The organism is Algoriphagus confluentis (genome assembly GCF_036245625.1).
Lineage (GTDB): Bacteria > Bacteroidota > Bacteroidia > Cytophagales > Cyclobacteriaceae > Algoriphagus > Algoriphagus confluentis.
In genome coordinates this window covers 1-57671 of record NZ_BTPD01000001.1, presented here as the reverse complement: position 1 = coordinate 57671, position 57671 = coordinate 1, and the positions used below count along the sequence as shown (strand labels likewise).

The window sequence follows — 57671 nt, the reverse complement described above, 5'->3', positions numbered from 1 at the left end:
AGCTTTTCAATCTGTGGGGGCAAAAACTTTGGTGTTGGCCAAATCCTCTCTCGGGGATGCTGTGGCAGCCCGCTTGGCAGTCAAACTTGGTGCAGGATTGGTTTCCAACGTTGTGGAATTGCCTCAGACCTCTGGTGGATACACGGTAAAAAGAAGCATTTACACAGGAAAGGCTTTTGCACAGACTGAGGTGACAACTGAGAATAAAATCCTTGCTATCAAAAAGAATGCTATAGACCTCAAAACCGACGGGGCGGATGCAACTGTAGAAACTTTTGCAGTGGATATTCCCGAATCTGATTTTGCCTCTAAAATCACCTCTACAGATCGTGCTACCGGTGAAGTTCTTTTGCCGGAGGCGGATATTGTAGTATCCGGAGGTCGAGGGATGAAAGGACCTGAAAACTGGGGAATGATCGAAGATTTGGCCAAAACATTGGGTGCGGCCACAGGTTGTTCCAAGCCCGTTTCTGACATTGGATGGAGACCTCATCACGAGCACGTAGGGCAAACCGGTGTAAAAGTTGCCCCAAGTTTATATGTTGCTGTAGGAATTTCAGGAGCGATTCAACATCTTGCGGGGGTTAACTCTTCGAAGTGCATCGTGGTAATCAATAAAGATCCTGAAGCGCCATTTTTTAAAGCAGCCGATTATGGAATTGTGGGAGATGCTTTTGAAGTGGTACCAAAACTGACCGAAGCACTTAAAGCCGAACTTTAATTTTTGTGGAAAAACACATAGAACTGGAGATTCTCGGACTTTCGTCCAATCATTCCCAATCGGGGTCATTTACCTTGGTTATGGGGGAAGTCGATGGCAATAGAAGATTGCCTATCGTGATAGGAATGTTTGAAGCTCAGGCCATTGCCATTGAGATTGAAAAGATCATTCCCAATCGTCCCATGACCCATGACCTATTCAAATCCTTTGCAGAAAGCTTTCATTTTCACATCGATAGAATCTTGGTCTCAGATATGAAAGAAGGGGTTTTCTACGCTAAAATCATCTGCAAAAGTGAATTGACGGTGGTGGAGATTGACAGCCGTCCTTCAGATGCCATTGCGATTGCGGTTCGATTCAATGCTCCGATTTTCTGTGCTGAAAAAGTAATGGCTGAAGCTGCTATTGAATTTACTGAAGAAGATCGAAAGATTGCTGAAAAGGAAGAGGCTAAAGCTCCGGCCCAAAAAGTGACCACTCAAAAAGAAAGTTCCCTCAAAGATTTTAGCTTGGACAAGTTGAATCAGATGCTGGAAAAGGCAATCAACAATGAGGATTATGAAAAAGCAGCCCGAATAAGGGATGAAATCAACAAAAGAAACTAAAAACGGAAAGTCCTGAGAAATCAGGACTTTTTTTTGGTTTGGCTTTCGCCTATTTTTAGCCCTTCGATTCAAAAAATACCTGATGGATTATTTAAGAGGGGCCTTTGGCTTAGCTATAATTATTTTCCTTGCCTTTATTTTTTCAAACAATCGCAGAAAAATAGACTGGAGGCTAGTCATCATTGGAATTTCCCTTCAATTGGTTTTTGGTTTTTTGATCACCAAAGTGGAGTTTGTCAAGGACGGATTCCAACTGTTATCTGAGGGATTTGTTAAGTTTTTGAGCTTCAGTGAAGCAGGTGCAAGATTTATCTTCGGTGATCTGGCTGGTGATAGTTTTGGGTTCATTTTTGCCTTCAAAGTTCTCCCTACCATTATCTTCTTCTCTACCGTTTCTTCGGGGCTTTACTATTTGGGCATTTTGCAAAAAATCGTCTACGGCATCGCTTGGGTGATGGCAAGAACGATGCGGCTTTCTGGTCCTGAGTCACTTTCAGCAGCAGGAAATATCTTTCTTGGTCAGACAGAAGCCCCTCTTTTGGTGCGTCCCTTTATCCCTCAGATGAGTAAATCCGAGCTGATGTGTCTGATGACCGGGGGGATGGCTACCATTGCCGGGGGTGTTTTGGCAGGGTATGTTGCTTTTTTGGGAGGAGATAGCCTGGAAGAGCAAAGTAAGTTTGCCGCGTATCTGCTTGGAGCATCCATTATGAATGCGCCGGCAGCGATTGTTTTGTCCAAAATCTTCATTCCGGAGACAGAAAAGGAAATCAAGCAAGACAAACTGGAAGTCAATGCTGAAGCAATGGGAGTTAATCTGATCGACGCCATGTCGATCGGAGCAGCGGAAGGCTTGAAGTTGGCTTTGAATGTAGGGGGGATGCTTTTGGCCTTTATTGCGGTCATTGCCGCCATCAATTATGGTCTAAGCGGATTGATCGGTGAATATACCGGGCTGAATGCATGGGTAGCAAGCACTACCGGAGGTCAGTTTACGGGCTTTTCTCTGGAATATATCTTTGGTCAGATTTTCAGAGGATTCGCTTTTGCCATCGGGGTAGAATGGACAGATACCTTGCAAGTGGGCAGTTTGCTGGGACAAAAAACCGTGATTAATGAATTTGTAGCTTATCTGAGCCTTTCGGAAATGAAAGCTGCAGAAAGCCTCAGCCCAAAATCGATCGTAATTGCCACCTATGCCCTTTGCGGCTTTTCCAACTTCAGCTCCATTGCCATCCAATTGGGTGGGATTTCCATCATCGCACCCAATCAGCAGGGGAATCTGAGTCGCCTTGGCTTAAAATCACTGATGGCTGCTTCTTTGGCTTGTCTGATGACCGCTACGATAGCTGGGATGCTTTTTTAAAAGTATCAAGTATCAAGTATCAAGTACTTGAATTTTGGGAGAAAAATAATTGACTTAGCATAAAAAAGCTCGACTTTAAAATCGAGCTTTTATTATGAATAAGGAGAATTAGGTCTTGATACTTGATACAAAAATCTAGATACTAACCCTTAATTTCCATACAGCTTTTTACCAGCCTCTTCATACTTATCACCTTCTACCCATTGTGGCTGCTGATCCCAATTGGCGATTCTTTGAGCAGAGAGGATATAGGCTTTCCAGTAGATCTGCGCATAGTCCAAATCAAAACTAGCTACCTCATCTCCAGGCTTATGGTAATACTTGTTGATTTGATCATCGAAAGAGGTAAATCCCAAGGAAAAAGTAGGTGCTGGAATTCCCTTTCTGGCAAAGTTCACGTTGTCCGAACGGTCATATAATCCCTGCTCGGGAGCAGCATCGGCAATGGCTTTTACTCCAAACTCAGCCACAGCCTCTTCGATAAGAAAATCAGCCGTGGTTCTACCCAACCCGATTACGGTGATCACAGAGGTGTCGTTATATCCTCCATTGTCAATATTGAGGTTATACACGATTTGATTCAAAGGAATCAGGGGATTATTGGCAAAATAAGCACTTCCTAAAAGGCCTTTCTCCTCGGCAGTCCAAAGTGCGATAATAAGTGATCTTTTAGGTGGATTTTTTGCAAAATACTTGGCTGCATTCATTACCGCTACCGTTCCCACAGCATTGTCCCGAGCGCCGTTGTAGATCGAATCGCCTTCTGCATCCGGAGTACCTACGCCCACATGGTCATAATGAGCCGAAAGAAGTACGTATTCATTTTTCAAAACCGGGTCTGTTCCTTCGATCCAAGCCAATACATTTTTACCTTCCACAGACTTATTTACTTTCCCTTCTACTTGTGCAGTGGTGGTTTGAAGCGCATCACCGGTCAGCGTATTTTTGGCATCTTCCACCCAAATATAGGGCAGTTCACTTGCGGCACCCTGATCCAAAGTCATTTGGGGCCGGTTAAGAAAGTTGGAAAGCAGCTGCCAGGGTATAGAAGGAATATTAAATCGCTCGATCAGTGCTATCGCTCCAGCCTCTTGGGCTCTCTTGGTTTTTTCACTTCCTAAAGCGAATAAATCGGCTGGATTCATGCGGTTGGGAGCTCCTACATTGGCAATGGCAATTTTCCCAGTGAGATCTTTTCCCTCAAAATCCTCCTCAAGACCAAAACCAACCTCTACCAATTCATAAGATCCAGAGAATGATTTTCCATCCAATACCAGCATGTTTTGACCTTGGGTGAAGGTTTTGTCCCCAATCTGGATTGATCCGGACTGAGGAGGGGATGACATTCGGAAAGGGATATTCTGATAGAATCCTTCAGCTCCCGGCAAAGGCTTGACCTTGTAGCTTTCCAACTGATTGGCGATATAGGTGTAAGCCAAGGCCATTTCCGGTCTTGCGGGATCTCTGCCCATCAATTCATCCGAGGCGAGATAAGAAAAATCTTCGATTGCCTCTTTGGCCTTAAATTTTTTTTCAATGTCTGCCTTTTGGGCCAATGAAATGGTGCCCAAAGTGAAGACAAAACCTAGGGTAATTAAGGGTTTTAGCATATTCTGATAGTTAAACGTCGGACGAATCTAATTAAAATCCAGGCTTTATTTGGAGGCAAATAAAATTTCATTTGGATTCCAGTCCAAAATCTTCATGATTGTTCGGAAATGTACAGGAGGTGAGCAGGCTATATCGATTTTCCTTGCTGAAATCGGGTGGCTAAAGCTTAACTTTTCTGCATGAAGCAAGAGGTTTTGCAATCCAAATTGCCTTTCGAAAAAGATGTTTTGTTTATTGTCTCCGTGTTTTTTGTCTCCGATAATGTAATGGCGGATATGGGCCAAGTGTCGCCTGATTTGATGCGTTCGACCAGTCAACAATTCTACTTCCAAAAGGCTGTATCGGCTGGTAGGATATCGACCGGTGGAGTTGAATGGGATTTCAGCCTCCGCTATGATCTTGTATTTGGTTTGGGCCTCCTGAAGTTTTTTGGACCGTTCACTTTCCAATGGATGGTCGATCAATCCCTCGTTTTCTTTGGGAATTCCCCTGACAATAGTCAAATAGGTCTTCTGAACCTCTCTTTCCATGAATTTGGCTTTGAGCTGAGGTAGGATTTCTTCATTTTTTGCAAAAAGTAATACTCCACTTGTCGCTCGATCCAATCGATGGACCGGGGCAACCCAAGAACCGATCTGATCCCGAAGCTGAATCAATGCGTTCTCTTCCTCACCAAATGCCTGACGGGTGCGGTGAACCAGCAATCCTGCAGGTTTGTCAATGATTACCAGATTTTCGTCTTCAAAGAGAATATTAAGCATTAGGTTCTAGCCACGATGGTGCAAAGAGAGAAAAGAAGAAGCAAAAACTATTTCCCACAGATATTCGCAGATACAAAACACAGATCTTACAGATTTCAATATCCGTGAAAACCAGTGATTATTTCTGTGCGAACCTGTGGGAAAATATTCAAAAGATGGTCCCTGAACCGATACACTCTTCTCCCTGATACCAAGCCACAAATTGCCCGGAGGCAATTCCCTTTTGTGCGTTTTCAAAGATCACATACAATCCATTTTCCTTCCTCACCAAAGTCGCCTTGCTGAGGGCCTGACGGTAGCGGATTCGAGCTTCGTATCCTGCAGATTCACCCGGATTTAGGGCCAAATCTTCCCTGATCCAATGGATTTGGTCGGTTTGGACAAAAAGTCCAAAGCGATTCAGTCCGGGATGGTCTTCGCCCAATCCGGTATATATGACATTTTGTTGCGTATTGGTTTCGATGACGAATAAAGGCTTACCCGTTCCGCCCACTTGAAGTCCTTTTCGCTGACCCACTGTGAAATAATGTGCGCCATTGTGCTCTCCCAATACTTTTCCTTGCTCTGGCTGGTAGTGGATCGGCAGGCAAATTGAATCCAGTGTTTCCTGATCCCAATCGGGTGGTTCCATCCCTGCTGGAACTTTTGCCTGATCATATACCGGAAGATTTTCAGGGATTTGAATGATTTTGCCCTTTTTGGGCTTGAGTTGCTGCTGAAGAAATTCAGGAAGTCGTACTTTTCCTATAAAGCAAAGGCCTTGAGAATCCTTCTTTTCGGCAGTGATCAAATCAGCCTCCTTGGCGATTTCCCTTACTTGTGGCTTGTGCAAATGACCGATGGGAAATAGTGCTTTGGCCAATTGCTCCTGGGATAATTGGCAGAGAAAATAGCTTTGGTCTTTGTTGGGATCTGCTCCTGCTATTAATTGATAAACGGGTTTTCCATTGACTTCAATTTCCCGTTTTTGGCAATAATGGCCTGTAGCTACAAAGTCTGCTTTGAGCTTTTGGGCTGCTTTTAAGAAGATATCAAACTTGATTTCCCGGTTGCAGAGAATATCAGGATTGGGAGTACGCCCGGCCTCATATTCCGAAAACATGTAATCCACAATCCGCTCTCGATATTCTTCGCTGAGATCAATGGCTTGGAAAGGGATTCCGAGTTTCTCGGCTACCAACATGGCATCTGTGGAGTCCTCCATCCATGGGCATTCGTTGGAGATGGTGACGGATTCATCGTGCCAGTTTTTCATAAACATGCCGATGACCTCATAGCCTTGATCGATCAGGATTTTGGCAGCTACACTGCTGTCTACACCGCCGGAAAGTCCGACGACTACTCTAGGTTTTGTTTTCATAGGTAATAATTAATGGATTCAAGGTCCATTAGGTTACGGGAAAGAAACGATTCCCAAGGTGGGAAAAGTTCGTAAAGGTAGTTTAAAACAGTTGGAAGGTTGCAAAGTGGAATAGTTGTAAAGTTGTTGGTTAACTTTGCCACCTTTCTACCTTACAACTTTTGAACCTCATGAACTCCCTCGACCAACGAATCAAAAACGGCTCATTCTTACCAGAATTGCAGTTTCAGACTGCGAGAAGCAGTGGACCGGGTGGGCAAAATGTAAACAAGGTCGAAACGAAGGTTCAGCTCAAGTTTGATGTAAATAATTCCCTGGTTCTGAGTGAGGAAGAAAAATTGACTTTGTTTCAAAAAGCATCGACTAAGATTGATCAGGAAGGCTTTCTGAACCTTTCCTCCCAAGAAAAACGATCCCAGATCCAAAACAAGGAATTGGTAATCCGCAAGTTTTATGATTTGCTGAAGACTGCTTTTCACAAAAAGAAAATCAGAAAAGCCACCAAGCCCAGCAAAGGAGCAATTGAAGATCGGCTAAAAGCAAAAAAAGCCCAAGCGGATAAAAAGGCCAATCGAGGCTGGAAATGGTGATTAATTGCAGTTGGGTTTATTCTGGGAATCGTTGGTTCTGAAGTACCGATCTCCGTTAAGAAAGAGCTTTTCATCCTTGTATTCCAGCCGATAATCTCCGTAATCTCCATTGTAGTATGTGAGTCTGAGCAGGGGAGTCCCATCGTTTCCGATCAATATTTCCCAGGTTCCATCCCCCTTTTGACTGCTTCCCGAATGGCCTAGCCCATCCATCGAAAAGCTGCTTGAACCTGAGTAGTTGAAATATCCTTGAGGGCAAAGGTCGATTACCCTTCTGAGTGAATACCCGCCGGATATCCCTCCATCCGAATAACTCGGAGAATTGTAGGATTCCAGATAAGTCAATCTCATTCCTGACAGCCAGGTTTTCCATTCGGTCAATTCCTCCGAGTAATCTACTTGGGCAAATTGAAAAGAATCGGCTAATTCTTTCCCGGCATTTTTCAGGGATTCCGAGAACTGCTGAGGCTGTGCTGCAACCAAAATGGTTACTCCCAGGCCTCCGGTGGGGTTTTCCAGTGCGATAATGTAGGTTTTGGCGGGATTACCCTCAAGCGTCCCTTGATAATTGCCGGCGATGGTATGCTGTCCGATGTTTTCCAGATTTCCGACTAACTGTAAAGAAGTCCCCTGACCATCATTGATTCCCTGACTGCCCTGTGCCCTCAACTCGGCCATTTTTTGATTATGGGTGGAAATCAAAATAATCCCGGGGATACTTTGACTTTGGAGGAGTACTGCTTCTCCATATTCTTGTCCTTGCCAGGTATTGGGAATGGTAAAGGAAATCCCCAACCGGGAATAGTTGACTCGGTTGCTTTCTTGTGCCATGGCTAGTTGAAGGAGGAAAAAGAAAAGGAAAAATGAGAGTGTCTTTTCCATAGGATTTTGAAATACAGTAAGTTAAGTTAAAAAGATAAAATAAAAATGCAAATGCTATGATTTCCTTTTCATTTTGGTAGTCATGAAGAATAAAGTGAATCCAGACACAATGGTAAGCATTCCAAACAGGGAGAAAGATCTCAAGAGGAAATTATTGAAATTATCCCGGCCGGCATAGTCCATCGTATGAAACATCCAGAGGAAGTCAAAAACTCTCCAGCTGCTATGTCTTACCCGCTCAAAATTTCCGCTTTTGGCATCAATATAAGCAGTGAGATTTTCGGGATGGTCGTAATGTATAGCCCAAGCGGGCAGGGGACGACCCCGATATTCATGATGGGAACCGGTTTTGGTAAGGTATTCTGCCCTTTTGATTCCATAGTCCCCTTTGATGTATATCTGGGCGATTTCTTTGGCCTGCTCCTCGGTGATTTCTCCATGCAATTCTCCGGTTTGGGCATTGTAGAGCTTTTCTCCATTGACCCAATAGTAGGGCTGATGCCGGACAAAGCGAAGTTCCAAAGTAGAAATCTCCAAAGTTGAGTCCAATGCACTCGGTTCGACTAGATTAGACGCAGTCATGTGCATCATGTGTACATTGTGAAAATGATCCCCATGAATCTCATCTATATCCGTCCAGGAGAAGTAAAGTCCCGATAGGGTCCAAAAGAGGAATTGAATCCCGATGAAAACACCTAAGAAACGGTGAATCTTTCGGGTATAGTATTGATTGTTTTTTCTCATGAGGCTGGGTGATAGAAGAATAAATTATTGATTGATAGCCTCGAAACTTACTTTGGTTTTGTCCCAAGCTACACTGATTTTGGCCGTTCCGGGGCTTGTTTCTTCCACGGAATAGGTAAGGGATTCGACAGTTTCAGGCAAGGTTTCCGGATTGACCTGAATTCGGACCAAGTCTTTACTTGCATCGTAATCATCCGCCAAATGCATGTCCCAAACCTGATTGAGAATCAGAGTCCATTCTGTTTGTCCAGGAATGGTAAAAAATCCGTATTTCCCGGCAGGAATAGGAGTTCCATTGATGGTAACTGGTTTTTCATATTGGATAGAAGTCGCTTTATGTGCACCGGTAGACCATACTTCCCCAAAAGCAACCAAACCTCCAAAGATTTGTCTTCCTCTTACACTTGGAGAGGAATAGTCGATGTGAATATGATTTCCATCCACCATCGCCATAGCGGAAGTTATTGGGCTTTTTGGTTTTGCCTTTGTGGTATCAGCTAGTGCCTCATGTTGGCTATGATCCATCTCAGCCTCTGAGGTGGATTCTGTCTTGGGGCTACTACAAGCAAAAGCAAGGATGGTTCCCAAGAAAAGGAGAGAGATTCTTTTCATCGATAAGTTATAATTAAGAGGCAGAGGAGTTGAATTTCGGAATTTTAAATTGCCCACTACCTACTGCTTGGGCTCTGTTTCGAAATACAAATGGTAGTGCTTGCTGCATCCCGGGTTGAACTTGGACTGGCAATGCGGGCAGGTATTATTCGAGTTCATGTATTCTTGGATTCCCAATTCGTTTCCGCAAACCCCGCAAAGAATAGCCTTTTGATCAAATTCAGTCTTTGGCCAAACTTTATGCTCGTGATCTGCTTCTTCTTCATGACAGGAAAAGCAAGGATAGTACTTGTCACAGCATTTGAATTTGATCGCTATGATATCCAAATCCGAATGCCAATGCACACAGCGGGTTTGGTTGTCTACCGGCTTGCCAAAGACATTGATTCCGCGGATTTGGGAGACTTTGAGGGGTTCTAGCACTTTCTCCTGAGCTATTGCTACAAGGCCAAAAATCAAAAGAAAAGGTAGAATGAGAGTGATTTTGAGTTTCATTGGGTAAAATTAAAGGGCGAATCCAAATCTTGGATTCGCCTCATTTTTTATTTCATGGAAATTGTTTCTTCCACTCGACCACAGGTCAACATGGAACTTCCAAACAAAGGATTTTTGATGTCTTCATTGGCGCTCAGCCACATTCCGCCGGTATTGTTTTTATACATGGGGCAATACTGATGGTAGAGTGTCCGGTCGGTTCCGGCGATTTTCAGGAAATCCTTCAGCGTCACACTCAAAGCCTGAAAGCTTTCTCTTTGGGCCACAATATCCTCAGTACCCAGTTTTTCTGCAAAAGCGGTGGCTTCCACTTGCAGCCTTTCCAATTCTTCCAAATCCTCTGCATCAGTGCTGGAAATATCAAAAGATTTTAGGGCCGATACTAAGGCTTGGCTTTTGGAAGCGGCTTCTGAGGCATTATCACTTACCAATGCATCTTTCACAGCGAGGTAGGAATCAATGATTGGAGAAGAGGCAGCCGAACTAACCACAGCGCTAGTGGAAGCTGGAGAAGCATCTCCAGAGGCATGTTCCATGGTGTGTTCCTCGTGGTTTTCCTCTGTTTTTCCACCGCAGGAGAATAGAATAACTGAGAGGGCGAAAGCAAATAAAAGGGACTTTTTCATAGGTATTTATTGAATTGATTTGAATTAATGATTATGCGCTGATGCTGAGTTTGATGTGTTTTGAGATAGATTCATCACCGGCTGGCCTTTTACATACGTTTGTTTGACTTCTCCACAGGTAAGCATGGAAGCGCCGAAATAAGGGTTAGTAATGTCTTTTTTCTCCGAAAGCCAATACGCTCCCTGATCTCCAAAGGCCATCGGGCAGTAATCTTTGTACACTACCTCTTTATTGATTCCAAAGGATTCGGTCATTTCCAGAATATGGTAAGAAAGCATGGAAAAGTGTTTTCTGGCTTCATCAATATCTTTGGCTGTTCCCATTTTGGCTCTGGCATCTTTCATTCCTTGGAGGATTTCCATCCATCGGTCATGGGCTTGGTCTTTTACTAAAGTCATATTCACTCTTGAAAGACTTAGATCCAGATCAGATAAGGCTTTTTGGGCGTCATTTAATTGGTCTTCCACAAGCTTATTTTTCACTTGGAAGTAAGAATCAGCCACTGCAGTGATTTGATTTCTGAATTCTTCTGAAACTATCATAGATTTGATTTCCGGACGATTCATCATGCTAAACTGCCCCGAAAGCTGAGCTGCCGCATCTATGGCAAAAGCTCCGTTGGTTACTATTTCCTCGCCGGTTTGCAAGCCGGATTCGATCAGGTAGTTTTCCCCCATTCTCGCTCCCAAGCTTACCTCCCGCATTTCAAAAGAAGGCCGTTCGGCTGCAGGTACTTTTACATACACAACAGAACGTTTTCCTGACCAAAGTACAGCCGTGCGAGGAATACTGATTTCTGAGGCTGCTTTTCCGGCTTTGGTTTGGATTTTTGCGGTGACAAACATTTCCGGCTTGAGTTTTTGGCCTGTATTGCTGATTTCAGCACGAACGGAAGCTGCCCGGGTATCGGGATTGAGAAGTGGGTCAACAAATGAAACCCGAGCTTTGAAGGTTTCCCCCGGCAATCCTGCAACCGTAAAGTTGATCTCATTTCCCAGCTGAATGAAGTTCAAGTCCGATTCGTAGGCATCCAAAAGAACCCAAAGTGAATTGAGATTCACCACGTTGAAAAGTACCTGACCAGTGGAAACATAGTCTCCTACAGAGATATTTCGTTGCGTCACCACGCCACTTTGGTCCGCCAATATATCGATTTGGTCTTTGACTTGTCCACCTTGTTCGATCTCGTGGATTTGATTTTCAGTAAGTTTCCAAAGCCGGAGTTTTTCTCTGGCGGCTTGGTACAATTCTGGAAAACTACTCTTGCTCTTAGCGGCTTCCAGAAGTTCTCTCTGTGCGGTAAGGAGTTCCGGAGAATACAAAGTGGCCAATTTTTGTCCGGCTTTGACTTGTTCACCGGTAAAGGTGACAAAGAGTTTTTCTATTCTTCCCGGGAATTTGGCAGTCACAGAAGCATTTTCACGCTCATCCGCTTGGATTTTTCCAGTAAGGAAAAGCTCTCCGGAGGAATTGGCCCCACCGACTTTGGTCGTGTGGATCTGAGCCAAAGCTACAGCCTCAGGCGTCATTTCATAGACCAAGGGGTTTCCTGAACCTGAAGGCATTTGGGATGCAGGAATCAAATCCATTCCGCATATCGGGCAGTCTCCGGCTTCACCCAATTTGATCTGGGGATGCATGGAGCAGGTCCATAGGGTAGATGCACCGGATTCAGCATTATGATCGTGTGTTTCCTCTTGGCGAGATCCTGAGGGCTTCAGAATCCAGCCAATCAATCCTCCCAAAATCAGCATGGAAAGGATCAGCACCAGTTTATTTTCAAATAGATTTTTCATCGGATTTCTTAATTAAGCGGGATTGAACTGGCCGAAAGCATTTCCAGCATTGCCAAGCTTTGGTATTGAAGGTTAGCCGCGTTGAGTTGCTTCAATTGATAATCCAGCAGCTGCTGCTGGGTTCGCAGGACTTCTTCAAAGTCCTGACCGTTTGCGGTATAGTCGGTAATCAATAAGTTAAGGCTTTGTTGAGTTAAGTCTGTTTGTTCGGAATAAAGCTTGATTTTTCGCTCCGCATCTTCCCAATCCCGAAAAGCATTGGCCCATTCCATGGCAAGTAGGTTTTCGGTTTTCTGCTTTTCTAGCAAAGCTGCTTCCTGAAGCAGTTCTGCCTCTTTGATTCGGGAGTTGACCTTTTTTCTGTAAATCGGCAAGGTCATGGTCACCATCGGCATGACCATGTCATTTCCTCCCATACTCATTCCATTTTCTTGTCGAGCGGTAAATGGCATGTAGTTCACCCCTGCCCCCAACATGGGCCGCCCATCCAATCGGGCCATTTTGGCTTGCTGTTCGTAGGCAGAAAGTTCTGCATCGTACATCGCCAGCATGGGGTTGTTGCTGCGAATGCTATCCAATACCTCCAATTTTCCCTTTTCCAATTGGATTGGGGAAAAGCTACTTGGGATATTGATTTCTGCTCGGATTTCCCGGTTTAGCAATTGATTGAACTTGATTTGCAGAGGCTCCAGATTGGCCTCCAATTGTGAAATGGAATTTTCAAGTTCCCGCATGGATATCCGGATTTGCAATACATCCCGCATCGAAGAACCTGAAGAATTCATAGAATTTCCTCCCATGGAACTGGCAGAGGATGAAGGAGAACTCATGGTTGAATTTCCGGATCCGCCCATATTCCCCATGCCTGTAGCTCCTGAGGAGGTAGAGGTGGGCGATGGTGTGGAATTCATGGAAGAACTACCGGAAATGCTGCTGGGATTCCCTCCTGCAGCCTGAAATTTGATCAAAGCTAATCGCTCGTATTTCTCCAGAAAGACAAGGTTCTCTTTGGCAATTTGGATTTCATTGTTCAGGCGGATCAACTCATACCATGTGGATTTTACCTGGAAAAGCAATTGATTCCTTTCTTCCAAAAAGAGCTGATATTGGGCTTGCGCCATATAATTAGCCTCTTCTCTTTGGGTTCCGATCATGCCAAACCAAGGAAACATCTGCATCAGCTGCAGGTCAGCCTGCTGATTACCCATAAATCGCTCCATGGGGCGAAAGAAGAATCCGGCGCGCAGTTCAGGATCAGGTAGTCCAGGTTGGTTGATTCGCTCCATAGCAGCTTCGTATCGAGCATAGGATGCTTTTAGGCCGGGATTGTTTTCCGCGGCAAGGATCAGGTATTCATCCAGGGTTTGGGCTTTTGCTTTTTCTGAAAATGAGTTTAGGGAAAGGAGGAAAGCCAAAGCCAGAAATCGGAAGTCAGCAATCTGAAATCTGAAATCCGAAATCCGAAATCCCAAATGGTATAGGGTTCTACTTGTCATGACTTTATGCGTTTGAATCCTCGGTGAATACCTCGGAATTGTTTTTCAATTTTCTTTCTGCCCACCAGCAATACAAGGTAGGCACCAAGAATACGGTGGTAATCTCCAGGACCATTCCTCCCACAGAGGGAATGGCCATCGGGATCATGATATCGGATCCCCTACCTGTAGAAGTCAGTACAGGGACCAAAGCCAAAAGAGTAGTGGCCGTGGTCATCATACAAGGAAGCACACGTCTTTTCCCGGCTTCTAAAACTGCCTCTCTAACCTGTTTCACTGTTGTAGGTTGGTTTTCCTTGAAGCTTTGATCTAAGTAGGAAGCGACTACAACCCCATCGTCAGTTGCAATTCCGAAAAGGGCGATAAATCCCACCCATACTGCCACACTGAGGTTGTACACTTTCATTTGGAACAAATCACGAAGGTTGGTCCCGAATAAATTCCAATCCATAAACCAATCTTGTCCAATCAGCCAAATCATGATAAATCCTCCGGAAAAGGCCATGCCAATGCCCATGAATACAAACAATGAGGTGGATACCGCGCGAAATTGGAAATAGAGAATCAGGAAGATCAGGATCAAGCAGAGGGGGACTACGATACCGAGACGCTTTTCTGCCCGAACCTGATTTTCATAAGAACCGGAAAAAGCAAAGCGAACTCCATTTGGAACCTTTAGTTCTCCCGAGTCAATCTTTTCCTTGAGGTAGTTTTGAGCATCCTCCACCACCGTCACTTCTGAGAATCCGGGCATTTTGTCCAAAAGGACATATCCCACCAAGAAGCTGTTTTCCCCGCGAATCATATCCGGTCCCTGGCGATAGGTGACCTTAGCCACTTGACCCAAGGGAATATAATTGCCCAATGGGGTAGGAATCTGCAGGTTTTCTATGGCATAAGGGTCGTCCCGGAATTCCCGGGCATAGCGAACTCGAATCGGAAAACGCTCTCTGCCTTCAACCGTCGTGCTGAGCTTCATTCCCCCTATAGCTGTCTCGATAAACTCCTGCACATCGACCACATTCATCCCATATCTGGAGATTTGATCCCGATCGATGTCCAATTCCAAGTAGGGTTTGCCTACAATGCGATCTGCAAAAACGGCTTCCTTTTTGACGGAAGGAACCTCTTTTAGATATTTTTCCAGCTCTAAGCCAAAGCTTTCAATAGTTTGAAGATCAGGGCCATATACCTTGATTCCCATTGGGGCTCGCATCCCGGTTTGCAGCATGACGAGACGGGTTTCAATTGGCTGTAGCTTGGGGGAAGAAGTTACTCCGGGGATTTGAATCACAGATACGATCTCCTCCCAGATATCGTCGGGGGATTGAATTTGATTTCTCCACTGTCGGAAATACTCCCCATCCTCATCCTCGATCAAGTCCTGAACTCGGATTTGATTGGGGGTCATGGTTTCGGGGTCAAAAAGGGAACCGTCTTTCAGTTCATATTTTCCATCTACCACTTTAAAGCGAAGGCGATTTCCATTGATGTCTGTGGCATATTCGCTTTTGTAATTGATGGTATTCTCAAACATGTTGATCGGAGCGGGATCGATGGCCGTTTCTGCCCGTCCCGCCTTTCCTACGACGATTTCCACCTCTGGAATGGCTGTCACCAACATGTCCAGTTGTTTCAATACTTCTTGATTCTCCTGAACTCCCGCATGGGGCATGGTGGTAGGCATTAGGAGAAAAGAGCCCTCGTTCAGGGACGGCATAAATTCTTTTCCCAATCCGGGGAAAGAATGGCTAAAACCCGACCAAAGCTCTGTGTTTCGGATGTTGATGCCTATGAGATCAAAAGTTTTCGGGACGATTCCAAAGACCCGATTGAAACCCAACCAAACGCTGGCACCTGTCAGCAGTACCACGATGGGAAAGAGTATAAACTTGCCTTTGTTGTTTAGACACCAAGTAAGGATACGGGGGTAAATCCGGATAAATCCAGCAAATCCTCCTAAAACCAAGGCCAATAGTAAGGCGATAAATCCAAAATTGACCACTTTGCTGACAGCAACCCCCAAAGGCATCCAGAGTCCCGTCAGCAGCCAGGTAATGAAAAGGAGGGTAATTCCGATAACAGCTACATTCTTTCGGGGTGCGATTTTTTCCGGAAACTGGTCAGCCAAAACTTGAATGAGGGCAAAAGCAAAAAGAAACCAACCTGCCCAAGACCATACTGTAAAGGCGATGACCGGTCCCAGGATTAAAAGTCCCACAGGGACTAATCTGCCCATTTTTCCTTTGATTTTATTGAATGAAAAAATCCAATGAGAAAAGGCAGGCATGATCAGTAGGGTAAATATCACCGCAGAAACCAGTGCGAAAGTCTTGGTATAGGCTAAAGGGCCAAAGAGCTTTCCTTCCGCTGCTTGAAGCGTGAATACCGGCAAAAAACTGATGATGGTCGTACTGACTGCAGTCAGGATTGCCCCTGAGACTTCTGTTGAGGCAAGATATACGGTTTTGAGTTTGGATTGGCCCTTGGGAGCCATTTCCAAATGTCTAAGGATGTTTTCATTTAAAATGATCCCCAAATCCACCATGGTCCCAATGGCAATTGCGATTCCCGAAAGGGCAACGATATTGGCATCGACTCCGAAGTATTTCATGAAAATGAAACACATCAGCACAGCTAAGGGAAGCAAAGCAGAGATCAGGATGGAGGCCCGAAGGTTGTACACCATTACGATAATCACCAAGATGGTCACTAGGATCTGAAGATTGATGGCTTCGTACAGGGTTCCCAATGTTTCGTAAATCAAGCCCGTGCGGTCGTAAAAAGGCACCAAAGTGACTTTGGAAACGGTACCATCTGCAAGAGTTTTGGTTGGAAGTCCTTGGGAAAGCTTTTCGATTTCAGCTTTTACGCCTTCAATTACAGCCAAAGGATTTTCCCCATATCTTGCGATGACAACACCGCCCACGGCTTCTGCTCCGGCTTTATCCAATATTCCTCCCATATTTCTTGGCTGAGGGCCGATATTGACACGGGCTACGTCCTGGATTCGGATGGGAACATTGTTGGTGACTTTGACTACAGCTTTGTCCAGATCCGCAAGCTCTTCCACATATCCTAAGCCGCGGATAAAGTAGTCCACCCGGTTGACTTCGATGGTGTTGGCTGAGACATCCAAATTGGATTTGCGGACCGCCTCCATCACATCCATCAGGCTTACTCCATTAGCTTTCAGAGCCGCAGGGTCCACATCTACTTGGTATTCCTTCACATATCCCCCCACCGAAGCTACTTCCGCCACGCCTTCTACTGCCGTCAAGGCATAGCGAACATAGTAGTCTTGGATGGTCCTGAGCTCGTGTATATCCCAGCCTCCGGCTGGATTGCCATTTTCGTCCCGACCTTCCAGCGTGTACCAAAAGACTTGTCCGAGGGCAGTGGCATCCGGTCCCAGTTTGGGTTGTACACCTTCAGGCAAAAGTCCTGCAGGAAGTGAGTTGAGTTTTTCCAAGACCCGGGATCGGCTCCAATAAAACTCGGTGCTTTCGTCGAAGATGATATAGATGCTGGAAAAGCCGAAAGCGGAGCTGGATCGGACACTTTTTACCCCGGGAAGACCCAACAGGGAAGTGGTGAGCGGATAGGTGATCTGGTCTTCGACATCCTGAGGCGAGCGCCCCATCCATTCGGTGAAGACGATTTGCTGGTTTTCTCCGATATCGGGAATAGCATCTACAGGGACGGGATCTCTTGGTAGGAATTTTACATTCCAATTGAAAGGAGCAGTAACGATCCCCCAGCCGATAATCAGAAGGAGAAACAGGACTGTGACCAGCTTATTTTCTAAGAAATATTTGATAATTCTATTGAGCATAAATCAAGGGGATTAAATACAAATCACTGAGCCAAAACGAATTAGCTCAAATGGATTCATGCAGGGAAAACCTGCAACCCTGGATTTAGATCAAGAAGGATTGATACAGCACTTGAAGGTCCTGCTCAATCGGGGGAGGTAAATAATCGGGTAGAGGGGTGTTTTCGGCAGTAGTCAGATCCAAGCTAAAAACAAAGACTTGGATAAGTGCCACGGCGAAAGTCAAATTGAATTGGATTTCTGCCTTTTTCAGAGAGACTTCATCATCTACCTGAAGTTGGGTGGTGACATTTTCACAGCAGGAATTAGGATCGTGCTGATTGTCAGTATCATTTTCACTGTGATCCATGGGCATGTTCATCCCACAGTCTACATGTTTTTCCCCAAAACCCAGCTCAGATTTCATCTCCATGCCCATGCAAAAATGGGTCGTCTTTGCCATCCCTACGGAAGCAAAGAAAACCAGAAGGGCCATTAATATGGAAACGGATGCTTTCATCGATTCAAAAGTACGGAATTTAATTGGGTTAGTTCAAATATAGACGCATGACAAGAGATACAAGAATAAAGACATGGAAACTGTAGGTCTTGTGTCTAAAGTCTTGCTTCTGAAGTCTTTATTTCAAATTGGCGATAAATCCCGCTTTCAACACCGCCTTTTTGATGTCTTCCGGCTCGAGGTTTTCTGTTTTTACTGTTAGTGTTCTTTCAGGATCCATTAAATCCACCTCCCAAGATTGGATGTCAGATTGCTCGTTGAGTTTGGGAGTGACTTTTGCCAAGCAGTTACTGCATTGAATGTTGGTTTTGAATTTAAGGACTTTCATCGTTTAAAGATAGTTTTTAAAGTTTATGATAAAGAGAAAGGGGATAAGGAGATAAAGGGGTATTTGGTTTTGAATGGAGGTTTGGAGTCCTTTTGAGCGTCGTAAATCGTAATGCTGAAATCGTAAATTCAAATCAAATTTTCGAGTTTTTCAATCTTAAACTGTTCAGTACGACCGAAACTGAGGAAAATGCCATTGCCCCACCGGCGATCATAGGATCCAAAAGAAATCCGTTAATTGGATACAAGACTCCGGCAGCAATCGGAATTCCTATCAGGTTGTAAATGAAGGCCCAAAACAGGTTTTGCTTGATGCCATTCACAGTCAGATGTGAAAGGTGAAATGCTTGGGGAATCTTCTCCAAATCGGAAGTAATCAGCGTAATCTTGGCCACATCCATGGCGATGTCCGATCCATGTCCCATAGCAATGCTGACATCTGCTTGTGCCAAAGCTTCTGAATCGTTAATTCCATCACCGACCATTGCGACTACTTTTCCTTGCTCCTGAAGTCGCTTGACAAATTCTGATTTATCAGAAGGCATCACTTCGGCCCGAAAATCGGAGATTCCTACTTCCTTGGCTACGGCCGCTGCTGTTTGCTGATTGTCACCAGTAAGCATGTATACTTCCACTCCTGACTTTTGGAGCTTGGAAATGGCTGACTTTGAACTTGGTTTAAGCTGATCCTGAATACCTAAAATGGCCAAAGCATTTTCCTGATCTGCAAACCAAATTACCGTTTGGGCCTGTGAACTCCAGTTATTGGAAGTTTCTTCCAGATTTACAGGTATAGAAATTCCATTTTCCTGAAGGAGTTTGAGATTTCCTGCGAAAAAGGATTTTCCGTCTTTGCATCCTTTGACACCTCGTGCCGTGATGCTTTCGAAATGGTCCAAACTGGTGGCTTCCACATTTTCTTCTTTCAGATGCCTGACCACTGCCTCGGCCAAGGGATGCTCAGATTTGGATTCCAAGGTGTATAAAATCTGTAAATAGTGAGTGGTAAGTGGTAAATGATTTGCCGATCCACTACTTACTATTGACTGCTTACTACTTACTTCGTAATGACTGCCTACTGCCAACTGTCCACTGCCATCTGCCCACTTTAAACTGCCCACTGTGGGCTTACCTTCTGTAATAGTCCCTGTCTTATCCAGAATAATCGCATTGACTTTGTGGCCTAATTCCAGGCTTTCCGCATCGCGAATCAGGATATTATTCTCTGCTCCTTTGCCAACGCCAACCATAATTGCTGTCGGTGTAGCCAAACCCAAGGCACAAGGACAGGCGATGACCAAAACGGAAACAGCTGCCAATAACGCATGTGAAACGGCATTTTCATCTCCCCAAATCATCCAAATCCCAAAAGTCAGCATAGCGATTCCGATCACTACAGGGACAAAGATTCCGGCGATTTTATCCACCAGTTTCTGGACGGGAGCCTTGCTGCCTTGCGCTTCTTGCACCCGTTGGACAATTTGGGAAAGCAGGGTAGAAGCACCCACTTTTTCCGCTTCGATCTCCAAACTTCCTTTTTGATTGATGGTACCGGCGAAGACCGAGTCTCCGGTTTTCTTTTCAACCGGAACGGGCTCTCCGCTGATCATGCTTTCGTCCAGATAGGAACTTCCTTCCAAGACTTTTCCATCCACAGGAATCTTTTCTCCCGGCTTGATCAGAATTCGGTCTCCAACCTTTACTTCCTCGATTTTGATCTCCTGAGTTTTACCATTTTGGATTCGGGTCAAGGTCTTGGGTTGGAGGCCAATCAGCTTCTTTAAGGCTGTTCCGGTTTGGGATATGGCTTTTTCCTCGAGCATTTTTCCGAAGGAAATAAAGACAATAATCACCGTAGCCGCCTCGAAATACACATGGGGATGGATGCCCCGCTGATACCAAAACTCAGGAAAGAGCGTATTGAAAACTGAGAAAATAAAAGCGATCCCGGTACTCAGCGCGACAAGTGTGTCCATATTGGCTTTGCCGTGTCGGGCTTGCTTCCAGGCGTTGAGATAGAAGTTTTTGCCAAAAAAGAACAATACAGGAATCGATAGAATCATGCTGATCCATCGACCGGGGACCCAATCCATGAAGAACATCCCCAAAACAAAGACTGGCAAGGTCAGCAAAGCTGCTCCCATAGTTTGCTTTTTGACGGATTGGTATTTCTTTTCCTGCTCTTCTTGAACGGTTTCTTGTATGTCTTTGGAACCGATAACCAATCCGTATCCGATATCGGTCAGGGCTTCATTTAGCTTTTCTGGTGAGGTCGATTCGTCGTACTCGACCTGAACTGTATTGGTAGCAAAGTTGACTGCGGCGGATTTTACCCCATCGGTGTACTGCAGGATGGTCTCCACGCTGGAAGCACAGGCCGCACAGGTCATGCCTGTTACAGGAAAGGTTTTCTTGTGGAGTTTTCCGTTCGCTTGTGTCGTATTTGGGCTTGTAGTTTCCACGCCAAAGGATTGATGATACAAATTTGCCAAAGTTGGTGCAGAAAGGACTTACAGGATTTTGGGAGAGATTTATAAGATTTTGGGGTGAGAAAACTTAAATCCCATCCAAACTTTTCCTTTTCACTTGCCCATTCTTCTTGAATTCGCTCGGTGTCATGCCGGTTTCTTTTTTGAACTGAGCACTGAGATAAGCAACGGAGCTATAGCCCATCTGGAAGGCGATTTCGGAGAGGCTGAGTTCGTCGTAGAAGAGGTATTCCTTCACTTTCTCGATCTTTTGCAGGGTGAAAAAGCGCTCAATAGTGATTCCTTCCACGGAAGAAAACAACTTGCTCAGTCCGGTGTATTCGTGATTTAGCTTTTCAGACAAGTAGGAGGAAAGGTTTTCATGAATCCCTTCGCCCCTGTGATGTACCAAGTCCACAATTAGGGTTTTGATCTGAGAGATCAGGGCTGACTTTCCAGGTTCCAAAAGCTCAAAACCTCGATTCTGAAGGAGTTGCGCCAGTTTTTCCTTTTCGTAGTCAGAGATACCTTGAGGAAGTGTCACTTTTCCCAATTCCACTTTGGCCACCAATTTTTCTCCAGTAAAAATATCTTCCACTGCCTCGATGCAGCGGGGACAGACCATGTTTTTGATCAGGATTTCCATGGAGAGGGTTGAGTTTTCATAAGGGTAAAACAGCAATTTGCAGACTCCCGGTTCAATTGGTTGACAAAGAAAAAAGTCATGAATCCAATTTTTCAAGCTTTTTCGCTCCATAATACCCCATCAATGGCATTAAAATCGGGTAGAGCATATACATAAACCCAGAAATCATAAAAGTATACCCGCCTCCCAACTCCAGAAAAGCAAAAAGGGCTGAAAGCAAAGGGATAACTCCAGCGACCAAGTTGAGACGGATGCTGTTTTGGGTGAGGATTACTTCATTGGGACTTAAATCCAATACTTCGCGCTTTCCCAAGGCTCGAAAATTGAGCCAGACAAAAATTAAAAAGATCGCAGAGGCTCCCATGCCATAGATTACCATCAGCTCTGGAGCATCATTCAGAGGCAACTTTTCTGTAAAAATTTCATTCATTTCAGCTTGATTCCCTGTTAATAAAGCTCGATAGATCTGAATCAATACCTGGAACAAAAATTTCAAGGGATAGGTGTAAAAAAGAACCAGGAAAAGCAGAGTGGTATTGATGGCGGTCGTACCTGCATCCCTGAGCCCAAAGCGGATGAAAAACAAATAATGCTGATACCAGATAGCCATCAAAATAGAAATAGTACCTGCGAAAGGGATAAAATCCCGGATAAAAACTCTCAACTCGGCATAGGTTTCCGGAGGACTGCTGGAAAGCAAAAGTAAGCCAATGGCAATGGCAAATACGCCGTCACTTAGGGATTCAATGCGGGTATTTTCGAGTCCTCGGAGGGTAAATCCCTTGTTTGTTTGTTTTGATTGGATATTTTTTTTCATCGAATTTTCATATGAAGAAAAGGAGTAGATCGCCTTTATTCTGGGACTCGAATCTTACAAAATTTCGCGATTTGACTGGAGATTTCCCAATTAAAACCAAATAGGATAGGAATTCTCGCTTCTTATTATTGAGATGCTAGAATAAAGTCTTTTTATTCAAAAAGGATTCGAAGGACCAAATAGAACAAGGAGGGACAAACCAGACATCCCAAACCTGTGTAAAAGGTGGCAATCACTGCTCCATAAGGCACCAATTTTGGGTCTGTGGCCGCCAATCCTGCAGCTACCCCGCTGGAGGTACCCATGATGCCTCCAAAAGCCATGGCTGAACCCGGGCTTCCCAATCCGATTTTTTTTGCGAAAACCGGAGTGAAAATGGTCACAGCAATGGTTTTGACCACGCCTGTACCGATGCTGAGTGCAATTACCTCAGAACTTGCTCCCAAAGCCCCGCCGGTAACGGGGCCTACAATGTACGTACATGCTCCTGCCCCAATGGTGCAAAGGCTTACCGCATCTCGATAGCCCATCACCCATGCTAAAGCAACTCCAGAAATGAAAAACACAGCTATTCCTAAAATCAAGGAAATTAGTCCGAGGAGTCCACTTTTTCGGATTAGAAGAAAACTGGCTCCAATCGCTGTAGCCACAATGGCAAAGTCCCTAAACATCGATCCACCCAAAACAGAAAGCCCTTTGAATAAAGCGATATCAGCCAGTCCTTTTTCTCCATCAGCAAAAACACCTCCTAAATAGCCGAAAAACAGGGCTAAAAAAATGGCGAGGGCGGATCCAGGAATTCGGGATTTCAGTACTTTTTTGGAGAAAATGTCGGTTATCCAAGTCAGCAGCCCTACCAACAGAAAGGCGACAATCAATCCGTTTTTGTCTAAAACCTGCGTCAGCTCATTCATGGGAGGACGGAAGGTTCTTGATCAGGATTTTGAATACCCAAAAGGCAATGAAAACAGGGATAATTCCGGCAAGAATTGCAAGGGTTCCTGAGGAAAGTGCGGATTTAACATTCAAACTTGCCGCCATGGCGATGACTACAGGGATGTATAATTTGTTCCAAAATTCAATCCCAAATTCCAAATCGGCTTTCCAACAGCCTTTTTTGTTGAAATATTCCTTGATCAAAAGAAGGAAAATCATGGCAAATCCCACCCCGCCCACATTGGCATTGATTCCCAACCAAGAGCCAAGTAATTCTCCTGACCACATACCCAGAAGGAAGGAAAAGGAAAGAATAGCAAGTCCTTTGATCATTTTGACTCCGGGTTAAAAAGTTTCTTCAATTCGTTTTTGACCACTTTTCCCATGGCATTTCTGGGCAAATCGTCCATTTGGATGTAGTTCCTTGGAGTTTTGTAGGCGGGCATTTTTTCCCTCATCCATTGGTTGAGTGCTTTAAAATCAATGGGTTCTAGAGCTACCAAAGCCGCATACACCAATTCCCCCCATTCCTCGTCAGGAATACCTACTACTCCACAGTCTTTTATAGCAGGGTGTTTTCTAAGAACTTCTTCAATTTCTAAAGCTGAAATCTTGTATCCTCCGGATTTGATAATATCCACGGAATCCCTTCCCAAAATGCGATAATAACCCTCTTCTACCACTGCGATATCTCCGGTTTTAAACCAGCCATCTTGGGTGAAAGCTTTGGCAGTGGCTTCAGGTTTTCCCCAGTATTCTTTGAAAACAGAGGGGCCTTTGATCTGAATTTCTCCGGGTTGACCAATTTCCACCGGTTTATTTTCCTCATCGACCAACCTAGTCTCTACTCGGGGAAGTGGTTTGCCAATGTAGCCGGCTTTTCTTGGGCCTTCGTAGGGATTGCTGATGGCCATGCCGATTTCGGTCATTCCATAGCGTTCTAAAAGGTAGTGTCCGGAGATTTCTTTCCATTTTTCCATGACAGAGACCGGTAAGGCTGCCGAACCAGACACCATCAATCGGAATTGCTTCATGCAATCAAATAACGCTTCTTTTTCCTTTTCTGAACTTGATTCAAATTCAGAGACGAGCTTGAAATAGATCGTCGGAACAGCCATGAAGACATTGATCTTTCCTTCCCGAAATTTTCCAAAAACCTGCTTGGCATCAAATGGATGAAGGAATTCCACCGTAGCCCCAGCCCAAAGGGCGCAGGAAACCACATTGATAATCCCGTGCACGTGGTGCAATGGGAGAAGGCAAATTGTGTGGTCCTTTTCTGTCCATTGCCAAGCTTCAATAAGTGTAGAAATCTGAGATTCGATATTAGCGTGAGTGGTCAAAACCCCTTTGGGAAGGCTAGTAGTCCCTGATGTGTAAAGAATCATGGCTCCACGGCTACTTTCTATTTTCGGAAGAGAAAGGCTGGAAACCGAGGACCCCAAATCAGAAAGTGTCAAAAAACGAATTCCCTTTTCCTCTGCGTAATCCTGAAGAACTTCGATATATTCTGGTCCAGAGATAATTAGTTCAGCTTGGGTATCTTCGATTACATAGCTCAAAGAGGGGAGTGGGTAGGTGATACAAAGGGGAACGGCGATTCCTCCGGCTTTCCAGACCGCCCATTGAATTTTCACGTAATCAAAGCCCGGATTGACCATAAATGCCACTCGCTTCTCATTCAAATCCGGATTTCCCTGAAGTAGGAAAGAGGCAATTTGATCAGAATCAGTATTGAGTTTTTGGTAGGAATGGCTCCCTTCTGAGTCGATAATGGCGATTTTTTGAGGAAGAGAATGTGCTTTGTGGAAGAGGTAGAGCATTTTGGGCAATTTTTTGAAAGATAGCCAAAGATGCTTTTCAAAAAAAAGCCTTCCAGTCAAAGGGAAGGCTGATCAAGTTTTAAAGCAAATCAGTCATCAGAACTGCATGATCTTGACTGATTTTGCCAGCTGGAATTTCGAGGTCTTTATCCAGCATCCTTACCAGCATTTCCTTTTTTTCATCACCAGTGATCAGCCAAAGGATGTTTTCTGCCTGATTGATCAGGGGGAAGGTCATGGTCATTCTTTGTCTTCCTTGATAAGGCTGGTCAGTAAGTGCTATCATTTGATTTTCCACTTTGCAGACTTTGTCTCCCGGAATTAATGAAGCGGTATGTCCATCTGCGCCCATTCCCAGGTGAATAAGGTCGAGCTTGCCTGTTCCGGTGTTTTTTTCGATATGCCCCGAATATTCTTCACAGGCATTTTCGAGGTTTTCGGAGATGACGTGCATGGGAAAAATATTCAATCGGGTCATCAGGCGGGTACCTTGTAGTACCTGAAAAAGTTGGGTAAGATTCCGGTCGGAATGACCTTCCGGAGCGATCCGCTCATCCACTTGGAAGAGGAAGATTTTCTCCCATGGCAAATTTTCTTTGGCCAGCTTGGCTAGCATCTCCCAAGGAGTTCTTCCTCCGCTGATTGCAAAGGTGAAAGAACCCTTACTTTCAATTTTACTTTTTGCCAATGAAGAGATCCATTGAGCGGCTTTTTGCGCGACTTCTTCAGCTGAAGAATAAACGTTGATTTGCATAAGTTACTTTTTTGAAACGACTGGATTTTTCCAGCCTCCGGGAGGAAGGATGTGCTCATCAGTGATATCGGGTCCCCAGGATTTTGGGGCGTAGGCATATACAGGATGATCTTCTGCCAGGTAATCATCCACTATTTTCCAAGCTTCTTCCACATAATCCTGTCGGGCAAAATGCGTAGGATCACCCGCCATGGCATCGGTCAGGACCCTTTCATATGCTTCTTTTTCGTAGGGAAATGGAGTGGGATTACCCTGAACCTCGCTTAACACCGAAGCCATATCTTCTTCTGGAGCCATAATCAGCATGCCAAATCCCACGGAGACATCCGGACTTATTCTAAACCGAATATGATTGGGTTGGGTGGCAATTGATGAATAGGCTGAAGGCAAATGCTTGAATCTTACTAGGATTTCGGTGCAGGTTACCGGCAGATTTTTCCCGGCACGGATAAAGAAAGGAACGCCTTTCCACCGAGGAGAATCAATATGAAGCCGAATAGCGGCAAAGGTCTCTGTTTTGGAATTGGGGTCGACTTTATTTTCCTGCAAGTAGCCTTCATATTGTCCTTTGACCACATCTTCCGCTCTGAAAGGCGCTATAGCTTTGAGCACATTGACTTTTTCATCCCGAATTGACTCGCTGTCTAGTGCCTTTGGTGGCTCCATGGTCAAATTGCAAAGAATCTGAAATAGGTGATTTTGTACCACATCTCGGATGGCCCCTGTATTGTCATAAAAGGCTCCCCGGCTTTGGATTCCAAAATCCTCCGCCATGGTAATCTGCATGGATTCGATGTGGTCTCGATTCCAAACAGGTTCCAAAAGGGAATTCACAAATCGGAAAAATACGATGTTGTTGACCGGACGTTTGCCTAAATAATGGTCAATTCTATAAATTGACTTTTCTTCAAATTTAGATAAGAGGATAGAATTCAGCTCTTTGGCAGATTTGAGGTCTGTTCCAAATGGTTTTTCCACGATCACCCGGGCACCTTTGGCGCAGCCGGTGACAGAAAGCTGTTCGATAATCTTGGGAAAAAGAACCGGAGGAATAGCCAGGTAGTGTGTGGGGTTTTTTGCATCTCCCAAGGCAGACCGAATTCTCCGAAAAGTTTCTGTATCCGTGTAATCGCCTCCCACAAACTGCAGCTTTTCACAAAACTTGCGGAAAGTCTCCTCTGAGAACTTCCCGTGTTTCTGAATGCTTTCCTTGGCCCGTTCTCTGAGTTTTTCCAAATCATAATCACCTCTTGCCACTCCGATGATGGGGACGTTCAGATTGCCCCGAATCACCATTTGATTCAAGGCGGGAAAAATCTTTTTGAAGGCCAGGTCTCCCGTAGCTCCGTAAAATACTAATGCGTCAGATTTGACTTGTGTCATGATGGAAATGGTATTGGAGTAAGGGGAAAATCAAATTTTAAATTCTTTTTCCCAAAGGCGGAAACCACCCGTAAAGGCATTTTTGTTCGATCCTAATCGGCATTTCTCCGGAATTTCTTCCAGGTATTTGGAATTGCCTCCTCCTAGGACAATCTCATCGGGCTGAAAGCAGTGTCTGAAATGCTCAATGGTCTGATAGACAAACTCTTTCCATTTCTTCTTTCCTACCTTTTTCATTGCAGCATTACCGACATGGGTTTCAAAAGTTCCCAGCTTGAAGGGAAGGTGTCCACCTTCTAGCGGGAGGATGAGATCTTCGAATACCATAGCCGTACCCAAGCCTGTTCCAAAACCCATGAAGAGAAGCTTTCCACCCTCGTAACTTCCCAAAGCCTGCATTGCCGCATCGTTGATGATCCGAACTGGCATTCCAAAAGCTTTCTCAAAATCATAGCCCATCCAGCCTTTCCCCATGTTGACAGGGTCTGCGGCAATCGTACCACGTTTGACGACTCCCGGAAAACCAATGGAAATCACTTCATAGGACCATTCTTTGGTGGCATCCTTTACCAATGGAATTAGATCATTCGGTGTAAAATCACTCCCAGAAGGGATTTTTATTCTTTCGGGCTGACCCGTGGCCAAAAGCTTGATGTTTGAGCCTCCTATGTCGATTACCAGTACGTTCATTTAATCAGGTGAGTCGCTTCTTTATAAGTCAAATATGGTTTTGAAAATTAGAAGGAGGAAATATTTTTCCAGATAGTTTTCAAATTTTTATTCCGATGGTGAACACAGTTTTTGAGATAAAATTTATTTAATTCTGAATTCCATGGTTCTGTAAAATAAAAGTTGGAATTACTCCCAAAATCAAAATCATTCTTCTTTACTAGAGAGGGTAATGGTGGCCTAAAACAATCTCGGTGCTTTCTTTAGCCTACCTATGCTAGTCTTTAACTCCTCGAACGAGGATTTTGTACTCTATATTTACTTTGAATGTCAAATGACCTAGTCAGGATTGAACATTTAGATCCCGAATGAATCTTCCCTTTTTAGTCAAAAAAAATGGTGGAACCGATGTTCCACCATTCGGGTGATTGGAAAAATAAAGATCAGATGGAAACCAGCTTGAAATGAAGATTGGCTTGGTCTTTTTTGTTCCATGAAATTTCCTTGTTTAGGTGATAAAAAGCCTCCAAAAGGGGAGCATTATCAATTTGACCCGCATCTATGGCCTTAAAACCTATAAGTTCAATAAGTCTTTTTATTCGGATTTTATCGGGAATATTTTCTCCACAATAGTAGGTTTCCTTGATAATTCCCAAGTGGTCCGATTTGGGATAATCTATCCCCAGATTATTAAATGCTTTGAATAAGAAAGCCTTTGGTGCTGCTTTTTTGAGATGCTTGGTGGTGGAAACGGCCAATTTCTTGTCGTAATGGGCATTGGTGCAGTCTACGATCAGTTTTTCGGAAGTATCCACACTTCTGATAGCTTTGAATATTTCCGGGAGAAACTCATTTTCCGCACAGATCAAAACGATTTCCGATTGGATGATCGCTGACTCATAAGGACAAATTCTGTTGTAAAGCCGATTGAGGACTTTCCAATCGGGGGCATTTACATCAAAATCTGATCGTACTCCGAAGACAGGATTCAGCCCAGCTTCAATGCATTTTTTTCCAAGGGTTTGTGCGAGAGAAGTCCCGCCAAGAAATCCGATTTTCATAAAGTCAGCAATTCGTTAGGTGAATGTTTTCTGTTACGAATTAGAATATAAACAGCTGAATATTAGGATGAATTACCAATTTATCCAAATTTAATTTTGAAAAAGATAAAAAAACAATATATTATTCAATAAAGATGTTTCGAAATGCAAAAAATAGATTTCCAAATAATTATCTCCCTTAGTGTTTACCACGGGTTTGCTGCCGGAATTTGGAATGTCTGTTTGATGAGAAAGCTTCTTAAGAAAATATCAGATGGACTTGATCTAGTGTGAGTTTGTATTTCAATTTTGAAAAACAGGTTAGAAAAATATCCAATACCTAGAAAAATTTTAATAATAACTCAAATAATGGTTTCAATAATAATCATAAATATTGCATATTGTGTAAAATTTGAATTTTCAGGTTAAAAACTGAGCTAACCCAAAATAATCTGGCCGAAATTTTCTCCACATATCATTGGTGGTCTGATTTCGATCTTTTTCCAGTAGCAACCAAACCTATCAACAATCATGAATAAATCTTTCTCCAGAAGAGATTGGCTTAAATCCAGTCTTCTCGCTACCTCAGGTTTTTTGGCAGCGCCAGCTTTTTCTTCAATTCCTGAAAGAAACCTGGTTCAATACAATGCAAAAAGCACATTAAGGGAGTTTTTGCCGGATGTTCATCTAGCCGAAACCCGTCTGATTGCCCGACTTAATGCCAATGAAAACCCCTATGGTCCTTCACCAAAGGTGATTCAGGCGATTGCCAATTCAGTAAGTGAAGGAAATCGCTACGGTCATGGCGATGCCCACACGCTCATTCAAATGATTGCAGAAAAAGAAGGGGTGAAGCCCTCCAATATCATGCTGGGACCGGGTTCAACAGATCTTTTAGAGAAACTGGCAATCACACGATTTCAAAATGGGGGAAATATTGTCTCTGCAGATCCTTCCTACATGTCGGTCATGAATACGGCCCAGGCCATGGGAGGCACCTGGAAGCCGGTGACGTTGGCGAAGGATTATTCCCATGATTTGAATGGAATGAAGGCAGCCATTGACTCAGAAACCAAGCTTGTGTATATCTGCAATCCCAATAATCCTACCGGTTCTATTTCCGATGCTGCCGCTTTGAAAGAATTCTGTAAAACAGTTTCAACTCAAGTTCCAGTGTTTGTGGATGAAGCCTATTTGGAATTCTTACCTAATCCTGAAGATCAAACCATGGTGGGTCTGATAGCTGAAGGCAAGGATGTTATTGTTGCAAGGACGTTCAGCAAAATCCATGGAATGGCTGGCTTGAGGATAGGATATATCGTGGCTACAGAGGAACGGATAGAGAGCATCACTTCCAAAGTGCGAAGTACCATGGGACTCTGTCTGACGTCTTTGAAAGGAGCTATTGCCAGTATGCAAGAGAAGGAGTTTTTGGCAAGCTGCAAGGCACAAAATACAGACTGCCGTGAGTTTATCACCGCTGAAATAGTCAAATTGGGCTATTCCCCGATTCCTTCCCATACCAGTTTTTTGATTTTTCCCATCCAAATGGAAGGCAAGCAATTTATGAATGCCATGGTTCAGGAAGGAGTAGGGATCCGTACTTATGAAATGTATGAAAAGCCTTGGTGTAGGGTGAGTATGGGGACTCATGAGGAGTTGGAGATTTTCCTGGAGACGTTTAAAAAAGTAACCCAAGCCTAAGTTGAATTCATGTTTTTGGGATTAGAAAAAACGCTCTCCATTCTTCTTTTGATCCTTTTGGGTTACTTCCTGAGGGGGAAACTAATCCAAGAGGATCACAAAAAGGGGCTTAAAGTAGTCATTCTTGATTTGGCTTTGCCTGCAATGATTTTTGTGGCATTGCTGGGAATCCGAATGGATTCTGAGCTTCTTCTGCTTCCTGTGGCAGTATTGGCTTGGAATGGAGTGATGTTGGGAGTGAGTTACTGGATTCTTCCTTTGCTTGGAATTGATTCAAATTCTTCCCAGCATCGAACTTGGATGCTACTGTTTCCTTCTCTTGCTCCCGGATTGTCTTGTTTTCCATTTATTATTGAGTTTTTGGGAGAAGAAGCTTTGGCTTGGGCTGCTATTGGAGATGTGGGCAATAAGCTATTCGTATTGGTGATTTCCTATTTGTTAGCCATGTCGTGGTATTATCGGGTACAGCATTTGGGTGCTCAGTCCAATAAGCAAAAGGTGAAATCCCTTCTCTTGGCAATGCTGAAAGAGCCCATCAATTTGGTGATGATTTCCTCCATTGTGCTTTTGTCATTTGGATTTAACCTGAGCTCACTTCCTGAATTTCTGAAAAGTCCGGTCGTGATGCTAAAGGATATGATGACTCCTTTGATTCTTCTGTTCATTGGTGTATCGGTCGTTTTGAAATGGAAATCCATTCAAAAAATCTTTTCCATTCTCCTGTTTCGTGCGGGTATTTCCTTGTTGATCAGCGGGATGATCTTGACTTTTTTCCCGATTTCAAATTCGACCATAATTCTGTTTTTGCTGGTTTTTCCCTTATCCAGTGCGTCATTTTGGCCCTTTGCCCATATGGCAGGGATAGCTAAACTGGAAAATCAGACCCAATCTGCCAGAAAAACCTTCGATTTGGAATTGGCTATCAATATTTTGGCGGTATCCCTTCCTTTTAGCACGATTTTGATTCTATCTATTCTGACAGGTGGAGAGTATTTTCTTTCGCCAGTGCCGGTTTTGACTTTCGGTGGAATTCTCAGTGTTTTACCTTTTCTTCCCCGGCTTTGGGCTCAGTTGAGGAGTTTAAGCATTGACTTTGAGACAGAAAAAAGGCCAAGTTTAAAGGATAGTCCGAAGTAGTAGGGAAGGGGTATTTCTTGGGTTTACTTTCCGATACAAAACTTCGAAAAAATATTCGCCAGCAGATCGTCCGTAGTCACTTGCCCGGTAATTTCACCCAAATAATGCAGAGATCTTCGGATATCCATCGCCAGAAAATCATTGGTCACTTCTTGGTCTAAACCTGAAAGAACATCAAGTAAGGACTCACGGGTTTTGGTTAGGCTATCGTAGTGGCGCACGTTGGTCACAATGGTGTTTCCTGTTCGGAATTTATCCAAATTGACCAGTTCGAGGATGCGTGATTTTAGTCCTTCCAGGTTTTCTTTTTTGCCTGCTGAGATAAAAATAGTATCCGGATGTTTTTCTTTTAACTCACTGATAATATTTTCTTTAGCCTTATCCGTTTTGTTGGCTACTTTAAGAAAAGGTACCCCAAGGTTTTCCAGTTTATTGATATCCCGATTGATTTCAACCAAGTCTGTATCACTCAAATCAAACAGGTAAAGGATCAGCGAGGCGGTCTTCATTTTCTCCTGTGTCCGGCTTACACCGATAGCTTCAATGGTATCCGTTGTCTCCCGTAGACCTGCAGTGTCGATAAATCGGAAGATGACACCTCCTATACTGATTTCATCTTCGATAAAGTCCCGGGTGGTTCCAGCGATATCCGAAACGATGGCTTTTTCCTCGTTGAGCAGTGCATTGAGGAGGGTGGATTTTCCGGCGTTTGGCTTGCCGGCGATGACCGTGGGAACTCCGTTTTTGATCACATTGCCTAAGTCAAAGCTCAGGATCAATTCCTCGACGATTCTTAGAATCCGCTCAACTAAGGCTCTCAGATCATCCCGACTGGCGAATTCTACATCTTCTTCGACAAAATCCAACTCTAACTCAATCATGGAAGCAAAGTGAATCAGTTGATTTCGCAGTTCTTGAATTTCAGAGGAAAAGCCGCCCCGCATCTGATTCAAAGCGGCTTGGTGGCTGGTTTCTGAGTCGGCATGGATCAAGTCTGCCACAGCTTCTGCTTGGGCCAAGTCAAACTGCCCATTGAGAAAGGCCCGTTGGGTAAATTCTCCGGGTTTGGCCAGTCGCACTCCTTTCCGGACAAAGAGTTTTAAAACCTGATTGATGATGTAGGAGGAGCCATGCGTGGAGATTTCCACTACATTCTCTTTGGTAAAGGACTTGGGAGCGATGAATACAGAAACCAGAACTTCATCGATTATCTTTTCCCCATCTCGAATTGTTCCAAAATGAATGGTGTGAGAGGGGGCATTTTCCAGGTTTTTTCCAAAAAAAACGGAATTGGTGATTTTGATGGCATCTTTTCCGGAAAGTCGGATCACCGCAATAGCTCCCACACCTTGAGGTGTGGCAAGGGCGATGATGGTGTCATCCCGCTCGGCAAGTGAAAAACTCATGGCTTGGGCTTGAAAGCTTTTTCGATCAACTCGTCCAAACTGGTCAAAAATTCTGGGGCAGGACGATAGCCCGGCATTTGGGCAATATTTTGAAGTTTGGGCTCGATAATCACAAAATTGGGGTAGGATCTCACCCGCATGGCAGCGGCCATTTGAGCTTCATTGTAGGTTTTGCCCATAAATTCAAAAGTTCTTTTGGTATCTTCCGCGTTCAGCTTGACTGCATAAAAGTTGGAGTTGATGTATTCGACTACCTTGGAATCGGTAAAGGTTTCCTTATCCATCTTTTTGCACCAGCCGCACCAATCGGTGTATACATCCACAAGGATCATTTTTGGGTTTTGAGCATTGGCTGCAATGGCTTCTTCAAACTTCAACCATTCGATTTGACCTTGGGCCAAAGCGGAGGTATTGAGAAGTAACCCGAAAAGAAAAAGGTTTAAATATTTCATAGGTAATCAATTCAAATTCCAAACGACTGAGGCAGAGGAGAAGTTCCGCTTTTGCTGCTGTTCCTTTTTCTATTTAGCAAAACGCTTGCCCCAAAAAACAAGCCGGCTACGGTGACCATCATTCCAGCAATTGAGCTGTCTAACCAGTAAGCAAGATAATAGCCGAAGAAGGAAATCAAAATACCCAAAATAACGGTGCCTTTGAGCAGCGGAATCAGACTTTTGGTCCAAAGAAAAGCTGTGGCAGGGGGGACAACCAGCAGGGCCACGACCAAAATGGCTCCCACTGATTCAAAGCTGCTGACCGTGGTGTAGGAGACCATACTCATCAGTGCGAGGTTAATTCCTTTGGATGGAATTCCAATGACAGAGCCGAAGCTTTCGTCGAAGCTGGTAAGGGTTAACTCCTTAAATAATAGATAGATAAATCCTGAGACAAAGAAGAAATTCAGCCCGGCAAGCCAGGTAATTCTGGGTCCTAAATTCAAACCGCTTTTGGTAATCCAAAGATCAATCGGCAGATAGGCAATCTCTCCATACAGGACACATTCCTGATCCAGATCTACTTTGTAGGCAAAAAGATTGATTAAAATAATACCAATGGCAAAGAGTAGGGTGAAGGTAATCCCGATAGAGGCATCCAATTGAACCCGGGCTTTTTTGCGGAGCCAGTCAATCATCAGAGTAGCTAATATCCCCAGCAGTCCGGCCCCAAGGATGACCTCTAGGCTTCTCTGACTTCCTGAAACGAAAAATCCAATGACTATTCCCGGTAAGACAGCATGGGAAATGGCATCCCCTGTCATGGACATTTTGCGAAGCATCAGAAAAACCCCCAGCATCCCGCAGGAGATGGCGATCAGGGATCCGGTGAAAATGATCAGAAAGGCGTTGGAGTCGAAGGTCATGGTCGGTCTCTGGGAATGGTTTCTTGGTGGGGATCCAAAGCAGGGTAGTTGAGCCGTTTTTCCAGCAGAGCCTCCAGCTCCGGAGTGAGCAAATGCTCCAGTTGTTCGGCAGAATCGTGGACGTGATCGGGTGCGATATTCATGGACTCATTGAGGTAGAGCTCCCAAAGGCGATGGAGTCTTACGATTCTCATGGCCTCTGAAATTCCTGATTCTGTAAGCTCTATAAACTCTTGATTATGATTGATGTAACTATACTGTTGTAAATCTTTGATCCCGGTTAGTGTTTGGGGCCTGTGGTAGGGGTAGAGCTCATAGATTTCTTCTATGGGGAGAGATTTTCTCCCTTCTTCCAAGGCTTTGTAAAGTGCTTTAAGCAAGTGTTCCCGATGGGATTTTCGGAGGTATTTTTTTCTGGCAAAAAATCGAAAAAGCATCCCGCTTTTTGGAGAAAAAAGAAATGAAATCAAGGCAATCAAAGAAAGAAACACCACCACCCATGGGCCGGTGGGCATCTGAGGAAGAATAAAGGACACATAGGTGCCCATCACCCCGGAAAGGATAGAAAATAAAGCCGCCAAAATCAACAAAGTGCTTAATCGGTCAGTCCAAAACCTCGCTGCGGAAGCAGGGGTGATCAGTAAGGCTGCCATTAGAACTACCCCAATCGCCTGTATCCCGATCACAACTGCAAGAATCATCAGGACATTGAAGGAAAAGGAAATGAATTTCATAGGAAAACCGATTGAATCCCCAAATTCCCGGTCAAAAACCATCAGGCGGAATTCTTTCATAAAGAAGGTCAGGACCAATAGGATAAACAGGGCCAATCCTCCGTAAAGCATCAGGTCCTTTTCTGAAATGCCGATCGCATTGCCAAAGATAAAGGTGTTCAACCCGGCTATTTCGGGATTCCCGGACTTTTGAAGGGCGGTCAACATGACGATCCCTATTCCAAAAAAAACTGAAAGAATGGTTGCGATGATCGCATCTTCGCTGAGCTTAGTGTTTCTTTTAAGCCAAGTGCTCAAAAAAGTGGCTATACCTCCCGAGACAAATGCTCCGGAGACGATGTAAACCGGGTTTTTTTCTCCTGCCAGAATAAAACCCAGACAAATTCCCGGAAGTACAGCATGGGAAATGGCATCTCCCAAAAGGGCCTTTTTATCCAAAAAGGAAAAAGTCCCCACATAAGCTGAGCCGATTCCCAATAAAGTAATGCCGAGCACAACCCATAGTATACTGGGATCTTGGAAGGTGAAGAAATAGACAAAATCCTCCATATCAGCTTTTCAAAGGGTTAAATTCTTTTCGCTTGATCAGGTCGGTTACTTTGGTCAGCAAGTTAAGCTTACCTCCGTAGGTTTTGCGCAGCAGCTCTTCGGTCATCACCAGGTCTTTGGGACCGGAAGCCACCAGATGGAGATTGAGCATGATGGCCCAGTCAAAGAAATTCATAGCGGAGTGGATGTCATGATGCACCACAATGACCGTCTTGCCGGTGTCGGCCATCTCTTTCAACAACTGGAAAATGGCCGTCTCTGTGGCCATATCCACCCCGGCAAAGGGCTCGTCCATCAGGTACAGGTCTGCCTGCTGCGCCAAGGCTCTCGCAATAAATACCCGTTGCTGTTGACCTCCGGACAATTCGGCAATCTGTCTTTTGACAAATCCGGACATCCCTACCTGTTCCAGGCAATGAAGGGCCAATTCTTTTTCTTTTTTTCCTGGCCTGCGGAAAAGTCCCAGCTTTCCGTAAGTGCCCATCAAGACCACATCCAATACGGAAGCTGGAAAATTCCAGTCTACGGATTCCCTTTGGGGAACGTAGCTGATGCGGGTTCTAACCTCATTCAGAGGTTTGTCAAAAATTCTTACATAGCCTGAAGTAGGAGGAATCAGGCCCATAATGGCTTTAATTAGGGTACTTTTACCCGCTCCATTAGGTCCCAAGATCCCCACCAGTTTTCCTTTGGGCAGGCTGAGGTCTACATTCCAAAGCACGGGATTCTGATCGTAGCTGACTGTTAGGTCATGAATTTCCAATATGGGCTCTTCGACTTGTGTGATCATGGGATAAGGTTTTCGTAAATGGTGTTCAGATTGGTTTCAAACATGCCTAAATAGGTTCCTGCAGGAGTGCCAGGTGCATCCAAGCTATCAGTGAAAAGAGGGCCAGCCAGCTTTACGGTTCGGTTTTTATTTCTGACTCCATTGGCTACCGCCTGAATAGCTTTTGGGGAGATGGTTTGCTCAGCAAAGATGGCTTTGACTTGATAAATTTCGATCAGCTGGATCAGTTGGGTGAGGTCTCTCAACCCGGGTTCACTCAGGGTGGAGAGTCCCTGTAGGGCATGAACTTCCAATCCGTAAGATTTGCCGAAGTAGGCAAAAGCATCATGTGCAGTGACCAGTACCTGATTTTTTGACTTTAATTCAGCAACTTTGGCAGCAGCTTCCCGATCCAGAATAGCTAGTTTTTGGAGATAGGAGTCGGTGTTTTTCTCTATTTCATCTTTCCAATCAGGCTTCCATTCGAGGAGCTTTTCGGAGGCATAATCAAGGGCTTGAGCCCATAACTTGGCGTCAAACCAAATATGAGGGTCCACGCTGTGGGCTTCTGGTCCAGAGCGGATCAATTGATTTTTGTCCACTCCTTCGGAAACATTGATGAGGGTTTTGGTCAGGGAAAGTTTTTCGAAAATCTCCGTCATTTTTCCTTCCAAATAGAGTCCGTGATAGACGATTAAGTCAGCTGTGGTCAATAGATCCAAATCCCTTACAGAAGCTTTGTACAAGTGAGGATCCACTCCGGCGGGCATCAGCGCTACTACTTCGGCATTTTCTCCAACCAGATTTTGGATTCCGTCAGCCAAAATACTTGTGGTGGCCACGATTCTTGGTTTTATCCTTTTGGTCTCGGATTCGGACTTGCAGGAGGCCAAAGCCAAAATGGAAAAGAAAATAAGACCTCTCAGGTAGCTCATGACTGAAGAACCAGAATGTTGCCTGCCACTTCTTTAGACATAAACAGATTCTTTTTCTGATCTACCAGGATTTCCAAAGAACCGTCAAACTCCACCTTGTCCAAAATCTTTATTCTGGCACCGATGTAGGCACCGACTTTATCCAGATAGCGGAGAAACGCCGCCGAGGAATCTTTGACTGCTACAATTTGACCGGTTTGATTGATTTCCATTTCGGCCAGCTCTACTCTTGGGCGTGAGCGCACATCACCAAACTCATCCGGAATCGGATCTCCATGGGGATCAAACTTGGGGAAATTGAGGTAGGCGTCCAGTCTCTGAATCAAAAGAGGAGAGTGGATATGTTCGAGTTGTTCGGCGACCTCATGTACTTCATCCCAGGCAAAATTCAATTTCTCTACCAGAAATACTTCCCATAGGCGGTGCTTTCGAATGGTCTGCAAGGCCAGTCTTTTACCTGCTTCTGTTATCTGTAGTCCATAATATTTGCGGTATTCGATGACTTCTTTTTCGCCCAGCCTTCGAAGCATATCGCTGACGGAGGCTGGTTTATTTTTCATCTCTGCTGCCAAGTCATTGGTGGATACACTTTTTTTCCCTGCATCTGAGAGGTGATAGATCGCTTTGAGATAATTCTCTTCCGCTACAGTCAATTCCATGGTTTGTGATTTTATAAGCCAAAGGTAAAAATTAATTTAGATAAAGCTAAATAAAAATTTGATAGATCCTAAATCGACTGTGGAAAACCTCAAAATAGCTGTGATCTATGATTTAGATAAGGCTTAAAATAATTTTAGATTAGATAAAAAAATATAATAAATAATTGATAACCAAATATTAATGATTTTGATATGCTCTGAAATTGGGTAGAAAAGAGAAGCAAAGCTCAGTTTCCGTTTGAATGAAATGAGTGTAAATTTTGGGGTAGAGGTGGATAAGTTTTCCGGGTTTTGGTGGAAAACTGATTTTGAAAAGGGGGCCTAGGAAAGAAGCTGATCGATAGCTTGTTGGAAGTCAGATTTTTGAGAGTCCCAAAGCACTTCTCCAGGAGCAGGTGTGGAAAAGTAAGTTTGGCGAATCGCCTGTTGAAACATGGGGACGGCTTGCATCAAATCAGAAAAATCAATTCCAAATCCTCCTTTGAAAGGCGCTAGAAAATTTTCCCATTTGGGATTGGGGGTAATCAATACCGGAGTACCAAGAGCCGCACATTCAAATAGCTTGCTGGGCATCTTTTCCGAAATAGCAGGATGCAGGGTATAGGGAAGTAAGGAGAAGTCAGCCTCTGAAATGGCCTCTAGGAGCTGTTCGTAAGGAATAGGGATCTCGGAAATCCTCCAAATTATTCCATGAGATGTTTTTTCCAGCTCTTTGAGCCTTTGGAAAAAGTTGGAAATTGGAACATGACCGATCACAAAAAGTCTGGATTTTGGGTAGACTTTTTGGATTTCCTGAAACCAGCGGATTGCCTGTATCGTCCCAAAAGCCGGACTGAGTGTTCCGGTAAGACAAAAGCCGAATTCGGTTTGGGCCTGGAAATCCTTAGATGTGGTTTTTTGGATTTCCCCATGAAATTTGTTTTCCAAAATCAGAAATGGGTTTTTCTGTGGCATTTCTTTTCGGTAGCATTTTTCAGCCAGAAGAAACAAATCCACTTTGGCACTTTTTTCTGCCATTTTGATCCAAAAAGTCCATTTTCTTTTTTTATCGTTGTTCAGAATGGGATTCAGGTCCAGGTTGAAGGCGTAGTTTTCCTGCACATCATAGACCACTTTGAATCCAAAAAAGGGTTTTAATAGACTAAGTAAAGGCAGATATTCCCAAGTACAGGCTATGATGACTCGGGGCCTGATTTTGAATATTGTTTGGAAAAGACGGTATTGAGCGCAGATTCTGGACCAAGTTGAGAAATCGCCCATAGAAGAAAAATATCGGAAATCCGGGGAGTTATTCAGCTTTTTGGAAGAAAAGCCTATGATGTTTATTTGGTATTTATTTGTTTCGCCAAGCGAAAGCGCCAGCTTGCCAAAAGCTCTTGGGTCCTGAATGGGCTTTAGGGTAGAAGCAATCAGGACAGGTATTCGTGGAGCTGGATTATCACTCATAGAACTAAATAAAGTAAAAAAATGGAACTTCGAACTATTGTAGAAAATGCCTGGGAAAACCGGGAATTGCTGAATGAGAAAAACACAGAAATTGCCATAAAAACAATTATTTCTGATTTGGATGCCGGGAAAATCCGGGTAGCCGAACCTTTTGAAGATGGCAGTTGGCAAGTAAATGATTGGGTAAAAAAGGCCGTCATCCTTTATTTTCCGATTCAAAAAATGCAGACCATTGAAGTAGGTCCCTTTGAGTTTCATGATAAAATGGCCCTCAAATCCAACTATGCCAAGCAAGGAGTGAGGGTGGTACCTCATGCAGTGGCCCGGTATGGAGCCTACCTCGCTTCAGGGGTGATCATGATGCCAAGTTATGTTAATATCGGCGCTTTTGTGGACAGTGGCACGATGGTTGATACTTGGGCTACCGTCGGTTCATGTGCACAAATCGGCAAAAACGTTCATTTGAGTGGTGGAGTTGGGATTGGAGGTGTTTTGGAGCCGGTGCAGGCAGCACCTGTCATAGTTGAAGACGGAGCTTTTATCGGTTCCAGAGCCATTATAGTAGAAGGGGTGAGAATCGGAAAAGAAGCAGTAATCGGGGCAGGGGTGACCTTGACCGCAAGCTCAAAGATCATTGATGTGACCGGTTCTGAGCCAGTAGAATACAAAGGTTTTGTGCCGCCTCGTTCGGTAGTCATTCCAGGATCTATCTCCAAAAATTTCCCTTCAGGTACCTATCAAGTGCCTTGTGCTTTGATCATTGGTCAAAGAAAAGCCTCAACAGATTTAAAGACTTCACTCAATGATGCGTTGCGAGAGAATAATGTAGCAGTCTAAACCAACGATTATGAGATTACGAGTAAAAATGATTTTGGTCCCGGTGCTCGCCGGGACTTTGTTTTCCTGCTCCGAGCAGAAGGCTAACCCTGCTGATCGGTATTTTGAAAAAGGGCAATACGAATTGGCCGCTCAAACCTACACCGAAAACCTGAAAAACAAGCCTTCCGATGTAAAAATCCTGTACAACAGAGGACGTGCCTATCAGGAAATGGGTGATTTCGAAAAGGCCCAAAAGGATTTTGAAACGGCACTGAATATAGAGCCCAGCAATTTTCAGGTATTATTGAGTTTGTCCACAGTACAGCTACAGCAGAACAATTATGCCTCAGCACTCTTATACGCAACCAAGGCCGAAGAAATTCCCGGAGCTCCGGCTATGGCTTCTTTTTTGAAAGGCAGAGCTTTGCACCAATTGGGTATGCCTGAAGATGCACTTAAAGCCTATGGTAATGCGATCCAATTGGACAAGGATTTTGGACAGGCTTATTTCAACAGAGGATTGCTGAAAATAGCTCTGAACAGAAATAAACAAGGCTGTGAGGATCTAAAGCTTGCTTCAGTCTTGGACTATCCCGGTGCCAAAGAGTCCCTGACCAAATACTGCAAATAATCCCCAAAAATCTGACTGGAATTCAAAAAAGGATAGGCTTCTCTCCATCAAAGAAGATTATTTGCCTGGTTTGGCATCGTGAGTGTGCTCCTGATGATCACAGAGATGGTCAGAGGTGAGTTTCCCGCTTCCTTGACAAGTTTTACAATCGCTTACTTCCTTGCCTGAACCCTGACAGGTAGGGCAAGTCAGCCGGCCCTTTCCGGAGCATCGCTCACATTCATAAAACTCGGTAATATTAAAGACATTTGTCTTTTTGATCATCCCTGTGGCTGCACATCTGCTACAGCCGACTACTCCCTTTGATTTGCAATAGGAGCAATTTTGCTCTATTTGCTTTTTCCCCTCGCAGGTAAAACAAGTGCCAAATCGATAGCCCTTGGAATCGCAAAATGAGCAAGCCCGGATTTCAGCAATGGGACCCGCCAATTTTTCCTTAAGCTCCACTGCACCTTTGTAATTTTGCCCGTTGAATCCGGTAATTTCTAGGTATTTATTCAAAAAATTCTGGCTGTTGTCGTATTGTCCCAAGTGGTACAGCGTTTCCGAAAAGTAATAGGGCATCTCTTCGGGAAGCGGAAGTCCAGAATCAATCAAATTTCGAAAAATGGAATTGGCTGTTTGGTAGTCCTTTCTTTCCAAAGCAGCCAATGCCCCTTTCATCCATCGGTCTGTCTGACCCAAATTGGGTACGCCTTGGGCTAACGAAAGGCTTTGAACGGCTACAATAAAAATCAGAGATAGTACTAGTTTATGCAAGGGAAAGAGATTTATATTCTTCGCAAATACGTAACAAGAAATCAGATGCCCAAGTTAAAATTTTTCAATTCTCTCAGGATTTTTTTCATTCTATTTTGAAAAACCGGATAACTGGATAATTTTATCCAACTCAATCTAATCAAAGAATGAGGATTGCTTTGGATTTAGAACAAAACTCAAAAAAAATGGCAAATACAATTACAACTATTCAGGGTATTGGGGAAGTGTTTCAGGGAAAACTTGCCAATGCCGGAGTGAAAACCGTGGAGGGACTTTTGGAAAAGGGTGCCACAAAATCCGGCCGAAAAGCCCTTGCTGAGGCCTCTGGAATCGATGAAGGCAAAATTTTGGATTGGGTCAATATGGCTGATCTTTTTCGAATTAAAGGTGTGGCAGGCCAGTTTGCTGAATTGCTCAAGGCTACTGGAGTAGACACTGTAAAGGAACTTAGAAACCGAAATGCTGAAAATCTTCATGCAGCATTGACTAAAACCCAGGAAGAAAAAGGGCTGACCAAAGTAGTGCCTTCTCTCGATAAAGTATCGGATTTCATTCAGCAGGCGAAAGATCTCCCTCCTGTGGTGACCTACTGATCGAAAATGCTCATGATCACAGAAGAAAAACCTTGAGGAGACTCAGGGTTTTTTTGTAGTTTGAAATTCCAAAGAGATAAAAAATATGGCAAGCAAAGAACAGTTTATTCAGCATTTGGCTGAGGGTCAGATTTATAAAAATGATTTTATCGTTTTAGGCACAGGGATTTTGGATGGTAGTCCGATATCCGGAGCTCAAATAAAAGTGCCGCTCAAAACCCTGAACCGGCACGGTTTGATTGCCGGTGCTACCGGGACTGGGAAGACCAAAACGCTGCAGGTCATTGCAGAACAGCTTTCTCTTAAAGGTGTTCCCTCGGTTTTGATGGACTTGAAGGGAGACCTTTCCGGATTGGCCAGGTCAGGGGAGGTTTCGGATTTTATCAGGAAAAGATCAGAAATCATCGGTGTGGATTATGAACCCCAAGGCTTGCCGGTCGAATTGATGACCCTATCCGATGAAAAAGGGGTGAGACTACGTGCTACAGTATCCGAGTTTGGTCCGGTATTGATTTCTCAGATATTGGAGCTAAATGATACTCAAAGAGGGGTGGTAGCCTTGATTTTCAGATATTGCGATCTGCACCACCTCCCGTTGTTGGATTTAAAGGATTTCAAGCGGGTTCTTCAATACGTCATCAAGGAAGGGAAAGTCGAAATAGAAAAAGAATTTGGTGCCGTGTCCTCAGCTTCGGTAAATACTATTATGAGAAAAATCATCGAGCTTGAGCAGCAAGGTGCTGATCGGTTCTTTGGGGAACTTTCATTTGATGTGGATGATTTCGTACGGACCCAAGATGGCAAAGGAGTCATTTCCATTATTCGCTTAACTGACATTCAAAACAAACCCAAGCTGTTTTCAACCTTTATGCTCAGCTTGTTATCTGAAATTTATGAGACTTTTCCTGAGCAGGGAGACGCCAATCAGCCCAAACTTTGTCTTTTTATCGATGAGGCTCATTTGGTCTTCTCCAATGCGTCCAAGGATCTTTTGGAAAAGATTGAAGCCATAGTCAAGCTGATCCGGTCAAAAGGTGTCGGCGTATATTTCTGCACCCAAACTCCAACGGATGTTCCAGACTCTGTCTTAGGCCAATTGGGTCTCAAGGTACAGCATGCCCTCAGAGCATTTACTGCCAAAGACCGAAAGGCCATCACCAAAACCGCTGAAAACTATCCTGATTCTCCATTCTATACCACTTCTGAAGTTTTGACTTCCATGGGAATCGGAGAGGCTTTGGTCACAGCTCTTAATGAAAAAGGGATTCCTACCCCTTTGGCCCATACTTTGGTGCGGGCGCCTATTACACGAATGGACATCCTCTCGAATGAAGAGATCGATCAAGTAGTAAGGGCAAGTTCTTTGGTTCCTAAATACAATCAGGATCTGGACCATGACTCTGCTTTTGAGATTTTGGAGAGGAAAATGAATAAAATTCAGGAAACTCAGGAAAAAGCAGAATTGCCCGGACCAGCACCAAGGACAACTACCCGAACACCCAAAGACGAGTCGCTTCTGGAAGAATTGAGCAAGAATACCATGGTAAGACAGATGGGAAGAACCTTGTTTAGAGAATTAGCCAGGGGAATTCTTGGATCTTTTAGCAGCAGTAAAAGAAGATAGGCCTAAGTTATTGATAATAAACTGGATAAATCATTGAAAGTTGCCATAATTGGAGGTGGTGCTGCTGGTTTCTTTGCCGCGATTCATGCCAGTGGACCTGGGGTAGAGGTTGTCATTTTTGAGAAATCACCCAAACTTCTTTCCAAAGTCAAAATCTCCGGTGGTGGTCGATGCAATGTCACGCACCGGCCGATGGAAATTTCAAAGTTGGTCAAAAACTATCCCCGAGGAGAGAAATTCCTAAAGCGGGTATTCCGGCACTTTTCCATACCGGATACCTTTCAATGGTTCGAATCCAGAGGGGTAAAATTGAAGGTTGAGGAAGATGGTAGGGTGTTTCCTGTGACCAATTCTTCTCAATCCATCATAGACACTTTGTTGCGGGAGGCCCAAAAAAACAAAGTCCAAATCCTAACTTCCACTGGAATAAAGGAAATCAACCTTGCCAAGGGCTACTTCGAGCTGATTACTGAGAAAAAGGTTTTTCGTGCCGATCGAGTGGTGGTTGCTACCGGAGGTTTCCCCAAAAGGGAAGGCTATGCTTTTCTGAAGTCATTGAATCACACGATCGTAAACCCGATTCCTTCCTTATTTACTTTCAATACTCCCGGGGAGCCTATTCGGGATTTGATGGGAGTTTCGGTGGGAGATGCAGAGGTCAAGATCGAGGGAACCAAGCTCAACTACCGAGGTCCTGTCTTAATTACCCATTGGGGTATCAGTGGTCCTGCCGTTTTGAAGCTCTCCGCTTTTGGTGCAGAATGGCTTCATGAACATCACTATCGGGGTAGGGCGATTATCAATTGGTTAGGGGAAATGCGGGAGCAAAACTATCAGCAACAGATCCATTCCTATGCCTTGGCGCATCCGAAAAGAAAGGTGATTTCCAATCCTCTTTTTGGCTTACCTTCCCGGCTGTGGGAGCATTTGTGTTTTCAGGCCGGGATTTCCGAAGACCAACTATTTGAAAATTTTCCGAAAAAAATAAACAACAAGCTAGTTCAATCCCTTTTTTGCTATCTTTTGGACATTAATGGCAAGACTACCTTTAAGGAAGAATTCGTCACGGCAGGCGGTATTCCTCTCAAAGAAGTCAATCCAGAATCGATGGAAAGTATTTATCACCCTAATCTGTACTTTGCCGGAGAAATTCTCAACCTAGATGGTATTACCGGCGGCTTCAATTTTCAGGCAGCTTGGTCTACAGGATTCTTGGCAGGTAAGTCTTTAATAACCTAACTATGATTCAATTTTACCCTGAATTATCTCAAAGAATTGAGGAAATGGCAGAAGGGGACAAGGATTTTCGAGAAGAGTTGACCAAAGCTATCTTGGATGGCCTGGTCGAACTCAAGTCCAAGTACGCCGAAGGATTAATCAAAAAAGATCAAGTGATTATTCAGCAAGTCAGGCACAAACTGAAGCCGACCTTAGCTATGTTTGACATGTTTTTGCTCTCGGATGCTTTGCAACAGGGAAAAGAAATTCTCGAAAGGGAAGGTTTTTCTTCCAAATTCAATACGCATTTCCGGGACTTTGAGGTCAAGGTAAATTCTGCGATTGAAGAGGTTACTAAACTGGTAAGCTAGGGAAAAGAGATAAAATCTGGTTTTTCATATAGGGTTTTTCCGCAGGTTCATCCTGAGAAAGTCAGAATTTCTTTTTATTGCATCGTCCTTGCTCCAATGCTTTTTGAATCATGCCGATCCTACCCTCTACTTATGGTCGTCCTCCTAGATTTCTTTTCAATGGTCATTTGGAAACCATTGTTCCCAGTTTGTTGAGAAAAATAGAGGGAGTGCATTATTCCAGGGAGAAAATCGATACTCCCGATGGAGATTTTTTGAATTTGGATTGGTCAAGAGTGGGAAGCCATTCTTTGCTGATCATTTCCCATGGTCTGGAAGGGGATTCCAAAAGACATTACGCTATGGGTCTGGCGAAGCTGTTTAACTTGGATGGGATGGATGTATTGGCTTGGAACAATCGGACCTGTGGGGGTGAGATGAACCTCAAGCCCATCTTGTACCATCATGGGGCAAGCTATGATTTGGATACTGTGGTCAATCATGTTTTGAAAAGTCATGACTATTCATCCATTTTTTTGGCAGGAATTAGCATGGGAGGAGCGCAGACCTTGAAGTATTTGGGAGAAAAAGGACAGGATTTGCCCCAAGAGATCCAAAAAGCAGCGGTCTATTCCACCCCTTGCAATCTTCCTTCCAGTGCGGCTACTTTGAAATGGAAATCCAATATTTTCTACAAAAAGCGCTTTTTGACTAAGCTCAAAGAAAAAATCCGGCAGAAAGCGATTCAGTTTCCCGAATTATTTGATTTGGACTTGTTGGAGAGAGTGGCCGATTTTGATGCTTTCGACACGCATTTTACTGCAAAAATCCACGGCTTTGCAGATGCAGCAGACTTTTATCAAAGTGTAAGCGCAGACAATTGGATGGGGCATATTGCCATTCCTACGCTAATTGTCAATGCACTCAATGATCCGCTGCTGGGAGAGGCCTGCTACCCTGTGGATTTGGCGAAAGCCAAACCAGAAATCCTGCTTGAAATGCCCAAAAGGGGTGGACACACAGGGTTTACGCTGAAAAATGAGGAGTTCAACTGGGTGGAAAGAAGACTACTTCAGTTTTTGAAAACCTCAGGTTAATCGATTTAAAACCGCTTAAAGACCATTTCGGCAACTGTACCTCCGATTGACAAAGAGCTGGTAGCTGCTGGACTTGGGGCATTGAGGACATTGATTGCATGGACAGATTCCCGGATGGCGAAGTCATCCAAAAGACCACCAGTCCGGTCACAGGCCTGAGCTCTCACACCTGCACCGCCATCGACCAGGTCGGAATCCTGAATCTCCGGAATCAACTCTTGTAGAGCTTTGGTAAAGGCTGCTTTGGAAAAAGATCTATAAAGCTCCCCAAAACCTGTTTTCCAGTATTTCCCTGCCACTTTTTGGAAGCCCGGCCAAGCCAAGGTCTCTGCCAGTTCCCCCAGATGGATTTGAGACTTTTTGTATCCTTCTCTACGAAAAGCCAAAACCGCATTGGGCCCAGCTTCCACGCCTCCTTTTTTCATTCGGGTAAAATGCACCCCCAAGAAAGGAAAATTAGGATCTGGAACCGGATAAATTAGATTTTTGACGAGGTATTCTTTTTCCTTCTTCAACTTGTAATATTCTCCCCGAAAGGGAATGATTTTCACGTCCCGAATTGCTGAGTCATTCATCAGTGCCACCTTGTCCGAATAGAGTCCTGCGCAGTTGACGACCAATTTGGATTCAATGGTTTTTTTTGAAGTTTCTATGTAGTTGATTCCTTCTTTCTGATTTATTTTCAAGGCTTTATGATCTAAGAAAATTTCACCTCCCAACTGGAGAATCTTTCTTCCAAAGGCCAGGGCCACCTGGTAATAATCCACGATTCCTGTCTGGGGAACGTGAATGGCCGCGACTCCGGTGCAGTGCGGTTCGTAGTCTTTAAGCTCGTCCAAGGTGATTTTCCGGGTGCCGGTCAAGCCATTTTGAAGTCCCCGGGTGAGGAGATTGTCCAATAGCGGTTTTTGCTCTTCTCGGGTAGCGACTACGACTTTTCCTGTGATCTCAAAGGGAATTTTCTCCTCTTGGCAGAATTGCACGAGTTCATGGTAGCCATTGATGCAATTGGTGGCTTTAAGAGAACCGGGTTTGTAATACAATCCGGAATGAATCACCCCGGAATTGTTTCCTGTTTGGTGCTTAGCTAGTTGATCTTCTTTTTCCAAAACCGCTATTTTCAAGTCAGGACGGGCTTTGAGCACCTTCAATCCTGTGGCCAAACCCACGATTCCACCTCCGATAATTGCTACATCGTATACCATTCGCACTTCAAATTTTGCCAAATATAAGAGCGGAAGAACCAAATCGCAGGGGAGGAGGTTTGAAATCGGAGAGAGTTTTATCCAAAATTTATACTTCTCCATAGCCCAAAGCCGTTTCATAGTCACTTAATTTGCGGAAGTTTTCATTGTCGTGTTCCAAACCTTGATCCTACGGGTAGTACTTTCCTGTCTTTTTCTAGCCATTTTTCATCCCTCTTTTGCCCAGTACTCCATATCGGGCAAAGTGACTGATGCCGAGACGGGCGATCCGATTGCCTTTGCCAATTTGATTTTGGTGGGCACTACTGTTGGGATCACTACTGATTTTGAAGGAAATTTCCTGATCCAAACGCGCACCCTTTCCGACTCCATCAAAGTGAGCTATTTGGGCTATATCGCCCAAAGTAAGCCGTTGCAGGACTTGGCAGACCAAAAAATCAATTTTCAGCTGAGACCTTCCTCTTTTGAATTGGAAGCTTTTGTTTTCGAAGCAGGAGAAAACCCGGCTTTCGAAATCATCAGAAGGGCTTCTGAGCGGAGAAAGGACTTTGACAAAAGAAGCCTAGAAGCCTACGAAACAAAGAATTACACCAAAATAGAGATCGATATTGATCATCTTTCGGAGGAATTTAGGCAGCGAAAATCGGTTCAAAAAGTCACTTCAGTACTCGATAGCATCCAGCAATTGACTAATGACGAAGGAGAAAAGATTCTCCCCGTTTTCTTCTCGGAGACGGTTTCCCGGTTTTACTACAGAAACAATCCCGAACTCAGAAAAGAAGTCATCGAAAAAACCAAGGTGACTGGGGTAGGGATTACGGATGGATCTACTACCTCTCAGATTACCGGTTCGGCTTTTCAGGAATACAACTTTTACAAAAACTGGCTAAATATTCTCGAAAAGGAATTCATCTCTCCGATAGCCGATGGCTGGAGGACATTTTATGATTACGACCTGCTGGATTCGGTCTTAGTGGGGCAGGATTCCTGCTACAAGCTTCAGGTGTATCCTAGAAGAGAGCAGGATTTGGCCTTTTCAGGGACCATCTGGATCAATTCCAAAACCTATGCCCTCAAGCAGGTAGATTTGACCATACCCAAGTCAGCCAATCTCAACTTTATTGAACGGATCAAAATCCAGCAGGAACTGGAACCTACGGCAGCAGGACCCTTGATTCCTTCCAAAACTAGGGTTCAGATCAAAATAGGGCAGGTGACTCCGAAAACGGCAGGATTATTGGCTAAATTTTACACCGCTACTGACAGTGTCAGGCTGAATGACCCTCAACCTACCCGGTTTTTCAATCAAGCGGTGGAGCTCCTCCCGGATTTCGGGACAGGTACACCGGACTTTTGGAGTAAAAATCGAAAAGATCCGCTCAGCAGCGAGGAGATGGCCGTGCTCCAAATGGTGGATACGCTGAAGACGATTCCCATTATCCGCTTTTATTCGGAAGGTCTTAAGTTTTTCGCTACCGGTTTTCTGCCTGTGGGGAAAATTGACTTGGGACCTTGGACGGAGTTTGGTAATTACAACAATGTCGAAGGCATCCGGTTGGGGATGGGTTTTCGAACCAATTACAAGTTTTCCAATAAATGGGCTTTCCAGGGCTATTTGGCCTATGGTTTCATGGATGATCGGCTCAAGTATTCCGCATCAGTTACCCGAATTTTGGATCGGGCCCGATGGACTACCTTGAGACTGAGTGCTTCGAAAGAAATCGACCAGGTGGGTTTGGAAATGGAAAATCTACAGGGGAACAGTATTTTTTTGGCAGCCAGCCGATTTGGGACTTTGAGAAGGCCATTCATTGCCACGACCCAGAAGCTGACTTTTCAGCGGGAGTTTTTCAAGGGTTTCTTGTTCACAGCTGGGCTGAATCTGTTTGATTTTGATCCGCTGTATGACTTTTACTATCTTGAAAAAGATACTCGAGAATACAGATCTGAGTTTCAGACCACGGAAATCCGTGCCGGGCTCCGCTACGGAAGGGATGAGATCATCATCATCAATGACAACGAAAGAGCATCATTTGGTCCTTCCCGATGGCCGATTTTTGAGGTGAACTATACCCGGGGAATCAATTTTTTGATTGGAGATATCCGCTACACCAAACTGAGCTTTTACCTCTATCAGCGGGTGAATATGGGGCTCTTTGGAGTCTCTCGATATGAAGTGGATGCTGGTCAGGTATTTGGAGAGGTACCTTATCCGATTTTGAAAAACCATCTGGGCAATGAGACCTTGTTCTATACCACGGCGGCCTTCAATACCATGAATTTCAATGAATTTGCCTCTGATCGATACCTAAGTCTGAGGTATAGACACTTCTTTGAGGGATTCTTGCTCAACCGGATTCCCTTGATGAAAAAGCTGAAATGGAGGGCTGTGGCTAATGCCAATGTATTGTTTGGTTCAGTACGTGACGAAAATATCCAAAATGCACCAACCTTTGACCCGGATGGCAATCCGATTGAAACCTTTGGAAGATTGGATTTTGGTGTGCCTTATGTGGAGCTAGGGTATGGAATAGAGAATATTTTCAAGTTTTTCCGGGTGGATTTCTTTCATCGGATGACCTATTTGGATAATCCGGGAGCAAAGCCTTTCCACGTAAAAGTCAGTGCTCAGATTATTTTGTGATCAAAGATTTAAGAATCATCTCCCCTAAATTTTTCCTTTGCAGCTTGGTTATGCATATTTGCACCCTGATTCACCTGCCTGTTTGTATGGGCAGAAAAACAAAAACACATGTCACAGCAAATTAAAATCACCCTTCCCGATGGCTCGGTGAGGGAGTATGAAAAAGGAGCCACCGGACTACAGATTGCTGCCAGTATCAGCGAGGGTTTGGCCCGGAACGTTCTTGCCGCAAAAGTCAACAGTCAGGTTTGGGATGCTACCCGAGCTATTGAACAGGATTCAAGCCTTCAATTGCTCACTTGGAATGATGGGGAAGGAAAAAACACCTTTTGGCATTCCTCTGCTCACCTGATGGCTGAAGCCCTCGAAGCTCTTTACCCTGGGATCAAATTCGGTATCGGACCTCCCATTGAGACTGGATTCTACTACGATGTGGACTTTGGTGACCACAAACTGGAAGGAGAGGAGCTCGAAAAGATCGAGTCCAAAATGATCGAGCTGGCCAAGCAAAAAAGTGAATTTATCCGTAAGGAAATATCCAAAAAAGATGCCGTCGCCTACTTTCAAAAGAAAGGGGACGAATACAAATTAGACCTTTTGGAAGGGCTGGAAGACGGTACGATTACTTTCTACGAGCAGGGTAATTTTACCGACCTTTGCCGTGGACCGCATATTCCCAATACCGGTTTTGTCAAGGCAGTGAAGCTGACCAATATCGCAGGAGCCTATTGGAGAGGGGACGAGAAGCGCAAAATGCTCACCCGAATCTATGGAGTCACCTTCCCTAAAGCGCAAGAGCTGAAGGATTATCTGACCTTATTGGAAGAAGCCAAGAAGCGCGATCACCGAAAGATCGGCCGCGAATTGGAGCTTTTCACCTTCTCAGAGAAAGTAGGAATGGGTCTTCCTCTTTGGCTACCCAAAGGCACTTTGCTGAGAGAGCGTTTGGTGGCTTTTATGAAAAAAGCACAAGATAAGTCCGGCTATCAGCAGGTAACTACTCCCCATATCGGTCATAAAGTGCTTTATGAAACATCCGGTCACTATGAGAAGTATGGGAAAGATTCTTTCCAACCCATAACTACCCCCAATGAGGGAGAGGCCTTTTTGCTGAAGCCGATGAACTGCCCTCATCACTGTGAGATATACAAGCACAAGCCTAGATCTTATAAGGATCTGCCGATCCGGTATGCTGAGTTTGGTACTGTTTATCGCTACGAGCAAAGTGGAGAATTGCATGGATTGACTCGTGTCCGAGGATTTACCCAGGATGATGCGCATATTTTCTGTCGTCCAGACCAGGTGAAGGAGGAGTTTATCAAAGTGATTGATTTGGTTCTCTACGTGTTCAAAGCACTCGGATTTCAGGATTATACCGCACAGATTTCACTTCGTGATCCCGAAAAGCGGGAAAAATACATTGGTACTGATGAGGCTTGGGAAAAGGCAGAGGCGGCAATCATTGAAGCTGCAGCAGAGAAGGGTTTGGATACCGTAACCGAACTAGGTGAAGCAGCTTTCTATGGTCCTAAGCTGGACTTTATGGTAAAGGATGCCTTGGGAAGAAAGTGGCAGCTGGGAACCATCCAAGTGGATTATCAGCTTCCCGACCGATTCCAATTGGAATATATCGGTTCTGACAATCAGAAGCATCGTCCGGTCATGATTCACAGAGCTCCTTTCGGTTCCTTGGAGCGATTTGTGGCGGTGTTGATCGAGCATTGCGCAGGTGAATTCCCGCTTTGGCTAGCCCCTGAGCAGATCAATATTCTTCCGATTTCTGAAAAATATGTTTCGTATGCAGAGGAATTGAAAGGATTGTTGGAAGATGCTGGAATTACTGGATCCATTGATAATAGAGATGAAAAAATCGGCCGAAAAATCAGGGATTCCGAGGTAAGAAAGGTACCTTTCATGCTCATCGTAGGAGAAAAGGAACAGGAGGAAGGCAAAGTTTCTGTCAGAAAACATGGACAGGGTGACTTGGGAAGCCAAACAATCGATGAGTTTATTCATTATTTTCAAGGAATTATTTCTCAATCTCTAAGCAAAGACTGATGACGTATTCTTTCATTCAGTTTTTTGAATTGGAAATAATTCCGATATTTGCAGGCAATTTAAAATAAACCACTTAGCAAACTTGAGTCAAAGACCACAACAGCCCAGAGGAAGAAGAGAAGAACCATACCGGGTCAACGAAAAAATACGCGTACGGGAAGTGCGCCTTGTAGGTGATTTTGTAGATGGAGGAAATGCAGTATTACCCATCGAAAAAGCATTAAGGTTGGCCCAGGAAAACGAGCTAGATCTCGTGGAAATCTCTCCGAACGCCTCGCCTCCCGTATGTAAAATCATCGATTACGCGAAGTTTAAGTACGAGCAGAAGAAAAAACAAAAGGAGATCAAGGCCAATGCTGCTAAGGTAGTTTTAAAGGAAATCCGCTTTGGTCCTAATACGGACGATCACGACTTCAACTTCAAGCTGAAGCATGCGATCAACTTCCTGAAAGAAGGAGCGAAGGTGAAGGCTTACGTTCACTTTGTGGGACGTTCCATTGTATTCAAAGAGAGAGGAGAGATGCTTTTGCTGAAATTCGCTCAGGCTTTGGAAGACTATGGTGCGGTAGAGCAAATGCCAAGATTGGAGGGAAAGCGGATGAATATCTTCATTGCCCCTAAGGCACAGAAAAAGTAATTTCAACCAACTAAATACAGTAAAATGCCAAAAGTAAAAACTAAATCCGGTGCAAAAAAGCGGTTTTCCCTAACAGGAACCGGCAAAATCAAGAGGAAGCACGCTTTCAAAAGCCACATCCTCACCAAAAAATCCACCAAGCGTAAGAGAGAATTGACCAAGACTGGTTTGGTTCACACTTCCGACGAAGGTAGAGTAAGAGACATGTTGAAAATCTGATTTCCGACTAGTTTCAAAAGTTAATTAAGGTTTATTTATTCACCAGATGCTTCGGTAAACAAGATTCCAGTCTAATGGAACACCGAGTGTCAAAAAACAAAAAATCATGCCTAGATCAGTAAACGCAGTAGCGTCAAGAGCAAGAAGAAAAAAAGTGCTTAAGGCCACCAGAGGATACTTCGGAAGAGGTAAAAACGTGTGGACAGTAGCCAAAAACAAGTACGAGAAAGGTCTTCAGTACGCGTATAGAGACAGAAAAGCGAAGAAAAGAGAATTCAGAGCTTTGTGGATCCAGCGTATCAATGCCGGTGCTAGAGAGCACGGGATTTCCTATTCTCAATTCATGGGGATGTTGAAAAAAGCTGACATCGAGCTAAACCGTAAGGTATTGGCTGATTTGGCTATGAATCACCCTGAGGCATTCAAAGCTGTAGTTGAAAGAGTAAAATAAGGTCGGCACATCCTTATTTTGCGGAAAGCCTTCCCTTTGAGGAAGGCTTTTTTTATTCCCTAGGTCTTCACTTACATGATGCGTTTGGTCCTTATGGTTCGGATTTAAAATTCTAAAACAGGAATCCGCAAGGTCCTAAAGCTTAAGATTTTCTTTTTTGACCGTCGTATCAGGTTTTGTAGTAGGAGGAGATTTAGGCAAAAACCCTTTTAATATTTTCCTCGCTTCCTCAGAAGCCTTTTCCTTTACCAAATTGGTTTGCTTTTCAACCTCTTTTTTCAAACTGTCCTGTACCATAGTAGCCTTGGTTTGAAGCTCTTGTTTCAAGCTGTCTTGGATGACAGCAAATTGTTCCTTGGCCTGATCTTGAAGAGCTTTGGTCTCTCCCTGTACTCGGGATTTAAGTGCATCAGCGAGGATGGTCTCGATGCTGTTTCCTCCCGCCAAGCTGACTTTAGGGTTTTTGTAGTTACCCGTTAGGTTAAATGCCAATGGAATAGGTGTGTTTTGATCTATGGCATTACCCGTCAGACTGGCGAGTAAACCGGTGGCTTGAGTTCCGAATTTTCCTGCTGGTACGTTCATTTGTATCAAATAATTCATAGAACCGTCAAAACCGGCAGCACCCTGAACTTGGGCTTGATAGTCCCAAAGTCGAACATTGAAAGGCTTTACATCCATGATTCCATTTTCAATGGAAATAGGGATAGAAAGATTATTGAACTGAAGGGTATTGGTGTCTTTCAGCCTCGTCAGTGAAGTGATACCATGAAGAATTTGGCTGTCTTTCAGAGCAGTCTGAAGGACCTGAAGGAGTCCGTTTGCATTTAATGAGGATAATATGGGCATCATATCCTGCCCCAAATTTCCTGAAAGCTTAAGACTTGTATTAAATTTCCCGGTTAAATTCTCTGAAATGGGGGCAAAGGCCTTTATGGTATTGAATTTAGCGAAGGCTTCTGCAATGCTCAGTTCAATAACCTGAAGGTCGAAAGAAAACTTTGGAACATGGATATCACGGGGATCATAATTGCCCTTCATAACTAGAGTTCCACCAAGAGTTTTCATGGAGGCATCCGAAAAAATCAATACACCTTCTCTAAGAATCAATTTCCCCTTGACTTCTTTTAGACTCAAATTGTCATAGAGAACTTCTTCTGCCGCTACTGACATGGTGAAGTCAATGGTTTTTGGTAGTTCGAAGACAGCAAGACTGGTAGAGTTGGAATTTGGAGAAGGCGCTCTCATCCATTCATTGATATCGAACTTTGAACTCTGCAGGTTCAAATCTCCTTTCAGCACCCCATTTTGATTGAGGAAATAATCCATGTAGTTCGTGAGATTTCCTGTGGCTTGGAGAGGACTTTGGCTTAGGACTGCGTCAAATTCGGACAAGACGAGAGTAGCCGGAGAAAAAGCGGCCTTGGCTTTGGAAATTTTTACTCCCTGAGGAATGTCCTCTGAAATCAATGAAAAGTCCTCTACCTCAAGAGTTCCCTGAATGAATAGCTGATTGTAATTTTTGGCTTCAACTGCAGCATAAGAACCCTGAGAGACAAGATCGGCCTTTATTTTTCCTTCAAGATTCAGTCCTTCTACAGGAAATACGGACAGCACCTTTTTGAGATCGACGCCACCTGTAATCTCTCCCTTCCAAATCAGTTGATCCAGATCCCTCAGGTTCAGTTTTCCCTGAATAGATTCTCCTTCCAAGTCAAAACCAAATTGAGGAATATCCACATCAAAATCCTGCATCGAAGCCTTTTCATTTTTTATTCGGGCCCGTGCGAATAAATTTTCGAGGGCTGAAGGGTACTCCTGATTTTTTGCATATCCGTCGCTGAGGGCCAATTGAATATCCATAAGGGGAATTTCTTTTTTGACCGAATCGTATTTCCCTTTGGCGGAAGCGCTGATATCCACTATTCCTTTCAGATCCATTCCCTTTATTGGAAAAATAGAAGTCAATTCATCCAAATTGAGAACTCCCTTAAGGTTGGCATCTATCGGGAAATGGATCAAATCAGCCAAGAGAAACTTGCCAGAAACAGGATTGGACCCAAAATCCAGATTGAAATTTGGGATGGAAACAGAGGTGTTTTCCAAGACTGATGATTCGTTTTTGATCAGCATATCTAAGTTGACATTCCTGACCGGTTTTGGTAATTCAGGGTATTGGAACATGCCATTTTCAATTTTTAATCCCAATTCGAAAGCGGGGTAAGTAGTTTCATTGTATACCCCTTTCACAAACCCCTGAAAATCCATTGTTCCTGAAGTCTGAAGATCTGAAAATGACTCAGTGTACATTCCGGGAACCAAAGAAAGAATGCTTTTGAAATCATGTCCAGGACTGCTGAATGTCAAATCCAAGTCAATATCTTCCTTTGGCATGGCAATCAGTCCAGAAAGATTAAATCCAAAATCATTCAAGATGAAATTTCCTTCAGAGATATAGAATTCCATTTGCGATAAATCTACTTCCAAGGTGGTTATTCCTTCAAAATGCTTTTGGGATAGATAGCTAATTCCTGAATACCGGATATCCCTAACTTCTGCTGCCATAGTTATAGGGAGGGAGAAGGTCTCTGAGGTAAAGTCCCCACTTCCCTTGGCTTGAACATCAGTCAGGCCCATAAAGTAGTTTGTGGAGCGATCATCATAGACAAAGTTCACTCCCTGAACGGAGATGGAATTTACAGCAACTTTTACTTGGTTCTCGTCATCTTTTTCAGCCTGTTCCTCCTCCGAATAAAAAATGTCATAGTTGGCTATTCCATCTTCCAAAACTTTGATGTAAAAACTCCCTCCATTCAATTCCAAACTTGTCAGAGAAGGATTTTCGTCAAATAGAACCGAAATGAGATTAAAGTTGATACCTAGCTCTTCCAGGTTTAATAATGTATCCTGTTGGAAAGGAGGATTGCCAATAATGCTGAAGTCCGATACTGTCACGGATAGATTTGGGAATTTTCTCCAGAGGCTAATTTTTATTTTCTCTAAATCATAGTTGACTTGGGCATTTACGGTCTTAGCAATTTCCCTGTCCAGTCTTGCAATAATTTTGTCCTTAAACAGAAAGGGGAGAAGGGTAAGTAGAATTAAGAAAAATGCAATAATTCCTGATAGGATATAGTGTATCTTTTTCATAGTGAAATTGAAGTTGATGGAACAAACGTTGCCTCACTAGTGTAGGGTTTTTTGTAAAGGACGAACAAACTTAACCTCAATCAATGGATAGAGGTTTCTCTTTTTAGGAGAATTATGAAGGTCTGGAAGAGCTCCATTCCTAAAAAATTTCCGTTTCCGAAAGCCCTTGTAATCCCGAGAAGATTCGGGAGGAGTTGAACCTGTCTGGATCAGGCAGGCCCGTGTCCGCCGCGCCTGTGCGCAAGGGCGTAGCGGATATGAATCCTGCGCTCTAACTAACAGAGCTACTATTTCATATGCTCTATTGGAATTTTGGAATCAGCCTATGATTCTGATATCCTGGAGTATTTTGGCAAAATAAAATTCCTGACCCAATCTCGGCCTTTTCCAGACTTTAGTTCCAGTTCCCTTTCGAGAGCTTGCTTTTTGGATTGAAAGAATTCAACATGGACAACGATCCAAGGACGATACTTGATCGTGAAGCCTTTGGTTGATTTTTGATTATGAAAATGGAACCGGGTAATCAGATCAGAGGTCATTCCCGTGTAGGTCTTACCAGTTGAGGGGGAAAAAAGGATATAAACCACGAAATCATCCATAATTAAAAATAAAAAAGGCTTTCGTTTCCGAAAGCCCTTGTAGCGAGGACGGGAG

Annotated in this window: 53 protein-coding genes (1 of these 53 running past the window's edge); 18 read left to right on the top strand and 35 right to left on the bottom strand. The window is 44.0% G+C overall.

Annotated features, from left to right (window positions below):
- The 3 genes from AAA943_RS00265 to AAA943_RS00255 form a co-directional block, all read left to right on the top strand.
- Window positions 1-721: the 3' portion of an electron transfer flavoprotein subunit alpha/FixB family protein gene (locus AAA943_RS00265; protein ID WP_338222227.1), read on the top strand. It extends 248 nt beyond the left edge of the window; only the last 721 of its 969 coding nucleotides appear in the window; the start codon falls outside the window, past its left edge; the stop codon is at window positions 719-721.
- A 5-nt stretch (window positions 722-726) separates the two neighbouring features.
- The gene (locus AAA943_RS00260; protein ID WP_338222226.1) at window positions 727-1326 is read left to right on the top strand and encodes a bifunctional nuclease family protein; all 600 of its coding nucleotides are present in this window, start codon (window positions 727-729) and stop codon (window positions 1324-1326) included.
- Window positions 1327-1408: 82 nt separating this feature from the next.
- Window positions 1409-2692, top strand: coding sequence for a NupC/NupG family nucleoside CNT transporter (locus AAA943_RS00255; protein ID WP_338222225.1), 1284 nt, complete (start codon window positions 1409-1411; stop codon window positions 2690-2692).
- A 149-nt stretch (window positions 2693-2841) separates the two neighbouring features.
- On the opposite strand, the gene AAA943_RS00250 is transcribed toward AAA943_RS00255, so the two are convergent.
- From AAA943_RS00250 to mnmA, 3 genes are all read right to left on the bottom strand, one after another.
- Window positions 2842-4302, bottom strand: a complete 1461-nt coding sequence (locus tag AAA943_RS00250) for a M28 family peptidase (protein WP_338222223.1) — start codon at window positions 4300-4302, stop codon at window positions 2842-2844.
- 45 nt (window positions 4303-4347) lie between these two features.
- Complete coding sequence (locus AAA943_RS00245) at window positions 4348-5064, bottom strand: pseudouridine synthase (protein WP_338222221.1); 717 nt, start codon at window positions 5062-5064, stop codon at window positions 4348-4350.
- A gap of 148 nt (window positions 5065-5212) precedes the next feature.
- Window positions 5213-6424, bottom strand: a complete 1212-nt coding sequence (gene mnmA / locus AAA943_RS00240) for a tRNA 2-thiouridine(34) synthase MnmA (RefSeq protein ID WP_338222219.1) — start codon at window positions 6422-6424, stop codon at window positions 5213-5215.
- 170 nt (window positions 6425-6594) lie between these two features.
- Here mnmA and arfB point away from each other — a divergent pair, with 170 nt between their 5' ends.
- The gene (arfB, locus tag AAA943_RS00235) at window positions 6595-7014 is read left to right on the top strand and encodes an alternative ribosome rescue aminoacyl-tRNA hydrolase ArfB (RefSeq protein ID WP_338222217.1); all 420 of its coding nucleotides are present in this window, start codon (window positions 6595-6597) and stop codon (window positions 7012-7014) included.
- Here arfB and AAA943_RS00230 read toward each other — a convergent pair whose 3' ends face one another.
- The 20 genes from AAA943_RS00230 to AAA943_RS00135 all read right to left on the bottom strand — a co-directional run bounded on the left by AAA943_RS00230 (window position 7015) and on the right by AAA943_RS00135 (window position 28884).
- Window positions 7015-7896, bottom strand: a complete 882-nt coding sequence (locus AAA943_RS00230) for a hypothetical protein (protein WP_338222216.1) — start codon at window positions 7894-7896, stop codon at window positions 7015-7017.
- Window positions 7897-7950: 54 nt separating this feature from the next.
- A complete protein-coding gene (locus tag AAA943_RS00225) occupies window positions 7951-8640 on the bottom strand; it encodes a PepSY domain-containing protein (RefSeq protein WP_338222215.1) in 690 nt (229 codons plus the stop codon).
- 24 nt (window positions 8641-8664) lie between these two features.
- Complete coding sequence (locus tag AAA943_RS00220; RefSeq protein ID WP_338222214.1) at window positions 8665-9252, bottom strand: DUF2911 domain-containing protein; 588 nt, start codon at window positions 9250-9252, stop codon at window positions 8665-8667.
- 60 nt (window positions 9253-9312) lie between these two features.
- Window positions 9313-9747, bottom strand: a complete 435-nt coding sequence (locus tag AAA943_RS00215; RefSeq protein WP_338222213.1) for a CHY zinc finger protein — start codon at window positions 9745-9747, stop codon at window positions 9313-9315.
- 47 nt (window positions 9748-9794) lie between these two features.
- On the bottom strand, window positions 9795-10373 hold the full coding sequence (locus AAA943_RS00210) for a DUF3347 domain-containing protein (protein ID WP_338222212.1): 579 nt from the start codon (window positions 10371-10373) through the stop codon (window positions 9795-9797).
- Window positions 10374-10397: 24 nt separating this feature from the next.
- Window positions 10398-12170 (bottom strand): efflux RND transporter periplasmic adaptor subunit, encoded by a 1773-nt coding sequence (locus AAA943_RS00205; protein WP_338222210.1) that lies wholly within the window; start codon window positions 12168-12170, stop codon window positions 10398-10400.
- 8 nt (window positions 12171-12178) lie between these two features.
- Window positions 12179-13666 carry a TolC family protein gene (locus AAA943_RS00200; protein ID WP_338222209.1) on the bottom strand — a complete coding sequence of 496 codons (1488 nt, stop codon included), beginning with the start codon at window positions 13664-13666 and terminating at the stop codon, window positions 12179-12181.
- A gap of 4 nt (window positions 13667-13670) precedes the next feature.
- Window positions 13671-17501 carry an efflux RND transporter permease subunit gene (locus AAA943_RS00195; RefSeq protein ID WP_338222208.1) on the bottom strand — a complete coding sequence of 1277 codons (3831 nt, stop codon included), beginning with the start codon at window positions 17499-17501 and terminating at the stop codon, window positions 13671-13673.
- An 85-nt stretch (window positions 17502-17586) separates the two neighbouring features.
- A complete protein-coding gene (locus tag AAA943_RS00190; protein ID WP_338222207.1) occupies window positions 17587-18000 on the bottom strand; it encodes an HYC_CC_PP family protein in 414 nt (137 codons plus the stop codon).
- A 118-nt stretch (window positions 18001-18118) separates the two neighbouring features.
- Complete coding sequence (locus tag AAA943_RS00185; protein WP_338222205.1) at window positions 18119-18328, bottom strand: heavy-metal-associated domain-containing protein; 210 nt, start codon at window positions 18326-18328, stop codon at window positions 18119-18121.
- A gap of 133 nt (window positions 18329-18461) precedes the next feature.
- Window positions 18462-20810 carry a heavy metal translocating P-type ATPase gene (locus AAA943_RS00180; protein WP_420915584.1) on the bottom strand — a complete coding sequence of 783 codons (2349 nt, stop codon included), beginning with the start codon at window positions 20808-20810 and terminating at the stop codon, window positions 18462-18464.
- Window positions 20811-20883: 73 nt separating this feature from the next.
- On the bottom strand, window positions 20884-21441 hold the full coding sequence (locus tag AAA943_RS00175; protein ID WP_338222203.1) for a helix-turn-helix domain-containing protein: 558 nt from the start codon (window positions 21439-21441) through the stop codon (window positions 20884-20886).
- 76 nt (window positions 21442-21517) lie between these two features.
- Window positions 21518-22258 (bottom strand): TMEM175 family protein, encoded by a 741-nt coding sequence (locus AAA943_RS00170; RefSeq protein WP_338222201.1) that lies wholly within the window; start codon window positions 22256-22258, stop codon window positions 21518-21520.
- A 152-nt stretch (window positions 22259-22410) separates the two neighbouring features.
- Window positions 22411-23172, bottom strand: coding sequence for a malonate transporter subunit MadM (gene madM / locus AAA943_RS00165; RefSeq protein WP_338222198.1), 762 nt, complete (start codon window positions 23170-23172; stop codon window positions 22411-22413).
- Complete coding sequence (locus AAA943_RS00160; protein ID WP_338222197.1) at window positions 23165-23527, bottom strand: malonate transporter subunit MadL; 363 nt, start codon at window positions 23525-23527, stop codon at window positions 23165-23167. Before AAA943_RS00160 ends, madM begins: the two co-directional genes overlap by 8 nt.
- Window positions 23524-25017, bottom strand: a complete 1494-nt coding sequence (locus tag AAA943_RS00155; RefSeq protein ID WP_338222195.1) for an acyl-CoA synthetase — start codon at window positions 25015-25017, stop codon at window positions 23524-23526. The genes AAA943_RS00160 and AAA943_RS00155 overlap by 4 nt, the downstream gene beginning before the upstream one ends.
- A gap of 79 nt (window positions 25018-25096) precedes the next feature.
- On the bottom strand, window positions 25097-25771 hold the full coding sequence (gene pgl, locus AAA943_RS00150; protein ID WP_338222193.1) for a 6-phosphogluconolactonase: 675 nt from the start codon (window positions 25769-25771) through the stop codon (window positions 25097-25099).
- 3 nt (window positions 25772-25774) lie between these two features.
- The gene (gene zwf, locus AAA943_RS00145) at window positions 25775-27154 is read right to left on the bottom strand and encodes a glucose-6-phosphate dehydrogenase (protein WP_338222192.1); all 1380 of its coding nucleotides are present in this window, start codon (window positions 27152-27154) and stop codon (window positions 25775-25777) included.
- Window positions 27155-27184: 30 nt separating this feature from the next.
- A complete protein-coding gene (locus tag AAA943_RS00140; RefSeq protein ID WP_338222191.1) occupies window positions 27185-27844 on the bottom strand; it encodes an ROK family protein in 660 nt (219 codons plus the stop codon).
- A gap of 422 nt (window positions 27845-28266) precedes the next feature.
- Entirely contained in the window at window positions 28267-28884 is a 618-nt protein-coding gene (locus AAA943_RS00135) for an NADPH-dependent F420 reductase (protein WP_338222190.1), read from the bottom strand.
- A 510-nt stretch (window positions 28885-29394) separates the two neighbouring features.
- Here AAA943_RS00135 and AAA943_RS00130 point away from each other — a divergent pair.
- Entirely contained in the window at window positions 29395-30567 is a 1173-nt protein-coding gene (locus AAA943_RS00130) for a pyridoxal phosphate-dependent aminotransferase (protein ID WP_338222189.1), read from the top strand.
- 9 nt (window positions 30568-30576) lie between these two features.
- Window positions 30577-31704 carry an AEC family transporter gene (locus tag AAA943_RS00125; RefSeq protein WP_338222188.1) on the top strand — a complete coding sequence of 376 codons (1128 nt, stop codon included), beginning with the start codon at window positions 30577-30579 and terminating at the stop codon, window positions 31702-31704.
- Between the two features lie 23 nt (window positions 31705-31727).
- Here the strand turns inward: AAA943_RS00125 and mnmE are convergent, their stop codons facing one another.
- From mnmE to AAA943_RS00085, 8 genes are all read right to left on the bottom strand, one after another.
- The gene (mnmE, locus tag AAA943_RS00120) at window positions 31728-33110 is read right to left on the bottom strand and encodes a tRNA uridine-5-carboxymethylaminomethyl(34) synthesis GTPase MnmE (RefSeq protein ID WP_338222187.1); all 1383 of its coding nucleotides are present in this window, start codon (window positions 33108-33110) and stop codon (window positions 31728-31730) included.
- Window positions 33107-33562: a thioredoxin family protein gene (locus AAA943_RS00115; RefSeq protein ID WP_338222186.1), complete on the bottom strand. Its 456-nt coding sequence runs from the start codon at window positions 33560-33562 to the stop codon at window positions 33107-33109. Before AAA943_RS00115 ends, mnmE begins: the two co-directional genes overlap by 4 nt.
- An 11-nt stretch (window positions 33563-33573) precedes the next feature.
- Window positions 33574-34470 carry a metal ABC transporter permease gene (locus tag AAA943_RS00110; RefSeq protein ID WP_338222185.1) on the bottom strand — a complete coding sequence of 299 codons (897 nt, stop codon included), beginning with the start codon at window positions 34468-34470 and terminating at the stop codon, window positions 33574-33576.
- A complete protein-coding gene (locus AAA943_RS00105) occupies window positions 34467-35753 on the bottom strand; it encodes a metal ABC transporter permease (RefSeq protein WP_338222183.1) in 1287 nt (428 codons plus the stop codon). Before AAA943_RS00105 ends, AAA943_RS00110 begins: the two co-directional genes overlap by 4 nt.
- A gap of 1 nt (window position 35754) precedes the next feature.
- The gene (locus AAA943_RS00100; RefSeq protein ID WP_338222181.1) at window positions 35755-36543 is read right to left on the bottom strand and encodes a metal ABC transporter ATP-binding protein; all 789 of its coding nucleotides are present in this window, start codon (window positions 36541-36543) and stop codon (window positions 35755-35757) included.
- Window positions 36540-37457 (bottom strand): metal ABC transporter solute-binding protein, Zn/Mn family, encoded by a 918-nt coding sequence (locus AAA943_RS00095; RefSeq protein WP_338222180.1) that lies wholly within the window; start codon window positions 37455-37457, stop codon window positions 36540-36542. Before AAA943_RS00095 ends, AAA943_RS00100 begins: the two co-directional genes overlap by 4 nt.
- A complete protein-coding gene (locus AAA943_RS00090) occupies window positions 37454-38116 on the bottom strand; it encodes a metal-dependent transcriptional regulator (protein ID WP_338222179.1) in 663 nt (220 codons plus the stop codon). The genes AAA943_RS00095 and AAA943_RS00090 overlap by 4 nt, the downstream gene beginning before the upstream one ends.
- 321 nt (window positions 38117-38437) lie before the next feature.
- Entirely contained in the window at window positions 38438-39562 is a 1125-nt protein-coding gene (locus AAA943_RS00085; RefSeq protein WP_338222178.1) for a glycosyltransferase family protein, read from the bottom strand.
- A gap of 21 nt (window positions 39563-39583) precedes the next feature.
- Here AAA943_RS00085 and AAA943_RS00080 point away from each other — a divergent pair, with 21 nt between their 5' ends.
- A complete protein-coding gene (locus AAA943_RS00080; protein WP_338222177.1) occupies window positions 39584-40399 on the top strand; it encodes a 2,3,4,5-tetrahydropyridine-2,6-dicarboxylate N-succinyltransferase in 816 nt (271 codons plus the stop codon).
- Window positions 40400-40409: 10 nt separating this feature from the next.
- The gene (locus AAA943_RS00075) at window positions 40410-41012 is read left to right on the top strand and encodes a tetratricopeptide repeat protein (protein ID WP_338222176.1); all 603 of its coding nucleotides are present in this window, start codon (window positions 40410-40412) and stop codon (window positions 41010-41012) included.
- A gap of 57 nt (window positions 41013-41069) precedes the next feature.
- On the opposite strand, the gene AAA943_RS00070 is transcribed toward AAA943_RS00075, so the two are convergent.
- Window positions 41070-41771, bottom strand: a complete 702-nt coding sequence (locus AAA943_RS00070) for an outer membrane protein assembly factor BamD (RefSeq protein WP_338222175.1) — start codon at window positions 41769-41771, stop codon at window positions 41070-41072.
- Between the two features lie 185 nt (window positions 41772-41956).
- Here AAA943_RS00070 and AAA943_RS00065 point away from each other — a divergent pair, with 185 nt between their 5' ends.
- The 5 genes from AAA943_RS00065 to AAA943_RS00045 all read left to right on the top strand — a co-directional run bounded on the left by AAA943_RS00065 (window position 41957) and on the right by AAA943_RS00045 (window position 46653).
- Window positions 41957-42364, top strand: coding sequence for a DUF4332 domain-containing protein (locus AAA943_RS00065; RefSeq protein ID WP_338222174.1), 408 nt, complete (start codon window positions 41957-41959; stop codon window positions 42362-42364).
- An 85-nt stretch (window positions 42365-42449) separates the two neighbouring features.
- Entirely contained in the window at window positions 42450-43988 is a 1539-nt protein-coding gene (locus AAA943_RS00060) for a helicase HerA-like domain-containing protein (RefSeq protein ID WP_338222173.1), read from the top strand.
- A 33-nt stretch (window positions 43989-44021) separates the two neighbouring features.
- Window positions 44022-45227 carry a BaiN/RdsA family NAD(P)/FAD-dependent oxidoreductase gene (locus tag AAA943_RS00055; protein ID WP_338222172.1) on the top strand — a complete coding sequence of 402 codons (1206 nt, stop codon included), beginning with the start codon at window positions 44022-44024 and terminating at the stop codon, window positions 45225-45227.
- Window positions 45228-45229: 2 nt separating this feature from the next.
- Complete coding sequence (locus AAA943_RS00050) at window positions 45230-45577, top strand: hypothetical protein (protein WP_338222171.1); 348 nt, start codon at window positions 45230-45232, stop codon at window positions 45575-45577.
- Window positions 45578-45687: 110 nt separating this feature from the next.
- Window positions 45688-46653, top strand: coding sequence for a YheT family hydrolase (locus AAA943_RS00045; protein WP_338222170.1), 966 nt, complete (start codon window positions 45688-45690; stop codon window positions 46651-46653).
- Window positions 46654-46658: 5 nt separating this feature from the next.
- Here AAA943_RS00045 and lhgO read toward each other — a convergent pair whose 3' ends face one another.
- Entirely contained in the window at window positions 46659-47858 is a 1200-nt protein-coding gene (gene lhgO / locus AAA943_RS00040) for an L-2-hydroxyglutarate oxidase (RefSeq protein ID WP_338222685.1), read from the bottom strand.
- A gap of 163 nt (window positions 47859-48021) precedes the next feature.
- On the opposite strand from lhgO, the gene AAA943_RS00035 reads away from it, so the two are divergent.
- From AAA943_RS00035 to rplT, 5 genes are all read left to right on the top strand, one after another.
- Entirely contained in the window at window positions 48022-50502 is a 2481-nt protein-coding gene (locus tag AAA943_RS00035) for a DUF5686 and carboxypeptidase-like regulatory domain-containing protein (RefSeq protein ID WP_338222169.1), read from the top strand.
- 108 nt (window positions 50503-50610) lie between these two features.
- Window positions 50611-52560, top strand: coding sequence for a threonine--tRNA ligase (thrS, locus tag AAA943_RS00030; protein ID WP_338222168.1), 1950 nt, complete (start codon window positions 50611-50613; stop codon window positions 52558-52560).
- Between the two features lie 82 nt (window positions 52561-52642).
- Complete coding sequence (gene infC / locus AAA943_RS00025; protein ID WP_338222167.1) at window positions 52643-53197, top strand: translation initiation factor IF-3; 555 nt, start codon at window positions 52643-52645, stop codon at window positions 53195-53197.
- A 24-nt stretch (window positions 53198-53221) separates the two neighbouring features.
- On the top strand, window positions 53222-53416 hold the full coding sequence (gene rpmI, locus AAA943_RS00020) for a 50S ribosomal protein L35 (protein ID WP_338218622.1): 195 nt from the start codon (window positions 53222-53224) through the stop codon (window positions 53414-53416).
- A gap of 106 nt (window positions 53417-53522) precedes the next feature.
- Window positions 53523-53867 (top strand): 50S ribosomal protein L20, encoded by a 345-nt coding sequence (rplT, locus tag AAA943_RS00015; RefSeq protein WP_297337729.1) that lies wholly within the window; start codon window positions 53523-53525, stop codon window positions 53865-53867.
- 135 nt (window positions 53868-54002) lie between these two features.
- Here the strand turns inward: rplT and AAA943_RS00010 are convergent, their stop codons facing one another.
- On the bottom strand, window positions 54003-57017 hold the full coding sequence (locus AAA943_RS00010) for an AsmA-like C-terminal region-containing protein (protein WP_338222166.1): 3015 nt from the start codon (window positions 57015-57017) through the stop codon (window positions 54003-54005).
- Between the two features lie 323 nt (window positions 57018-57340).
- Window positions 57341-57616, bottom strand: a complete 276-nt coding sequence (locus tag AAA943_RS00005) for a GIY-YIG nuclease family protein (RefSeq protein ID WP_338222684.1) — start codon at window positions 57614-57616, stop codon at window positions 57341-57343.
- Window positions 57617-57671 lie beyond the last annotated feature (55 nt).

What these genes read in the sequence shown, in the direction of transcription:
- AAA943_RS00170 (WP_338222201.1), bottom strand. Translation starts at nt 22,258, where the DNA reads ATGAAAAAAAATATCCAATCAAAACAAACAAACAAGGGATTTACCCTC.
- pgl (WP_338222193.1), bottom strand. Translation starts at nt 25,771, where the DNA reads ATGCAAATCAACGTTTATTCTTCAGCTGAAGAAGTCGCGCAAAAAGCC.
- AAA943_RS00190 (WP_338222207.1), bottom strand. Translation starts at nt 18,000, where the DNA reads ATGAAAGCATCCGTTTCCATATTAATGGCCCTTCTGGTTTTCTTTGCT.
- zwf (WP_338222192.1), bottom strand. Translation starts at nt 27,154, where the DNA reads ATGACACAAGTCAAATCTGACGCATTAGTATTTTACGGAGCTACGGGA.
- AAA943_RS00195 (WP_338222208.1), bottom strand. Translation starts at nt 17,501, where the DNA reads ATGCTCAATAGAATTATCAAATATTTCTTAGAAAATAAGCTGGTCACA.
- mnmE (WP_338222187.1), bottom strand. Translation starts at nt 33,110, where the DNA reads ATGAGTTTTTCACTTGCCGAGCGGGATGACACCATCATCGCCCTTGCC.
- rpmI (WP_338218622.1), top strand. Translation starts at nt 53,222, where the DNA reads ATGCCAAAAGTAAAAACTAAATCCGGTGCAAAAAAGCGGTTTTCCCTA.
- AAA943_RS00205 (WP_338222210.1), bottom strand. Translation starts at nt 12,170, where the DNA reads ATGAAAAATCTATTTGAAAATAAACTGGTGCTGATCCTTTCCATGCTG.
- AAA943_RS00105 (WP_338222183.1), bottom strand. Translation starts at nt 35,753, where the DNA reads ATGGAGGATTTTGTCTATTTCTTCACCTTCCAAGATCCCAGTATACTA.
- AAA943_RS00100 (WP_338222181.1), bottom strand. Translation starts at nt 36,543, where the DNA reads ATGATCACACAAGTCGAAGAGCCCATATTGGAAATTCATGACCTAACA.
- AAA943_RS00220 (WP_338222214.1), bottom strand. Translation starts at nt 9,252, where the DNA reads ATGAAAAGAATCTCTCTCCTTTTCTTGGGAACCATCCTTGCTTTTGCT.
- AAA943_RS00230 (WP_338222216.1), bottom strand. Translation starts at nt 7,896, where the DNA reads ATGGAAAAGACACTCTCATTTTTCCTTTTCTTTTTCCTCCTTCAACTA.
- AAA943_RS00245 (WP_338222221.1), bottom strand. Translation starts at nt 5,064, where the DNA reads ATGCTTAATATTCTCTTTGAAGACGAAAATCTGGTAATCATTGACAAA.
- lhgO (WP_338222685.1), bottom strand. Translation starts at nt 47,858, where the DNA reads ATGGTATACGATGTAGCAATTATCGGAGGTGGAATCGTGGGTTTGGCC.
- AAA943_RS00050 (WP_338222171.1), top strand. Translation starts at nt 45,230, where the DNA reads ATGATTCAATTTTACCCTGAATTATCTCAAAGAATTGAGGAAATGGCA.
- AAA943_RS00075 (WP_338222176.1), top strand. Translation starts at nt 40,410, where the DNA reads ATGAGATTACGAGTAAAAATGATTTTGGTCCCGGTGCTCGCCGGGACT.
- mnmA (WP_338222219.1), bottom strand. Translation starts at nt 6,424, where the DNA reads ATGAAAACAAAACCTAGAGTAGTCGTCGGACTTTCCGGCGGTGTAGAC.
- AAA943_RS00160 (WP_338222197.1), bottom strand. Translation starts at nt 23,527, where the DNA reads ATGATCAAAGGACTTGCTATTCTTTCCTTTTCCTTCCTTCTGGGTATG.
- thrS (WP_338222168.1), top strand. Translation starts at nt 50,611, where the DNA reads ATGTCACAGCAAATTAAAATCACCCTTCCCGATGGCTCGGTGAGGGAG.
- AAA943_RS00185 (WP_338222205.1), bottom strand. Translation starts at nt 18,328, where the DNA reads ATGAAAGTCCTTAAATTCAAAACCAACATTCAATGCAGTAACTGCTTG.
- AAA943_RS00175 (WP_338222203.1), bottom strand. Translation starts at nt 21,441, where the DNA reads ATGGAAATCCTGATCAAAAACATGGTCTGTCCCCGCTGCATCGAGGCA.
- AAA943_RS00130 (WP_338222189.1), top strand. Translation starts at nt 29,395, where the DNA reads ATGAATAAATCTTTCTCCAGAAGAGATTGGCTTAAATCCAGTCTTCTC.
- madM (WP_338222198.1), bottom strand. Translation starts at nt 23,172, where the DNA reads ATGAATGAGCTGACGCAGGTTTTAGACAAAAACGGATTGATTGTCGCC.
- AAA943_RS00005 (WP_338222684.1), bottom strand. Translation starts at nt 57,616, where the DNA reads ATGGATGATTTCGTGGTTTATATCCTTTTTTCCCCCTCAACTGGTAAG.
- AAA943_RS00010 (WP_338222166.1), bottom strand. Translation starts at nt 57,017, where the DNA reads ATGAAAAAGATACACTATATCCTATCAGGAATTATTGCATTTTTCTTA.
- AAA943_RS00215 (WP_338222213.1), bottom strand. Translation starts at nt 9,747, where the DNA reads ATGAAACTCAAAATCACTCTCATTCTACCTTTTCTTTTGATTTTTGGC.
- AAA943_RS00155 (WP_338222195.1), bottom strand. Translation starts at nt 25,017, where the DNA reads ATGCTCTACCTCTTCCACAAAGCACATTCTCTTCCTCAAAAAATCGCC.
- AAA943_RS00125 (WP_338222188.1), top strand. Translation starts at nt 30,577, where the DNA reads ATGTTTTTGGGATTAGAAAAAACGCTCTCCATTCTTCTTTTGATCCTT.
- rplT (WP_297337729.1), top strand. Translation starts at nt 53,523, where the DNA reads ATGCCTAGATCAGTAAACGCAGTAGCGTCAAGAGCAAGAAGAAAAAAA.
- AAA943_RS00045 (WP_338222170.1), top strand. Translation starts at nt 45,688, where the DNA reads ATGCCGATCCTACCCTCTACTTATGGTCGTCCTCCTAGATTTCTTTTC.
- AAA943_RS00065 (WP_338222174.1), top strand. Translation starts at nt 41,957, where the DNA reads ATGGCAAATACAATTACAACTATTCAGGGTATTGGGGAAGTGTTTCAG.
- AAA943_RS00060 (WP_338222173.1), top strand. Translation starts at nt 42,450, where the DNA reads ATGGCAAGCAAAGAACAGTTTATTCAGCATTTGGCTGAGGGTCAGATT.
- AAA943_RS00140 (WP_338222191.1), bottom strand. Translation starts at nt 27,844, where the DNA reads ATGAACGTACTGGTAATCGACATAGGAGGCTCAAACATCAAGCTTTTG.
- AAA943_RS00255 (WP_338222225.1), top strand. Translation starts at nt 1,409, where the DNA reads ATGGATTATTTAAGAGGGGCCTTTGGCTTAGCTATAATTATTTTCCTT.
- AAA943_RS00115 (WP_338222186.1), bottom strand. Translation starts at nt 33,562, where the DNA reads ATGAAATATTTAAACCTTTTTCTTTTCGGGTTACTTCTCAATACCTCC.
- AAA943_RS00210 (WP_338222212.1), bottom strand. Translation starts at nt 10,373, where the DNA reads ATGAAAAAGTCCCTTTTATTTGCTTTCGCCCTCTCAGTTATTCTATTC.
- AAA943_RS00225 (WP_338222215.1), bottom strand. Translation starts at nt 8,640, where the DNA reads ATGAGAAAAAACAATCAATACTATACCCGAAAGATTCACCGTTTCTTA.
- AAA943_RS00200 (WP_338222209.1), bottom strand. Translation starts at nt 13,666, where the DNA reads ATGACAAGTAGAACCCTATACCATTTGGGATTTCGGATTTCGGATTTC.
- AAA943_RS00135 (WP_338222190.1), bottom strand. Translation starts at nt 28,884, where the DNA reads ATGAAAATCGGATTTCTTGGCGGGACTTCTCTCGCACAAACCCTTGGA.
- AAA943_RS00250 (WP_338222223.1), bottom strand. Translation starts at nt 4,302, where the DNA reads ATGCTAAAACCCTTAATTACCCTAGGTTTTGTCTTCACTTTGGGCACC.
- AAA943_RS00090 (WP_338222179.1), bottom strand. Translation starts at nt 38,116, where the DNA reads ATGGAATTGACTGTAGCGGAAGAGAATTATCTCAAAGCGATCTATCAC.
- AAA943_RS00110 (WP_338222185.1), bottom strand. Translation starts at nt 34,470, where the DNA reads ATGACCTTCGACTCCAACGCCTTTCTGATCATTTTCACCGGATCCCTG.
- arfB (WP_338222217.1), top strand. Translation starts at nt 6,595, where the DNA reads ATGAACTCCCTCGACCAACGAATCAAAAACGGCTCATTCTTACCAGAA.
- AAA943_RS00095 (WP_338222180.1), bottom strand. Translation starts at nt 37,457, where the DNA reads ATGAGCTACCTGAGAGGTCTTATTTTCTTTTCCATTTTGGCTTTGGCC.
- AAA943_RS00080 (WP_338222177.1), top strand. Translation starts at nt 39,584, where the DNA reads ATGGAACTTCGAACTATTGTAGAAAATGCCTGGGAAAACCGGGAATTG.
- AAA943_RS00085 (WP_338222178.1), bottom strand. Translation starts at nt 39,562, where the DNA reads ATGAGTGATAATCCAGCTCCACGAATACCTGTCCTGATTGCTTCTACC.